The 57246-nt window shown below is 66.9% G+C and carries 49 protein-coding genes, 1 pseudogene and 1 riboswitch (1 of these 51 running past the window's edge); of the genes and pseudogenes, 17 read left to right on the top strand and 33 right to left on the bottom strand.

Going from position 1 to position 57246, the window contains the following annotated elements:
• From R1H25_RS07165 to R1H25_RS07155, 3 genes are all read right to left on the bottom strand, one after another.
• Window positions 1-620, bottom strand: partial view of a TonB-dependent hemoglobin/transferrin/lactoferrin family receptor gene (locus tag R1H25_RS07165; protein WP_373695554.1) — the beginning only. Its footprint begins 1624 nt before the window's first position; the window shows 620 of its 2244 coding nt (coding positions 1-620); it begins with the start codon at window positions 618-620; its stop codon lies off the left edge, out of view.
• Between the two features lie 153 nt (window positions 621-773).
• A complete protein-coding gene (gene hemP / locus R1H25_RS07160; RefSeq protein ID WP_005412278.1) occupies window positions 774-968 on the bottom strand; it encodes a hemin uptake protein HemP in 195 nt (64 codons plus the stop codon).
• Window positions 969-1230: 262 nt separating this feature from the next.
• A complete protein-coding gene (locus R1H25_RS07155; RefSeq protein WP_317223172.1) occupies window positions 1231-2205 on the bottom strand; it encodes an aldo/keto reductase in 975 nt (324 codons plus the stop codon).
• A 193-nt stretch (window positions 2206-2398) separates the two neighbouring features.
• Between R1H25_RS07155 and R1H25_RS07150 the strand changes: the two genes are divergently transcribed.
• The 7 genes from R1H25_RS07150 to R1H25_RS07120 all read left to right on the top strand — a co-directional run bounded on the left by R1H25_RS07150 (window position 2399) and on the right by R1H25_RS07120 (window position 10365).
• Window positions 2399-3697: a NupC/NupG family nucleoside CNT transporter gene (locus tag R1H25_RS07150; protein WP_049448970.1), complete on the top strand. Its 1299-nt coding sequence runs from the start codon at window positions 2399-2401 to the stop codon at window positions 3695-3697.
• A 25-nt stretch (window positions 3698-3722) separates the two neighbouring features.
• The gene (locus R1H25_RS07145; protein WP_049448969.1) at window positions 3723-4688 is read left to right on the top strand and encodes a ribokinase; all 966 of its coding nucleotides are present in this window, start codon (window positions 3723-3725) and stop codon (window positions 4686-4688) included.
• Between the two features lie 158 nt (window positions 4689-4846).
• Window positions 4847-5278 carry a hypothetical protein gene (locus R1H25_RS07140; RefSeq protein ID WP_317223171.1) on the top strand — a complete coding sequence of 144 codons (432 nt, stop codon included), beginning with the start codon at window positions 4847-4849 and terminating at the stop codon, window positions 5276-5278.
• A gap of 147 nt (window positions 5279-5425) precedes the next feature.
• Complete coding sequence (gene dusB / locus R1H25_RS07135) at window positions 5426-6421, top strand: tRNA dihydrouridine synthase DusB (protein ID WP_317223170.1); 996 nt, start codon at window positions 5426-5428, stop codon at window positions 6419-6421.
• Between the two features lie 104 nt (window positions 6422-6525).
• Complete coding sequence (locus tag R1H25_RS07130; RefSeq protein WP_317223169.1) at window positions 6526-7353, top strand: methyltransferase domain-containing protein; 828 nt, start codon at window positions 6526-6528, stop codon at window positions 7351-7353.
• Window positions 7354-7591: 238 nt separating this feature from the next.
• Window positions 7592-9358, top strand: a complete 1767-nt coding sequence (locus R1H25_RS07125; RefSeq protein ID WP_234367985.1) for a hypothetical protein — start codon at window positions 7592-7594, stop codon at window positions 9356-9358.
• Window positions 9359-9366: 8 nt separating this feature from the next.
• On the top strand, window positions 9367-10365 hold the full coding sequence (locus tag R1H25_RS07120) for a glycosyltransferase family 2 protein (RefSeq protein ID WP_317223168.1): 999 nt from the start codon (window positions 9367-9369) through the stop codon (window positions 10363-10365).
• Between the two features lie 50 nt (window positions 10366-10415).
• On the opposite strand, the gene R1H25_RS07115 is transcribed toward R1H25_RS07120, so the two are convergent.
• The 3 genes from R1H25_RS07115 to R1H25_RS07105 all read right to left on the bottom strand — a co-directional run bounded on the left by R1H25_RS07115 (window position 10416) and on the right by R1H25_RS07105 (window position 14106).
• The gene (locus tag R1H25_RS07115; RefSeq protein ID WP_317223167.1) at window positions 10416-11474 is read right to left on the bottom strand and encodes a metal-dependent hydrolase; all 1059 of its coding nucleotides are present in this window, start codon (window positions 11472-11474) and stop codon (window positions 10416-10418) included.
• Window positions 11475-11593: 119 nt separating this feature from the next.
• Window positions 11594-12394, bottom strand: a complete 801-nt coding sequence (locus R1H25_RS07110) for a UDP-2,3-diacylglucosamine diphosphatase (protein ID WP_317223166.1) — start codon at window positions 12392-12394, stop codon at window positions 11594-11596.
• The gene (locus R1H25_RS07105; RefSeq protein WP_317223165.1) at window positions 12391-14106 is read right to left on the bottom strand and encodes a lysophospholipid acyltransferase family protein; all 1716 of its coding nucleotides are present in this window, start codon (window positions 14104-14106) and stop codon (window positions 12391-12393) included. The genes R1H25_RS07110 and R1H25_RS07105 overlap by 4 nt, the downstream gene beginning before the upstream one ends.
• 335 nt (window positions 14107-14441) lie before the next feature.
• Between R1H25_RS07105 and metK the strand changes: the two genes are divergently transcribed.
• Complete coding sequence (gene metK, locus R1H25_RS07100) at window positions 14442-15653, top strand: methionine adenosyltransferase (protein ID WP_010481882.1); 1212 nt, start codon at window positions 14442-14444, stop codon at window positions 15651-15653.
• Window positions 15654-15794: 141 nt separating this feature from the next.
• Window positions 15795-16301, top strand: a complete 507-nt coding sequence (locus R1H25_RS07095) for an acyl-CoA thioesterase (RefSeq protein ID WP_025876535.1) — start codon at window positions 15795-15797, stop codon at window positions 16299-16301.
• Between the two features lie 70 nt (window positions 16302-16371).
• On the opposite strand, the gene R1H25_RS07090 is transcribed toward R1H25_RS07095, so the two are convergent.
• The 3 genes from R1H25_RS07090 to R1H25_RS07080 all read right to left on the bottom strand — a co-directional run bounded on the left by R1H25_RS07090 (window position 16372) and on the right by R1H25_RS07080 (window position 22435).
• Window positions 16372-16833, bottom strand: coding sequence for a hypothetical protein (locus tag R1H25_RS07090; protein ID WP_317223164.1), 462 nt, complete (start codon window positions 16831-16833; stop codon window positions 16372-16374).
• 136 nt (window positions 16834-16969) lie between these two features.
• Window positions 16970-19681, bottom strand: a complete 2712-nt coding sequence (gene ppc / locus R1H25_RS07085) for a phosphoenolpyruvate carboxylase (protein ID WP_317223163.1) — start codon at window positions 19679-19681, stop codon at window positions 16970-16972.
• Window positions 19682-19918: 237 nt separating this feature from the next.
• Complete coding sequence (locus R1H25_RS07080) at window positions 19919-22435, bottom strand: prolyl oligopeptidase family serine peptidase (RefSeq protein ID WP_317223162.1); 2517 nt, start codon at window positions 22433-22435, stop codon at window positions 19919-19921.
• Window positions 22436-22555: 120 nt separating this feature from the next.
• Window positions 22556-22639, top strand: a riboswitch (S-adenosyl-L-homocysteine riboswitch).
• A gap of 36 nt (window positions 22640-22675) precedes the next feature.
• On the opposite strand from R1H25_RS07080, the gene ahcY reads away from it, so the two are divergent.
• Window positions 22676-24121 carry an adenosylhomocysteinase gene (ahcY, locus tag R1H25_RS07075; RefSeq protein ID WP_004154241.1) on the top strand — a complete coding sequence of 482 codons (1446 nt, stop codon included), beginning with the start codon at window positions 22676-22678 and terminating at the stop codon, window positions 24119-24121.
• Window positions 24122-24292: 171 nt separating this feature from the next.
• Here the strand turns inward: ahcY and R1H25_RS07070 are convergent, their stop codons facing one another.
• Entirely contained in the window at window positions 24293-25135 is an 843-nt protein-coding gene (locus R1H25_RS07070) for a hypothetical protein (RefSeq protein WP_317223161.1), read from the bottom strand.
• Window positions 25136-25235: 100 nt separating this feature from the next.
• Between R1H25_RS07070 and ybaK the strand changes: the two genes are divergently transcribed.
• Complete coding sequence (gene ybaK / locus R1H25_RS07065) at window positions 25236-25709, top strand: Cys-tRNA(Pro) deacylase (protein WP_317223160.1); 474 nt, start codon at window positions 25236-25238, stop codon at window positions 25707-25709.
• A complete protein-coding gene (locus R1H25_RS07060; protein ID WP_317223159.1) occupies window positions 25709-26203 on the top strand; it encodes a hypothetical protein in 495 nt (164 codons plus the stop codon). Before ybaK ends, R1H25_RS07060 begins: the two co-directional genes overlap by 1 nt.
• Before the next feature lie 5 nt (window positions 26204-26208).
• On the opposite strand, the gene R1H25_RS07055 is transcribed toward R1H25_RS07060, so the two are convergent.
• Together R1H25_RS07055 and R1H25_RS07050 are read right to left on the bottom strand one after the other, a co-directional pair.
• Window positions 26209-26841 (bottom strand): energy transducer TonB, encoded by a 633-nt coding sequence (locus R1H25_RS07055; RefSeq protein WP_317223158.1) that lies wholly within the window; start codon window positions 26839-26841, stop codon window positions 26209-26211.
• A gap of 91 nt (window positions 26842-26932) precedes the next feature.
• The gene (locus R1H25_RS07050) at window positions 26933-27490 is read right to left on the bottom strand and encodes a DUF3228 family protein (protein WP_317223157.1); all 558 of its coding nucleotides are present in this window, start codon (window positions 27488-27490) and stop codon (window positions 26933-26935) included.
• A 136-nt stretch (window positions 27491-27626) separates the two neighbouring features.
• Between R1H25_RS07050 and R1H25_RS07045 the strand changes: the two genes are divergently transcribed.
• Window positions 27627-29144 carry an amidohydrolase family protein gene (locus R1H25_RS07045; RefSeq protein WP_317223156.1) on the top strand — a complete coding sequence of 506 codons (1518 nt, stop codon included), beginning with the start codon at window positions 27627-27629 and terminating at the stop codon, window positions 29142-29144.
• 6 nt (window positions 29145-29150) lie between these two features.
• Here the strand turns inward: R1H25_RS07045 and R1H25_RS07040 are convergent, their stop codons facing one another.
• The 3 genes from R1H25_RS07040 to R1H25_RS07030 are packed head-to-tail and all read right to left on the bottom strand — an operon-like array spanning window position 29151 to window position 31891.
• Window positions 29151-29882 (bottom strand): LytTR family DNA-binding domain-containing protein, encoded by a 732-nt coding sequence (locus R1H25_RS07040; protein WP_317223155.1) that lies wholly within the window; start codon window positions 29880-29882, stop codon window positions 29151-29153.
• The gene (locus tag R1H25_RS07035; protein ID WP_317223154.1) at window positions 29879-30928 is read right to left on the bottom strand and encodes a histidine kinase; all 1050 of its coding nucleotides are present in this window, start codon (window positions 30926-30928) and stop codon (window positions 29879-29881) included. Before R1H25_RS07035 ends, R1H25_RS07040 begins: the two co-directional genes overlap by 4 nt.
• 36 nt (window positions 30929-30964) lie before the next feature.
• Complete coding sequence (locus R1H25_RS07030) at window positions 30965-31891, bottom strand: alpha/beta fold hydrolase (RefSeq protein WP_088480318.1); 927 nt, start codon at window positions 31889-31891, stop codon at window positions 30965-30967.
• Between the two features lie 203 nt (window positions 31892-32094).
• On the opposite strand from R1H25_RS07030, the gene metF reads away from it, so the two are divergent.
• The gene (gene metF, locus R1H25_RS07025) at window positions 32095-32922 is read left to right on the top strand and encodes a methylenetetrahydrofolate reductase [NAD(P)H] (RefSeq protein WP_317223153.1); all 828 of its coding nucleotides are present in this window, start codon (window positions 32095-32097) and stop codon (window positions 32920-32922) included.
• Window positions 32923-32962: 40 nt separating this feature from the next.
• A complete protein-coding gene (locus R1H25_RS07020) occupies window positions 32963-33544 on the top strand; it encodes a DUF4124 domain-containing protein (protein WP_208043847.1) in 582 nt (193 codons plus the stop codon).
• Between the two features lie 44 nt (window positions 33545-33588).
• Here the strand turns inward: R1H25_RS07020 and R1H25_RS07015 are convergent, their stop codons facing one another.
• From R1H25_RS07015 to R1H25_RS07005, 3 genes are all read right to left on the bottom strand, one after another.
• The gene (locus R1H25_RS07015) at window positions 33589-34545 is read right to left on the bottom strand and encodes a Nudix family hydrolase (RefSeq protein WP_107379119.1); all 957 of its coding nucleotides are present in this window, start codon (window positions 34543-34545) and stop codon (window positions 33589-33591) included.
• A gap of 101 nt (window positions 34546-34646) precedes the next feature.
• Window positions 34647-37379, bottom strand: coding sequence for a preprotein translocase subunit SecA (gene secA / locus R1H25_RS07010; protein ID WP_057501039.1), 2733 nt, complete (start codon window positions 37377-37379; stop codon window positions 34647-34649).
• A gap of 223 nt (window positions 37380-37602) precedes the next feature.
• Window positions 37603-38559 carry a M23 family metallopeptidase gene (locus tag R1H25_RS07005; RefSeq protein WP_057501038.1) on the bottom strand — a complete coding sequence of 319 codons (957 nt, stop codon included), beginning with the start codon at window positions 38557-38559 and terminating at the stop codon, window positions 37603-37605.
• Window positions 38560-38571: 12 nt separating this feature from the next.
• On the opposite strand from R1H25_RS07005, the gene R1H25_RS07000 reads away from it, so the two are divergent.
• Window positions 38572-39021: a DUF721 domain-containing protein gene (locus R1H25_RS07000; protein WP_005408086.1), complete on the top strand. Its 450-nt coding sequence runs from the start codon at window positions 38572-38574 to the stop codon at window positions 39019-39021.
• Between the two features lie 282 nt (window positions 39022-39303).
• Here the strand turns inward: R1H25_RS07000 and lpxC are convergent, their stop codons facing one another.
• From lpxC to mraZ, 15 genes and pseudogenes are all read right to left on the bottom strand, one after another.
• Window positions 39304-40215, bottom strand: coding sequence for a UDP-3-O-acyl-N-acetylglucosamine deacetylase (gene lpxC / locus R1H25_RS06995; RefSeq protein WP_049448929.1), 912 nt, complete (start codon window positions 40213-40215; stop codon window positions 39304-39306).
• Window positions 40216-40408: 193 nt separating this feature from the next.
• Entirely contained in the window at window positions 40409-41644 is a 1236-nt protein-coding gene (gene ftsZ / locus R1H25_RS06990; RefSeq protein ID WP_049448927.1) for a cell division protein FtsZ, read from the bottom strand.
• A gap of 161 nt (window positions 41645-41805) precedes the next feature.
• Entirely contained in the window at window positions 41806-43041 is a 1236-nt protein-coding gene (gene ftsA, locus R1H25_RS06985) for a cell division protein FtsA (RefSeq protein ID WP_005408083.1), read from the bottom strand.
• Between the two features lie 68 nt (window positions 43042-43109).
• Window positions 43110-43787 (bottom strand): annotated as a pseudogene (locus R1H25_RS06980) (cell division protein FtsQ/DivIB); the annotation flags it as partial.
• Window positions 43784-44746, bottom strand: coding sequence for a D-alanine--D-alanine ligase (locus R1H25_RS06975; protein WP_317223152.1), 963 nt, complete (start codon window positions 44744-44746; stop codon window positions 43784-43786). The gene R1H25_RS06975 and the pseudogene R1H25_RS06980, both read right to left, overlap by 4 nt.
• Window positions 44743-46179: a UDP-N-acetylmuramate--L-alanine ligase gene (gene murC, locus R1H25_RS06970; protein ID WP_317223151.1), complete on the bottom strand. Its 1437-nt coding sequence runs from the start codon at window positions 46177-46179 to the stop codon at window positions 44743-44745. The genes R1H25_RS06975 and murC overlap by 4 nt, the downstream gene beginning before the upstream one ends.
• Window positions 46180-46219: 40 nt before the next feature.
• Window positions 46220-47308, bottom strand: a complete 1089-nt coding sequence (gene murG, locus R1H25_RS06965; protein ID WP_317223150.1) for an undecaprenyldiphospho-muramoylpentapeptide beta-N-acetylglucosaminyltransferase — start codon at window positions 47306-47308, stop codon at window positions 46220-46222.
• Window positions 47305-48630, bottom strand: coding sequence for a putative lipid II flippase FtsW (gene ftsW, locus R1H25_RS06960; RefSeq protein WP_049448918.1), 1326 nt, complete (start codon window positions 48628-48630; stop codon window positions 47305-47307). The genes murG and ftsW overlap by 4 nt, the downstream gene beginning before the upstream one ends.
• 1 nt (window position 48631) lies before the next feature.
• A complete protein-coding gene (gene mraY / locus R1H25_RS06955) occupies window positions 48632-49717 on the bottom strand; it encodes a phospho-N-acetylmuramoyl-pentapeptide-transferase (protein WP_010481929.1) in 1086 nt (361 codons plus the stop codon).
• On the bottom strand, window positions 49707-51101 hold the full coding sequence (murF, locus tag R1H25_RS06950) for a UDP-N-acetylmuramoyl-tripeptide--D-alanyl-D-alanine ligase (RefSeq protein ID WP_317223149.1): 1395 nt from the start codon (window positions 51099-51101) through the stop codon (window positions 49707-49709). Before murF ends, mraY begins: the two co-directional genes overlap by 11 nt.
• Entirely contained in the window at window positions 51098-52606 is a 1509-nt protein-coding gene (locus R1H25_RS06945) for a UDP-N-acetylmuramoyl-L-alanyl-D-glutamate--2,6-diaminopimelate ligase (protein WP_317223148.1), read from the bottom strand. Before R1H25_RS06945 ends, murF begins: the two co-directional genes overlap by 4 nt.
• Window positions 52603-54447: a penicillin-binding protein 2 gene (locus R1H25_RS06940; protein WP_317223147.1), complete on the bottom strand. Its 1845-nt coding sequence runs from the start codon at window positions 54445-54447 to the stop codon at window positions 52603-52605. Before R1H25_RS06940 ends, R1H25_RS06945 begins: the two co-directional genes overlap by 4 nt.
• Window positions 54444-54707: a cell division protein FtsL gene (gene ftsL, locus R1H25_RS06935; protein ID WP_005408074.1), complete on the bottom strand. Its 264-nt coding sequence runs from the start codon at window positions 54705-54707 to the stop codon at window positions 54444-54446. Before ftsL ends, R1H25_RS06940 begins: the two co-directional genes overlap by 4 nt.
• Window positions 54704-55672, bottom strand: a complete 969-nt coding sequence (gene rsmH / locus R1H25_RS06930) for a 16S rRNA (cytosine(1402)-N(4))-methyltransferase RsmH (protein ID WP_049448910.1) — start codon at window positions 55670-55672, stop codon at window positions 54704-54706. The genes ftsL and rsmH overlap by 4 nt, the downstream gene beginning before the upstream one ends.
• Before the next feature lie 14 nt (window positions 55673-55686).
• Window positions 55687-56133: a division/cell wall cluster transcriptional repressor MraZ gene (gene mraZ, locus R1H25_RS06925; protein ID WP_004143635.1), complete on the bottom strand. Its 447-nt coding sequence runs from the start codon at window positions 56131-56133 to the stop codon at window positions 55687-55689.
• Between the two features lie 323 nt (window positions 56134-56456).
• Here mraZ and R1H25_RS06920 point away from each other — a divergent pair, with 323 nt between their 5' ends.
• Complete coding sequence (locus R1H25_RS06920) at window positions 56457-57209, top strand: NRDE family protein (protein WP_317223146.1); 753 nt, start codon at window positions 56457-56459, stop codon at window positions 57207-57209.
• Window positions 57210-57246: the final 37 nt, after the last annotated feature.

The raw sequence follows: 57246 nt of genomic DNA, 5'->3' as shown, positions 1-57246 counted from the left end.
TTGACCAGGCCGCTCCAGTGGTCGCCACCAAAGGCGGCCGTGGCACCGCCAAGCGGGCCCTTCCACTCACCGTCGTAGCCGAACTTCAGGCCGAAGTAACTGTTCTTGCCGTCCTTGAGGTAGTCGGCCGGGTCCTTGGTCACGAACGCAACCACGCCACCGAGCGCATCGGAGCCGTACAGCGAGCTGGCCGGGCCGCGCACGATCTCCACCCGCTTGAGCGTATCGAGGTCGGTGAAGTTGCGGTTGGAACTGGCGAACGCACCGATGTCGAACCGGGTCGGCATGACGATGCCGTCGGTCTGGATGCGCACGCGGTTGCCGTCCAGGCCACGGATGCGGAAACCATCCAGGCCGAAGCGGGTCGCGCTGCGGGTAACCGACAGGCCCGGCTCGTAGCGCACCAGATCCTTGAAGTCCTGCACCAGGTGCCGGTCCATCTGCTCACGGTCGATGACGTCCACGGTGGCCGCCACGTCACTCACGGCCCGCTCGGTGCGGGTGGCGGTGACCTGCACCCGATCGAATTCGCGCGCATCGGGGGCGGCAGTGGCAGCAGCATGGGCGGACAGCGGCAGCGCCATCCAGACAGCAAGGCAAAGGGCGGTATGGCGGGTCATCGGGTTCGTTCAGTCAGGCAGGGGAACCCCCGGTTACCGGCACACCTGGAACGTGCACGCGGTAGACCGAGGGGGAGAGAGCGGGAGCGGACGGGTCGCCCACCCTGTCGGCGCAGCCGGCAGGAGGGAGGGAGGCGGGCGACCAGACCGCGATTACTTGGTCAGGATCAGCTTGTCGTTGCTGGTGTGCCGCAGGCGATAGAAGCGGTCGCCATGCTGGATCAGGATTTCACGACGGCCCTTGAGCAGGGCTTCGCTGTCGATGACCTCTTCCGGCGGAACGACGCGGACGGGACGATCGCGGAGGGTCAGCGTTTCGGGGCGCAGCAGTACAGGTTGAGCATTCATGAGCATCTGGACTCGTGCGAGGGACGAGTTAAATGATAATGATTCTCAGTTGACAATCAACAACCATTCTCAATTTGATTGATGAGATTAATGATCGAATTCTGAAATTCGATAGATCAAGCCAATCGATGGCGCCCGCGGTGCGTCTGTAGCGTCGAGCCATGCTCGACTGCTCTTGGCGCCATCGCCTGAAATCGCCCGCGCTGCGCGCGGAGTCGAGCATGGCTCGACTCTACAAAGGGCAGTCGACCAACAGTCGACTCTACCCGGCGAACGCTGCTTCGACCTGCGCCCAGCCGGCGGCGTCGACCTGCTCCAGCACGTCCAGTGCCTGCAGATTCTGCAGCAGCTGGCTGACCCGGCTGGCGCCGAGGATGACGCTGGAGACGTTCGGGTTGCGCAGGCACCATGCAATGGCCAACGTGGCAGGGGCGTGCCCCAGCACGCGCGCCACCTCGCTGAAACGACGCACCTGGGCCAGGCGGGCCTCGGTGTCGTCCCCCAGCACCAGATCCTGCAGCCACTCCATGCCTTCCCGCCCCAGCCGAGCGTCGGCCGGGATGCCCCGGTCGTACTTGCCGGTGAGCAGGCCCGAGGCCAGCGGCGAGAAGATGGTGGTGCCCAGGCCAGCGCGGGCGTACAGCGGCGCATACTCGACCTCGACGCGTTCGCGGTGCAGCAGGTTGTACTGCGGCTGCTCCATCGACGGGCCCTGAAGGTTGTGCGCCTCGGCGATGTCCAGCGCCTGCTGGATCTGCGCCGCCGACCACTCCGAGGTGCCCCAGTAGAGGATCTTTCCCTGCCGCACCAGGGTGTCCATGGCGTGCACGGTCTCGGCAATCGGTGCATCCGGATCCGGGCGATGGCAGTAATAAAGGTCCAGGTAGTCCACCCGCAGGCGCTTGAGCGCGGCGTGGCAGGCGTCGGTCACGTGCTTGCGCGACAGGCCGCGCTGGGTCGGCCGCGGGTCCCTGGCGCTGCCGAAGAACACCTTGCTGGACACGCAGAAGCCGTCGCGCGGCAGGCGCAGGTCGGTGATCACGTCACCCATGACCTGTTCGGCGCGGCCGTTGGCATAGCCCTCGGCGTTGTCGAAGAAGTTGACGCCATGATCCCAGGCGGCGGCCACGAGGTTGCGGGCCTCATCGCGCGGGACCTGGTCGCCGAAGGTCACCCAGGCGCCGAAGGACAAGGCTGAAATCGGCAGGCCGGTGGAGCCCAGGCGACGGTATTGCATGCGAATCTCCTGCTGCGGGCCCGCATCCGGGCCGGGATCGAACCCCATTCTACCTGCCGCCGCCAGGCGCAAGCCCTTGCCGTTGCTGGCCTGATCGGTACCGTTGGCCGCGCACACGCTGCTTTTTCTTGCCCCGGCCCCTGCCCTGCACTAGGCTTCCCGTTTTTCGCGACGCCCCAGGGGAGTCACTCACATGGTCGAAGGTTTGGGCAGGATCGGCTTCGGCCTGTTCGGGTTGGCGGTGCTGATCGGCATCACCTGGTTGTTTTCCAATAACAAGCGCGCGGTTGACTGGAAGCTGGTTGCCACCGGTATCACCCTGCAGATCGCCTTCGCGGCGCTGGTGATCCTGGTGCCGGGCGGGCGCGATGTGTTCGATGCGCTGGGCAAGGGCTTCGTCAAGATCCTCAGCTTCGTCAACGAGGGCTCGGGCTTCATCTTCGGCTCGTTGATGGACACCAAGAATTACGGCTTCATCTTCGCCTTCCAGGTGTTGCCGACCATCATCTTCTTCTCTGCGCTGATGGGGGTGATGTACCACCTCAACATCATGCAGGGCATCGTGCGCGTGATGGCCTGGTCGATCACCAAGGTGATGCGCGTGTCGGGTGCGGAAACCACCAGCGTCTGCGCCAGCGTCTTCATCGGCCAGACCGAGGCGCCGCTGACCGTGCGCCCGTACATCGCCAAGATGACCCAGTCCGAGCTGTTGACCATGATGATCGGCGGCATGGCGCACATCGCCGGCGGCGTGCTGGCGGCCTACGTGGGCATGCTCGGCGGCGGTGATCCGGCGCAGCAGGCCTTCTACGCCAAGCACCTGCTGGCGGCCAGCATCATGGCCGCACCGGCCACCCTGGTCGTGGCCAAGCTGCTGATTCCGGAAACCGGCACCCCGCTCACCCGCGGCACGGTGAAGATGGAAGTCGAAAAGACCTCCAGCAACATCATCGACGCGGCCGCTGCCGGCGCCGGCGACGGCCTGAAGCTGGCGCTGAACATCGGCGCGATGCTGCTGGCCTTCATCGCCCTCATCGCGCTGCTGAACGCACCGCTGACCTGGATCGGCGATGTGACCGGCCTGGCCGCCGCCATCGGCAAGCCGACCAACCTGTCGACCATCTTCGGCTACGTACTGGCCCCGATCGCCTGGGTGATCGGCACCCCGTGGGCCGATGCCACCACCGTTGGTTCGCTGATCGGCCAGAAGGTCGTGATCAACGAGTTCGTGGCCTACACCGAGCTGTCGCAGATCGTGAACGGCCAGATCGCCGGCGTGAGCCTGTCCGAGGAAGGTCGCCTGATCGCAACCTACGCGCTGTGCGGCTTCGCCAATTTCAGCTCGATCGCGATCCAGATCGGCGGTATCGGCGGCCTGGCCCCGGAACGTCGCCACGACCTGGCCAAGTTCGGCCTGCGCGCCGTGCTGGGCGGTACCATTGCCACCTTCATGACGGCGACCATCGCCGGCGTGCTGACGCACTTCAGTTGAACCCTTGGTTGAGAAAAGATTCCCTATGAGCAGCAGTGTCGTTGTCGTCGGTTCCTTCAATGTCGATCACGTGTGGCGGTGCGAGTCGCTGCCGGCACCGGGTGCGACCATTGCCGGCCGTTACAGCACCGGCCCCGGTGGCAAGGGCTTCAACCAGGCCGTGGCGGCCTGCCGCGCGGGTGCCGACACTCACTTCGTGTGTGCGCTGGGCGATGACGCTGGTGGCGCCACCGCCCGTGAGCTGGCCGCGCAGGACGGCTTCGGCCTGATCGCCGAAGCCAGCAGCGAACCGACCGGCACCGCCGGCATCTATGTCGATGCCCGTGGCCGCAACACCATCGTGATCGGCCCGGGTGCCAATGCCGCGCTCAGCACCGACTTCCTGCAACAGCAGCAGGCCCTGCTGACCAGCGCCAAGGTGGTGCTGGTGCAGCTGGAATCGCCGGTGCAGACCATCGAAGCGGCACTGGCCACGGCCCGCGAGGCCGGCGTCACCACCGTGCTCAACACCGCACCGGCCGATGCCCCCTCGACCATCGGCCTGCTCAAGCTGGCCGACGTGATCACCCCGAACGAGACCGAGTTCGCCGCCCTGCTCGGCCGCCATGTCGGCGAGCGCGTGGATGCCAACGACGTCGCGGCGCTGGATGGCGCCAGCCTGCACGCGCTGTGCCGCAAGCTGGTCGGCAACGGCACCGTGGTGGTGACCCTGGGTTCGGTGGGCGTGTTCGTGTCGCATGCCGACGAGAACCTGCGCGGCGATACCCAGCCGTACTACCGCGTGGGTGCCGAACAGGTGCAGGCAATCGACACCACCGGTGCCGGTGACGCCTTCAACGGTGCGCTGGCCGCGTCGCTGGCGCAGGTGGCCGACGCCCCGTTCGCCCGCCACGTGCGCTTCGCCAACCAGTTCGCCGGCCGTTCGACCGAGAAGGAAGGCGCCGCTGCCGCCATGCCGCGCTTCACCCCGGCCGATTCAGAAGCAAAGTAAATCCACGCCACGCGTGGATGAGAGGGCCCGGGCATGCAGATGCCCGGGCTTTTCTTTTGCACAGTCTGCAGGCCCGCGCGCACCTGCGACCGCCGGTCGCATTGCCCGCATCCCGGCCCTCGCCCACCATCCGCGCAGCTTCCTTGCACGGGCAGGACATGGACGGATTCCCCTGGTTGCTGTTCGCGGCCGCCGGCAGTGCCATTGCAGCCCTGCTGCATATCGGCTGCATCGCCTTCGGCGCCCCTTGGTACAGGTACTTCGGTGCTGGCCAGCGCATGGTCCGGCTGGCACAGGCCGGGCATTGGTGGCCGCCGCTGATGACCGCCGGCATTGCTGCCGTGCTGGTGGCCTGGGCGCTGTACGCACTGGCCGCCGCGGGCTGGCATTCGCCGCTGCCGGCCAGTCGTCTGGTCCTGACGGGCATCGCCCTGCTGTTGCTGCTGCGCGCGGCGATGGGCTTCGGCCTGGCGCTGCTCCGGCCCGGCTACAACGGCCGGCGCTTCTGGGTAGCCAGTTCACTGGTCTGCCTCTGCCTGGGGCTGGCCTTCGCGCTGGGGACCCGGCAGGCCTGGCAGAGCCTGGGCTAGCCGCCTACCATCGCCCGCCCTTGGGGGCGGCGGAAGCAACCGTCAAGCATCTGCTGATGCCGGTACGGCATGAGGTCGGTGCCGATGGGCCTGAACCGGGGCGGGGCTGACACGGCCGTACCGCCGCCCGCGCCCTACAATGGGCGCATGCAGATCGGCCCCTACACCATTGCCCCCAACGTCGTGCTGGCGCCCATGGCCGGCGTCACCGACAAGCCCTTCCGCCTGCTGTGCAAACGGCTGGGCGCGGGGCTGGCCGCCTCGGAAATGACCATCAGCGATCCGCGCTTCTGGAACACGCGCAAGTCGATCCACCGCATGGACCATGACGGCGAGCCGGCCCCGATCAGCGTGCAGATCGCCGGCACCGAGCCGCAGCAGCTGGCCGAGGCCGCGCGCTACAACGTCGACCACGGCGCGCAGATCATCGACATCAACATGGGCTGCCCGGCCAAGAAGGTGTGCAACGCCTGGGCCGGTTCGGCACTGATGCGCGACGAGCAGCTGGTGGCACGCATCCTCGAAGCGGTGGTCAACGCGGTGGACGTGCCGGTCACGCTGAAGATCCGAACCGGCTGGGACTGCGACCATCGCAATGGCCCGCTGATCGCGCGCATCGCCGAGGACAGCGGTATCGCGGCGCTGGCGGTGCACGGCCGTACCCGCGACCAGCACTACACCGGCCAGGCCGAGTACGCCACGATCGGCGAGATCAAGGCTGCGCTGCGCATTCCGGTGATCGCCAACGGCGATATCGATTCGCCGCAGAAGGCTGCCTTTGTGTTGGAGCAGACCGGCGTGGACGCCGTGATGATCGGCCGCTCGGCACAGGGCCGGCCATGGATCTTCCGCGAGGTGGCCCACTACCTGGCCACCGGCGAGGAGCTGCCGCCGCCGTCACTGGCGGAAGTGCGCGACATCCTGCTCGGCCACCTGCACGCGCTGCATGCATTCTATGGCGAGCCGCAGGGCGTGCGCATCGCACGCAAGCACCTGGGCTGGTATGCCAGGGACCGGCCGGAGAACGCCGCCTTCCGCGCCGTGGTCAACCGTGCCGAAGATCCGCAGAGCCAGATCGCATTGACCACCGAGTACTTCGACCGCCTGATCGCCGGGGAACCGGCGCTGTCTTCGGCGGCCTGAGCGTACAGCCCGCAACCTTTCCGACCACTTCGTTACGTAGCGTCGAGCGTGCTCGACTGAATTTCCAGAGCAGTCGAGCACGCTCGACGCTACAAGAGCCCACCATGACGCCGCCGATCTCTTCCCCGACCTATCTGCACGGCTTTTCCGGCACCGAGCAGCAGCGCCTGATGACCCAGGCACGCCTGCTGGAATCAAGCATCTTCGGCCAGATCGACTACAGCGGCGCGCGGCGCCTGCTGGAAGTCGGCAGCGGCGTGGGCGCGCAGACCGAAATCCTGCTGCGCCGCTTCCCCGAGCTGCACGTGACCGGCGTGGACCTGAGCGAAACGCAGCTGGCCACCGCGCGCGAGAACCTGGCGCGCACGCCGTGGTCCAGCGACCGCTACACCCTGCAGCAGGCCGATGCCGGCGAGCTGCCATTCGAGGCGCGCAGCTTCGATTCGGCGTTCCTGTGCTGGGTGCTGGAACACGTTCCGTCCCCGGCACGCGTGCTCAGCGAAGTGCGCCGTGTGCTGGCACCGGGTTCGCCGGTGTACATCACCGAGGTGATGAATGCCTCGTTCCTGCTCGACCCGTATTCGCCGCATATCTGGCGTTACTGGATGGCGTTCAACGATTTCCAGTACGACCACGGGGGCGACCCGTTCGTCGGCGCCAAGCTGGGCAACCTGTTGCTGGCCGGCGGCTTCCGCGATGTGCATACCGAGATCAAGACCATCCACCTGGACAACCGCGAACCGGCACGCCGCAAGACGATGATCGCGTTCTGGGAACAGTTGCTGCTGTCGGCGGCCGACCAGCTGCTGCAGGCCGGCTCGGTGGACGAGGACACCGTGGAAGGCATGCGTCGCGAGTTCCGCCTGGTGCAGAACGACCCGAACGCGGTGTTCTTCTTCTCGTTCGTGCAGGGCCGCGCGACGGTGTATTGAGGTGGGCCCGGGTAACCCGGCAGCAACCAGGACAACCCGCTAGAATCGCGCAGTCCCGGTCCTGGAAGGGCGCGTGCCGGGACCTCACTCCGTGCGGCAGCTGCGCATCGGCAGGTGGGCCTGTCGCGCACGGATGGACCTGACCTGCGAGCGCAAGATGAGTGACAGCGGCCGAATGCCATTTTCTGCCCACGAGGCCCTCCTGCCAGGTAGGCTGGGACGTGCGCATGCACGCCTGTTGGTCGGCCTCGTCGCTCTGCTGTGCATCCTGTACGTGGGGTTTGCGCTGACCCCTTCGTCCTACTCGTTGGCGTACCAGTATCTGGGCCTGGCACCACAGCATCCGTTGCTTGGCAGCGCCCGCATGATCCGCAGCGACGAGTGGATCGTGTTCACGCCCTACATCCAGATCGCGGTCAACAACGACTTCGGCCAAATCAACGCGTACTCGCCGTACCACGAGTCGCTGCGGACCTTCCAGGCGCTGCCGCTGCTCGACTGGGGTCTGCTGTTCAAGCCCTACCACTGGGCGTTCTTCGTGTTACCCGCAGCGAACGCCTACTCGTTCTTCTTCATGTTCATGGCCATGGCCTTCCTGAGCGGATGGGCCCTGTTCCTGCGCCAACTGCGGATGCCGGTACTGGCAGCAGTGCTGGTTTCGGCCACCCTGTTCTTCGCCCCATTCGTGCAAGTCTGGTGGACCAGCAATGCCGGCGCATTCGCCCTGGCACCCTGGGTGGCAGTGGCGTGGCTGCACATCGGCAATCGCTGGCTCCGCATCCTGGCCAGTGCGTACGCCCTCGCTGTCTGGGTGATCGCTGTGTCCTACCCGCCCTTCATCATTTCCTCACTGCTGGCCATGGCGGTGCTGGTGCTGTCGTTCCGCCGCGATGCCCTCACGCTTGCCCGACTGATCGACGCTGCCGTCTCAGGCGCGCTGGCATTGGCCGTGTTCATCGGTTACTTCCACGACATCATCCCGATCGTGCGCAACACGGTGTATCCGGGCCAGCGCCAGAGCGCCGGAGGCGGAGTCGGGCTGACGTCCCTGTTCGCGCACGTCTTCCCGAACCTGATGACCTACCGGTTCGCACCTCTGCCGATGTTCAAGGCCTCCAACGAGTGCGAGATCGCCGTACTCGGCAGCCTGCTGCCGCTGTTCACTCTGGTGCTTGCTGATGGCGCACGACTGCGCGAATGGGCGCGCGGCCACCGCGGCAGCGTGCTGACCCTCGCCGCAGGCGTACTACTGATCGCCTGCTGGATCTTCCTGCCCGTCCCCGTTCTCGTCGGCAAGCTGACCGGGCTGTCGATGGTGCCCCCTGCTCGCGCGCTGCTGGCGCTCGGCCTGATGATCAACATCGGCTGCGCAATGATCCTGGTCCGATGCGGCGTGCGCCTGGAGCGCAGGCGTTTGTTGCTGCTGGCTGCGCTGCTGTTGATGGGCACTGTGGCCAAGTTCCTGTTCGGCGAAGGCCAGTTCAGCCGCCTGCACAGCGCCGCCGACGCACTGCCCTACCTCTGCCTGGCGGCACTGGCCATTGCCGCCCGCCGCCCAAAGCTATCGGTGCATGCCGCCAGCCTGGTGCTGGCGACGGCTGCACTGGCCAACCTGCTGGGCAATGGATTGTTCAACCCTGTGCAGCCCGCCGGACCGATCTTCGCGATGGACCGCGCTGCCGTGCTGGAGGCGCTGCAGGCACAGGGCGCCCGCAAGAATGCCGACGGTGTGCTGGTCGCACCCGGGGCCTACGGCGGACTGCTGCCCGGCCTCGGCATCCCCGCCGTGAACCACGTGCTGTACCTGCCACAGATGGGTTACTTCGGCAGGTACTTCCCTGGCATGCCCGACAATGAATTCAACTTCACCTTCAACCGCTATCACCACGTTGCGGTGGCGGCCGATGGCGATCTCCCTCGTGTGCAGCAGGGAGACCAGGTGGTAGTACCGGCCAAGGTTCTGCTGGCACCGCCCTCGCTTCCCGCAGATGGCACGCTACAGTGAGCCCCGACATGAATGCCACAGCTCACGCCCTTGCCTCACCTCGCATCGCCGTGGTGATTCCCTGCTACAAGGTGACCCGCCACGTGCTGACGGTGCTGGCCGCGATCGATCCGGTGGTGACCGCAATCTACTGCGTGGACGATGCCTGCCCCGATGGCAGCGGCCGGCTGATCCAGACTGAAGCGAACGACCCGCGCATCACCGTACTGTTCCATCCGCACAACCGCGGCGTCGGCGGCGCCATCAAGACCGGTTATCGCGCGGCGATCGCCGATGGCATGGACATTCTGGTCAAGGTCGATGGCGACGGGCAGATGGATCCGGCACTGCTGATGGACTTCGTCGCGCCCATCGCTGACGGCCATGCCGACTACACCAAGGGCAACCGCTTCTGGAACCTGACCCACATCCGCCGCATGCCCCCGGTGCGACGGCTGGGCAACCTGCTGCTGTCCTTCATGACCAAGGCCTCATCCGGGTACTGGCAGGTGTTCGACCCGACCAACGGCTACACCGCCATCCATGCCAAGGTCGCCAGCCACCTCAAGCTCGATGCGGTCAGCGACCGCTATTTCTTCGAGACCGACATGCTGTTCCGCCTGAACACCGTGCGCGCCGTGGTGCAGGATGTAGCGATGGATGCGCACTACGCCGACGAGACAAGCAACCTGCGCATCGGCCGCGTCCTGGGTGAATTCACCTTCAAGCACCTGCGCAACACGCTCAAGCGCATTGCCTACAACTATTTCCTGCGTGATCTCAGCATCGCCTCGCTGGAGCTGATCGCTGGCAGCAGCCTGCTCGCCTTCGGCGGGCTGTTCGGGCTGTATCACTGGATGCGGTCGGCGCAGGCCGATGTGGCTACGCCGGTGGGCACGATCATGATCGCCATGGTCGCGCTGATCTCCGGGCTGCAGTTCCTGCTGGCGTTCGTCGGTTTCGATATCGCCAACGTGCCGCGCCAGGTGCTGAACCGCTCGATCAAGCTCAACCGCCTTCCGCAGTAGCGCCACGCCATGCGTGGCTGTTGTTCGCGCCATCCACGCATGGCGTGGACCTACGGGTGCGCGGCACCGGTCGCGGAGGCTGCCGGCTCGTGCCAGATGCGCTGCCACATCGCGGCAAGCCGGCGCCCGGCGTCGGCGCGCGCGGCGGGACTGCTGTAATCCGCCCGCACCTGCCCGGGCGTGATTGGCCGCCACTGCCCGTCGACCTGCTCAGCCACGACAAAGTTGAACGTGTAGTCCGGCTCCAGCCCCATGCGCAGGTCGCTCAGCACCAGCCGCCCGTCCAGCACCTGTGCTCGCATGAAGCCGCGATTGAACCACGTCAGCTGCTGCACCGCCGGGATGCGTTCTGCTTCGCGCAAGGCCTGCACGTTGGACGCGTGGCCTTCAAACTGCATCGGCCCGTGGTCGGCCACCAGCGAGCGGTCACCCACCACGTAGCCATTCGGTGTCATCGCCACCACCCGCCACAGCAGGGTGTTGAACGGCATCGGCACCGAGAAGCGCGGTGCATCGCCCAGGCCCATGGCCGCCAAGCTCTGCTGCGCGGCACGGTCGACCTGCGCTTTTGCGATCAGGCCCCAGCCCAGATAGGTACTGCTGACCAGCAACGCCACACCCAGCACCTTGCCAGCCCAGGGGCGGGCGCGGCCAAACCAGGCCAGCACGCAGCCCAGCAGCAGCCATACCGTGTAGCCGAGATCAATGATGAAGACGCTGGAACCCATGGTCGGGTGTGGCCGCAGCGGCCACCACAGTTGGGTGCCGTAAACGGTGAACGCATCCAACAGCGGATGGGTGACCAGCGCCAGCTGGATCGCCCAGAACCAGCGCACCGGTGATTGCGCGACACGGCCGTTGCCGAAGCGCTTGAACAACCACCAGATCAATGCGGCCACCCAGGGCAGCACCAGCAGTGAATGGCTGAAGCTGCGGTGCTCGATCATGTTCGCCACCGGGTCGGCGGCGGTGAAGCCGAGCCACAGGGCGTCGAGGTCCGGCAGGGTGCCAAGCGCCGCACCGGCCAGCAGGCCCGCGCGGCGGTGGCCGGGCGGGGCGATGGCAGCAGCGACGGCGCCGCCGAGCACGATCTGGGTCAATGAATCCATGGCTTGATGCTAGCGGCTTGCGGGCGGTGCATGTAGAGCCGAGCCCATGCTCGGCTGCTCTTCGTTGGGCGCCACGTCAGCCGAGCATGGGCTCGGCTCTACGGGAGGACAGACGCGCGTTATGCCGCCTGCGACATCCGTGCGCCGGGCAGCTCCAGCAGCGTCTGGCCGTTATGGTCGAGCAGGCGCAACGCGCCATCATGGTCTTCGGCCAGTGCGGTCAGGCTCTCCACCCAATCGCCGTCGTTGGCATAGACCAGGCCATCGCGTTCAATCAACGCAGCGCGGTGGATGTGGCCGCAGACGATGCCGTCCAGGCCGCGCCGGCGCACGTCGTCCAGCCCGGCCTGCACGAAGCGCTCGATGTAGCGTTCAGCGGCCCCGCTGCGCTTCTTCAGGAACTCCGACAGCGACCAGTAGCGCATGCCCAGCCGGCGCCGCACTGCATTCAAGGCCTGGTTGCCGGTGAGGATGCGGTAGTACAGCCAGTCGCCGAGTTTCTCCTGCAGGCCACCGAAGTGGGTCACGCCGTCGTACTCGTCGCCGTGTGCGACCAGCAGCCTGCGGCCATCGGCGGTCACATGGATGGCGCGGCGGCGCACCTGCATCGCTGGCAGCATCAGCCCGCACACCTGCCGCAGCGAGGCATCGTGGTTGCCGGGAATGTAGATGATTTCGGTGCCCGCACGGCGCAACGCGTGCAGGGCCTGGATGACTTCGCTGTGCGACTGCCGCCAGTTGGCGCGGCGATGCGCCATCCACCACAGGTCGATGATGTCGCCGACCAGATACAACCGTTCGCAGCGCAGCTGCGAGAGGAACCCTGCCAGCTCGGTGGCATGGCAATGACGCGAACCCAGATGCACATCGGAGACGAACACTGCGCGCCGGTGTGGCGACAGGTTCGCCAGCGCGCTCATGCCGGCGTCCCCGCGTCGCGCAGGTAGCGTCTGCGCTTGTTCGGCCGGATCGCGCACAGATCCACTTCAATCAGGCCGTCGATCGAATCACTGAAGTCCGGGTCGACACCGAAGGCGAGGAAGCGCGCGCCACCGGGTTCGCACAGATCGGTGTACTGGCGATACAGCGTCGGGACGCCGGTGCCGAGAGCGGCCAGGTTGGCCTTGAGCACATCGAACGCGGCGCCTGCATCCAGCTCGCCGAAACTCGGCGGCGCGGCGAAGTACTGGAACGGGCGGTTCGATTCGGCCAGGCCGGCGGTGCCGCTGTAATAGCGCTGGTAGTACGCCACCAGCTGCTCGCGCGCATCGCGTGGCAGCGCCGCGCTGATCGACACCGCGCCGAACAGGTAGCGGATGCCCGGCCGGCACTGCAGGTAGGCGCCGATGCCCTGCCACAGGTAATCCAGGCTGCGGCTGCCCCAGTAATCGGGCACCACGAAGCTGCGGCCCAGTTCCAGGCCCTCGGCGATGTGGGTGATCGCATCGTCGGAATAGCGGAACAGCGACGCGCTGTAGAGCCCGGACAGTCCGTGCCGGGCCAACGCATGGGCGCCGCGCATGATCCGGTACGCGCCGGCAATGCGCTGTGCGGCCGCGTCCCAGATCACGATGTGCTCGTACCGCGGGTCGTAGTCGTCCAGGTCGCGGCTGCGCCCGGTACCCTCGCCCACCTGGCGGAACGTCAGTTCGCGCAGGCGGCCCAGCTCCAGCAGCAGCGGTGAATCAGCGGTACAGGTGGCCAGCAGGATCTGCTTGCCATCGGCGGTCTGGCCCAGCTGCGTGGCCGCCGCGATGCCCGCGGCGACCTGCGAGGGCGGCACCGGGGCAGCCAGCGGCTCCGGGCCTGCGCAGGCAGCGGCATTACCGCCCCCACCATTGCGGCCCAGCGCATACAGCGCGCGGCGTACCGCCAGCAGCTGTGCGCCCGGGTCACCGCCCTTGCCCAGCTGCATCGGCTCACCGATGCTCAGCCGCAGCGGGCGGCCACGCCGGGTGAACATCTCGCGCGCCAGCAGCGCGGTACCGGCCGGCTTGAACAGGGTCGAGGCGCCGTAGAACAGCGCCGAGTTTCGCGCTTCCACACGCACCGGCAGCACCGGCGCGCCGGCGGTACGGGCAAAGCGGACGAACCCGCGCTGCCAGCGGCCATCACGGATGCCGCGCAGCGACAGCCGCGAGACCTCGCCCGCCGGGAACACGATCACGCACTGCTCGGCGGCCAGCGCCTCCTCGACGGCATGCAGGCTGCCACGCTGGGCCTTGCCACCGAGGATGCGCACCGGCAGCAGCAGATCCTGCAGTGGCGCGATCGCCCCCAACAGATCGTTGGCCACGATCCGCACGTCGCGACGGATGCGACCGACCGCGTCCAGCAGCGCCAGCGCGTCCAGCGCCCCGGACGGATGATTGGCAACAATCAGCAGGCGGCCGGTGGCCGGGATCTTCGCCAGCGCGGCCGGGTCCACCTGGTACTGGCCATCGATGAACTCCAGCCCGGCGGCGACGAAACCGAATCCGCGCAATCCTGCACTGCGCTGCAGGAAAGCTTCGATCTGGTCCAACCGCGACCAGCGCCCGACGCTGCGCAGCAGCGGCCGCGCCAGTTGGCCTCGGCGGCCGTGGAACCAATCGGGGAAGCGTTGCTGGAGACGCTGTTCAAGTTCCTGCATGGCGGTTCCACTCATGCCCGGCGGCCGGATTGGCCGACAGCCTGCGCCCGGCAGGCGGCAGCCAGATGGCGGTTTTGGGGCAGAACGATGACCACGGGTCCGTCTTGTCGACAGGGACGCCGCCTGCGCGGTCGGGGGCCGCAGCGCCCGCCCCGTTGTCACGCTGGTGGAACACTGGGCCTCGACGCTGGGCCCCAATCCCGGCCGGACGGCCCCTGCCGGGCCTACACGGGCTTAACCACCGGCAACCGGTACAGGTTCACAATGCACAGGCGGCGCACCCCGTGTATCATTCGCGCCCATCTTTCCATCCGAATCAAGGGATATTACGCCTGATGTCCAGCTATCTCTTCACCTCCGAGTCGGTCTCCGAAGGCCATCCGGACAAGGTTGCCGACCAGATTTCCGATGCGGTGCTGGACGCGATCCTGACCCAGGACCAGCGCGCCCGCGTGGCGTGCGAGACCATGGTCAAGACCGGTGTTGCCATTGTGGCCGGTGAAATCACCACCAGTGCCTGGATCGACCTGGAAGCGCTGACCCGCAAGGTCATCACGGACATCGGCTACGACAGCTCCGACGTCGGCTTCGACGGTGCCACCTGCGGCGTGCTGAACCTGATCGGCAAGCAGTCGCCGCACATCGCCCAGGGCGTGGATCGCAAGAAGCCCGAAGAAATGGGCGCTGGCGACCAGGGCCTGATGTTCGGCTACGCCACCAACGAGACCGACAGCTACATGCCGGCCGCGATCCACCTGTCGCACCGCCTGGTCGAGCAGCAGGCCAAGATCCGCAAGAAGAAGAACTCGCCGCTGTCGTGGCTGCGTCCGGACGCCAAGAGCCAGGTCACCCTGCGCTATGAAAACGGCGTGGTCTCGGCCATCGACGCGGTGGTCCTGTCGACCCAGCACGCCCCGGGCATCAAGCAGAAGGACCTCATCGAGGCCGTCCGCGAAGAGATCATCAAGCCGGTGCTGCCGGCCAAGTGGCTGCACAAGGGCACCAAGTTCCACATCAACCCGACCGGCAAGTTCGAGATCGGTGGCCCGGTGGGCGACTGCGGCCTGACCGGCCGCAAGATCATCGTCGACACCTACGGCGGCTGGGCCCGTCACGGTGGTGGCGCCTTCTCCGGCAAGGACCCGTCCAAGGTCGACCGTTCGGCTGCCTACGCTGCCCGCTACGTCGCCAAGAACGTGGTTGCCGCCGGCCTGGCCGACCGATGCGAAGTGCAGGTTTCCTACGCCATCGGCGTGGCTGAGCCGACCTCGATCTCGGTCACCACCTTCGGCACCGGCAAGATCAGCGACGACAAGATCGAGAAGCTGATCCGCAAGCACTTCGACCTGCGCCCGTACGGCATCATCAAGATGCTGGACCTGGTGCACCCGATGTACCAGCAGACCGCCGCCTACGGCCACTTCGGCCGCAAGCCGAAGGAATTCAGCTACCTCAACGGCGAAGGCGAGACCGTCAACGCCACGGCCTTCTCCTGGGAGAAGACCGACCGCGCCGCCGCCCTGCGCGCCGATGCGAAGCTGAAGTAAGAAACACGAAGGGCCGCTGTAGAGCCGACTGTTAGTCGGCTGACCTTCAAGAAGGGCCGCGCAAGCGGCCCTTCTGCTTTCGGTAGTGCCGGCCGCTGGCCGGCAGATGGTAGTACCGGCGGTTGCCGATACAATCGCCCCATGTCGACCGAACTCAAATCCCACCAGCTGTCCATGACCGTGCTGATGTCGCCGGAGATGGCCAATTTCTCCGGCAAGGTCCACGGCGGAGCGATCCTGCGCCTGCTCGACCAGGTCGCCTATGCCTGCGCCAGCCGCTATGCCGGCCGCTACGTGGTCACCCTGTCGGTGGACCAGGTGGTGTTCCGCCAGCCGATCGCGGTCGGCGAACTGGTCACCTTCCTTGCCTCGGTGAACTACACCGGTACCTCGTCGATGGAAATCGGCGTCAAGGTGGTGGCCGAGGACATCCTCAAGCGCAGCGTGCGCCACGCCAACAGCTGCTTCTTCACCATGGTGGCGGTGGACGAGGACGGCCGGCCGACGCCGGTTCCATCGCTGCAACCGGCCAGTTCGGATGAAAAGCGCCGGCAGGCTGCGGCGCTGATCCGCCGCCAGCTGCGCCAGGAAATGGAACAACGGCATCTGGAACTGCTGGCGTCGAATCCGCCGTCGCCGGAAGAGTGATCGCGGGCCGACTGGGCTCGGCACCTGGCAGACCGGTAGTGCCGGCCGCTGGCCGGCAACCTCCTCGCCGCTACTCGTCCATCTCAGGTAGATAGGGCGAAAGGAACGGCTCGATTTTCAACAATGGATCGGCCTCCGCCAGTGCAGCCTCTGCATCCACGGACGACACCACGTACATGTAGTAGTCGTATCCGAAGTGCACTTCGGCGCTATCGCTCACCAACTTGCACCAGATGACGTTGCGCAGAACGTCACGCACCACCCGCTCGATCCCGAACAAATCCAGCGACTGGCCCTCGTGGTAGCCGCGTGAATCACGCCGTTCAAGCGACTGGATGCGCAGTGACTCGACACCTATGCCGATGCAGAAACGCCTGATCGCATCCAGATAGGCATCCTCGACAACGAGGTAATCCTCGATGCTCACGCGCTTGCCGACATCGCTGAAGTCAGTCCACTCTTCGATCGGTGACCCCATGTAGCCTTCGGGCGTCCGCTGCCAGTATTTGGTGATACGCCAAGAATGCTTCATGGGGCGGGAGGATACCGGAAGGTGCGGGGGCAGCCGTGCATCGGGCATGCATGGGAGTGCCGGCCGCTGGCCGGCAACCTCGCAGCAGGCAAGCCCATGCAGTTGCCGGCCAGCGGCCGGCACTACTCCTCTCGCATCACCCCGTGTTCTGCACGCCCTGCGAAACACCATTCACGCAGGCCACCAGCGCACGCAGCAGGTCGTCGTCCTCGCGTCCGCTTTCGCGCCAGCGCTGCAGCAGGTCCACCTGCAACACGCTGATCGGGTCCACATACGGATTGCGCAGGCGGATCGACAGCGCCAGCCGCGCGTCGTGGTCCAGCAGCGTCTGCTGGTCCATCAAGGCCAGCAGCCAGTGCCGGGTGAGTTCCAGTTCGCGCTGCACCAGCGGGAAGAAACGCCCGTGCAGGTCGCCGGACAACTGCGAGAACTGCTCGGCGATGGTGATGTCGCCCTTGGACAGCACCATTGCGATGTCGTCCAGAAACGTACGGAAGAACGGCCAGTCACGCGCCATCCCGCGCAGGGTCTGCTCGTGGCCAGCATCAACCGCCGCCTGCAGGCCACTGCCCACGCCGTACCAGCCGGGGATGACCGCGCGCGCCTGGCTCCAGGCGAACACCCACGGAATCGCGCGCAGGTTGCCCAGCGCTGCATCCTGGCCGAGTCGGCGCGAAGGCCGCGACCCCAGCGTCATCCGTTCGATCACATCGATCGGCGTGGCGGTGCGGAAGTAATCCATGAAACGCGGCTGGCCGACAAACGCCCGATAGACCTCGCTACTCGAACCGGCGACCACGTCCATCACCGGTCGCCACTCATCCTCGCGCGGCTCGGCGGCACGCGGGCGCAGGCTGGCGCGCAGGACCGCACCGGTGGCCTGTTCCAGCGAACGCAGGGCCAGCGCGCGGATGCCGTATTTGCGATGGATCACCTCGCCCTGCTCGGTCACCCGCAGGCGGCCATCGATGCTGCCGCGCGGCGACGCATCGACCGCGTGCGTGGTCTTGCCACCGCCGCGGCTGATCGAGCCGCCACGGCCATGGAAGAAGGTCAGGCGGATGCCGGCCTCGGCCGCCACCTCCAGCAGCTCTACCTGGGCACGCTGCAGGCCCCAGCGCGAGGCGGCGATGCCGCCGTCCTTGCTGCTGTCCGAATAGCCCAGCATCACCATCTGCACGTCGTCGCGTGCCTGCAGGTGCGCGCGATAGATCGGGTCGGCCAGCAGGTCACGCAGGGTCGCGGTGCCGCGCTTGAGGTCATCCACGGTCTCGAACAGCGGCGCGATGTCGAGCGGCAACGCACCGCCCTCCTCTACCAAACCGCCACGGCGTGCCAGCGCCAGTACCGCCAGCACGTCGCTGCGGTCGTGCGCCATCGAGATGATGTAGCTGCCCAGTGCATCGCTGCCATGCCGCGCGCGCGCATCGGCCAGCGCAGCGAACACCGCATCCAGCCGCTGGTTGCCCTCGTCATTACCCTTGGGCAGCGTGTCTTCGCCGCTGGCGTGCGGGCCCAGCAGGCGCGCTCGGCCCAGCGCGTCCAGCGCCTGCCAGGTTGCTTCACCGCCCAGCACGGCGGCCAGCGCGCGCGCATGCACGCTCGATTCCTGGCGCACATCCAACCGCGCCAGGTGGAAGCCGAAGGTCTTCACCCGCCACAGCAGGCGCTGCACGGCAAAGCCGCCAGCATGTTCGCCGCGATTGGCGCGCAGGCTGTCGAGGATCAGCTGCAGGTCGTCGATCAGTTCAGCGGGGCCGGCGTAGGCTCCCTCGCCGTCATCCAGCGTCGCCTGCAGGCGTGCGCGCATGCGGTCATTGAGCAGGCGGTACGGCATGTCGGCATGGCGCGGGCGCGACTGCACCCGCGGCAGCAGCTGCTGGTACTGCGCCACGCGTGCCTGCAATGCGTCGCTCACCCCTACCCGCTCGGTGGACTGGCTGAGCAGGCTGGCCAGCTGCAGCAGTTCCTTCTGATAGCGCCCGAGCACCGCCTGCCGCTGCGCATCCAGCGTGTTGCGGATGGTGGTGGCATCCACGTTCGGGTTGCCGTCCATGTCGCCGCCCACCCACGTACCGAAGCGCAGCAGGCGCGGCAGCGGCAGTTCTTCGCCGTAGGTATCGCGCAGCGCCTGCTGCAGCGATTCGTACAGCACCGGAATCACGCGATACAGCACCTGCACCAGATAGAAGCCGACGTGCTCGCGCTCGTCATCGACCGTGGGCCGCACTGGCGAGGAGTCGGTGGTCTGCCACGACGCCGTCAGCGCCATGCGGAAGCGCGCCGCATCGGCGGCGGCCTCGCCAGGCGTGCGCTGGCCGTCGAGGTTGTCGACCAGGCTGGCCACCATCAGCTGCTCTTTTTCCAGCAGCGCACGGCGCACGGCTTCGGTTGGATGCGCGGTGAACACCGGTTCGATGTCGATGCGTGGCAGCCACTGCGCCAGTTCGTCCAGGCCCACGCCCTGCGCCTTCAGGTGCTGCAGCGCGTCCTGCAGGCCATCGGGCTGCGCACCTGCGGTACCGGCGCGCTGGTAGTCACGGCGACGGCGGATGCGATGCACGCGCTCGGCGATGTTGACCACCTGGAAGTAGGTGCTGAACGCCCGCACCATGGTCTCGGCCTGCTGCGGCGTGCGCCCGGCCAGGCCTTCGGCCAGCTCGGACAGGGGCGCCTGATTCTCGCGGCGGGCGATGGCGCGGGTGCGCACGTCTTCGACATCGTCGAGAAACGCGGCCGAAACCTGTTCAACCAGCAGGTCACCGACCAGCGCGCCAAGCCGGCGCACATCATCGCGAAGCGGAAGATCGGGAGAAGCAAATTCGATGCTGCTGCGGTACTCGTTCATCGGCGACGCACAGGCCTCGGTCAACGGATCCAGGCCCCAAGCCTAAACCAGAACGGGCGTCGTGCTGCGATGCAAAAATGGTTTCATCTGCACGCATCCGCAGCAGAAGCAGCCGAGCGTGGGCTCGGCTCTACAGACATCATCACGCGCTATACCGTGTAGCGCCCGAGCCCATGCTCGGGCGGCGGCGCAGCCGCACAGGCGGTCCCTGTTGCAGGGGCCGCCCTCATGCAGGTATCAGCGCTTCTTCTTCGCCTTGCCCTGCTCGGCCGGGCCGATGGTCTGTTCCAGCCAGCGCTCGCTCTCGGCCAGCATGGTCATGATCGATTCGCGTGCGCGGTAGGCATGCGATTCGTTCGGCAGCATCACCAGTCGCGCCGTGCCACCCAGGCCCTTCACCGCGGCGAACATGCGCTCGCTCTGCATCGGGAACGTGCCGGAGTTGTTGTCGTCCACGCCGTGGATGAAGAGGATCGGATCCTTGATCCTGTCAGCGTAATTGAACGGCGCCATCTTCTGGTAGACGTCCTGCGCCTGCCAGTAGTTGCGCTCCTCGGCCTGGAAGCCGAACGGAGTGAGCGTGCGGTTGTAGGCGCCGCTGCGCGCGATGCCCGCCTTGAACAGGCGCGTGTGCGCCAGCAGGTTGGCGGTCATGAACGCACCATAGGAATGGCCACCGATGGCGATGTGGTCGCGATCGGTCACGCCACGGCGCACCACTTCATCCACCGCTGCCTGCGCGTTGGCCACCAGCTGTTCGATGTAGGTGTCGTTCGGCTCCTTGTCGCCCTCACCGATGATCGGCATCGACGGGCTGGCCAGCACCACATAACCCTTGGCCAGGAACGCCTGCGGGCCCCAGTAGCTGACCGCGTTGAAGCGGTACGGCGAATCGGTCACCTGGCTGGCCGCGGCCGCGCTCTTGAACTCACCCGGGTAGGCCCACATCAGCAGCGGGCGCGGGCCATCGCGCTTCGGGTCGTAGCCCGGCGGCAGCAGCAGGGTCGCGGTCAGGTCGACGCCATCCTTGCGCTTGTAGCGGATCTGTTCCTTCTGCACGCCTTTCAACTGCGGCAGCGGATGGGCGAAGTGGGTCAGCGCGCGCGCTGCGGTACCCGCATCGGCCAGCGACTGCACGTAGAAATTGGCCGGCTCGTCCGGGTTCTCGCGGCTCAGCAGCAGCGAGCTGCCCTGGTTGTCCAGCAATGCCACCGGCAGCGAATAGCTCGGCGCCTGCGATTGGAACAGGCGGGTGGCCTTGCCGCTGGCGATGTCGAAGCGATCCACGAACGGACGGTCACCTTCCGGCGAAGCACCCGCACCGACCAGGTACAGGCTGCTGCCATCAGCGCTGGTCTGCAGCAGCGAGCGGCCACGATCGTCGCTGGACACCTGCGGACGACCCGGATCGGCGTAGCGGTCCTGCGCATCGCGGTCCCACAGCAGGCGCGGCTCGGTACCGGCGTTGTCCGGGGCGATCAGCCAGGTCCTGGTCTTGCGGGTCTTCCACCACGATTCGGTCAGCAGGGCCAGGTCACCGCGGCCCCAGCTGATGCCGGCCAGGCGGCTGCCAAGCTGGGCCAGCGTCACCGGCGGCTTGTCGAACGGCGCAGCCTGCATCAGTACCGCATCGCGCACCTTGGCGTCCCTGTTCGGGTCGCCGCCGTCCTGCGCTTCGGCCCAGACCAGGGTTGCATCGGCATCGCCGCGCCAGCTGATGTCGCGCACGCCGGTCACTTCAGCGTCGTTGCCGGTCGGCAGGCCTTCCACCAGCGGGCGCACGGCCACGGTGTGCACCAGCGTGCCGCTGGCTCGGTCGATCACTTCGATACGGCGCGGGAAACTGGTCACCGGCACCACGTAGGAGTACGGGCGCTGCACCGGCTGGCGCAGCACGAAGCGGCCGTCCGGCGACACCGAGAAGCCCATGAAGATGCCGGCCGCGCCGATCGTGCGGGTGTTGCCGTCCAGGCTGACTTCCATCGGCTGGGTGGTGGCGTAGTAATCGAACTGGCGCGCGTCGGCCTCGTTCTTCAGCAGGTCCTGGTAGGTACGGATCGACACCACGCCGCTGCCCTGGCTGGTCTGCTGCACGGCCGGGCCGGTCGGAATGCCGTCGGCGGCCGGGGCCGCACCGAGGTTGGCCGGGCGGGTGAACACCACCAGTCCGCGGCTGTCCGGCAACCACTGGTAGCCACTGCCGACCACCGTGTTCAGGCCGGCGACCAGGCGACGGGCGCTGCCGCCGGCCACGTCCACCAGCCACAGTTCATTGGCGCCACTGGCGGCGTCGACTTGGTTGAAGGCCAGCCACTTCTGGTCCGGCGACCACATCACACTGGCGATCGACAGCTTGGCCGGCAGGCCGCTGATCTGCCGTTCCTTGCCGTCGGCCACGTTCATCAGCCACAGCTTCTCGCCGAAGCTGAAGCGGCTGTCGGAGAACGTGCGCGGGTTGATGCGCAGGCCGGCCAGCTTCAGTTCCGGCTGCGCCACCACCTGGATCGAAGGCAGCGACGGCATCTGCATCATCGCTGCCACGTCGCGGCGTGGCGACAGGTACAACGAGGGCGCACGGGGTGCGTCCACCACCGCCTGCAGCGCGGCCGAGGGCAGTTCGTAGCCGTTGACGCCCTGGGCCTGTGCGGCCGTGGGCTGCGGCGCCGCCGCCCAGGCCAGCGGGGCCACCGCCAGCAGTCCCATCGACAGGACCAGGCCGGTCCAGCGCCGTGTGCGGCGCGCGTGCATGCTCATCGTTCCACCTGTGGGATGCGTGAAAACACCGACCTTAACAGGCCGTGCACGCCCGCCCATCTGCCGATGGTTGGGTCATCCGGATGTCATGCCGGGGCCGCGATATAATGGGGGTTCTCCCCTGCCGAGGGGCGCTGCGACCGGATCCCGTGAGGCCCGGCCAGGCTCGGTGAGGTGGCTTTGTAACAACGGCGCCCGGCTAGATGCGAGCACCCGCTCGCCCACAACCGGAGCACACGAATGAACGCTGTTGCCAAGACCTTCTCCACCGAAGGTGATTACAAGATCCGCGATATCACGCTGGCCGACTGGGGTCGCAAGGAACTGGACATCGCCGAGCACGAAATGCCGGGCCTGATGTCGATCCGCCGCAAGTACCAGGCCGAGCTGCCGCTGAAGGGCGTGCGCGTGACCGGCTCGCTGCACATGACCATCCAGACCGCGGTGCTGATCGAGACCCTGAAGGACATCGGCGCCGACGTGCGCTGGGCCTCGTGCAACATCTTCTCGACCCAGGACCACGCCGCTGCCGCCATCGCCGCCACCGGCACCCCGGTGTTCGCCTGGAAGGGCGAGACCCTGGAAGAGTACTGGGACTGCACCCTGGACGCGCTGACCTTCACCCTGGCCGACGGCACCCTGACCGGCCCGGAGCTGGTGGTGGACGACGGCGGTGACGTGACCCTGCTGATCCACAAGGGCTACGAGCTGGAAAACGGCAGCGACTGGGTCAACACCGCGTCCTCCTCGCACGAAGAACAGGTCATCAAGAACCTGCTCAAGCGCGTCGCCAAGGAGCGCCCGGGTTACTGGGGCCGCGTGGTCAAGGACTGGAAGGGTGTCTCCGAAGAGACCACCACCGGCGTGCACCGCCTGTACCAGCTGGCCCAGGCCGGCACCCTGCTGATCCCGGCGATCAACGTCAACGACTCGGTCACCAAGAGCAAGTTCGACAACCTGTACGGCTGCCGCGAGTCGCTGGCCGATGGCCTGAAGCGCGCGATGGACGTGATGCTGGCCGGCAAGGTGGCCGTGGTCTGCGGCTATGGCGACGTCGGCAAGGGCTGCGCCGCCTCGCTGCGTGCCTATGGCGCGCGCGTGATCGTCACCGAGATCGATCCGATCTGCGCCCTGCAGGCGGCGATGGAAGGCTATGAAGTCAACACCATCGAATCGACCCTGGGCCGTGCCGACCTGTACGTCACCACCACCGGCAACAAGGACATCATCCGCATCGAGCACCTGAGCGCGATGAAGGACCAGGCCATCGTCTGCAACATCGGCCACTTCGACAACGAGATCCAGGTCGACGCGCTGGTGTCGTTCGCCGGCATCAAGCACGTCAACATCAAGCCGCAGGTGGACAAGTACATCTTCCCGAACGGCAACGCGATCTTCCTGCTGGCCGAAGGCCGCCTGGTGAACCTGGGCTGCGCCACCGGCCACCCGAGCTTCGTGATGTCCAACAGCTTCGCCAACCAGACCCTGGCACAGATCGACCTGTGGGCGAACAAGGACAGCTACGAGAAGAAGGTCTACCTGCTGCCGAAGAAGCTGGACGAGGAAGTGGCGCGTCTGCACCTGGAGAAGATCGGCGTGAAGCTGACCACCCTGAGCCAGGAACAGGCCGATTACATCGGCGTGCCGGTGGAAGGCCCGTTCAAGCCGGACCACTACCGCTACTGATCGTGCAGGGGTCGGATCCCTTTCCGTAGGAAAGGGCTCTGACCCCTGCAATGGAAGTTGAAAGAACGGGCGCCCTCGGGCGCCCGTTCTGCGTTCCGGCCCGGGGTCGGATCCCTTTTCACGCGAAAGGGCTCCGACCCCCTCTGCCGATGCGAGCAGGTGGTCGTGGCGCTACATGTGCTGCCGATCATCCTGCAGCGCGCTCTGGCACTGCGCGACGAAGTCGCTCTGCCAGCAAGCCAGATCGAATCCCTCGCGCTGCTGGAATGAAACGGTCTCGGCGCTGAGCGCATAGCAGCGATTCTGGCTCAGGCGCAGCGCCGCCATCGTGTCACCCGCCTCCCAACAGCGTTCGATGCAGGCCTGCATCACGGCATAGTCCGGGTTGGTCTTGGCGCCACCGAAAGCAAACCCCATCTGCTGGGCCATCGCCAGCACAGGATCGCCGGCCGCATCGGCTGCACGCAGAATCCGCAGTACACCGGGCTCGGGAATGCCGAATGCCCAGTTCGCCAGGACCGCCGCACGCGCCGACGCCACGGCCGCCGCGTGCTGCCCCAGGCGCATCTGCTGCCCTGCCAGCATGGCCCATGCCCGCTGCAGCTCGGGAAAGCGGCTGCAGGCATCTTCCAGCAGCACGATGGCTTCAGCCGGTGCAGCGGCCTGCACATGCCGCTGCGCGCGCTCAACCAGAAGCAACGGCGAATCCGCATCTGCAACCTCGTGCTCGGGTGGATCGCGATCTTCATCGTCACCGTCCCACCCGCCACCGGCATCCAGCCACCGGACGAAGGCGTCCAGCGACGAATGGCTGAAGACCATGCGCCCTTCGTCATGGAACATCTCGCAGACCACCGGCGGCTCAGTTTCGCGCCCCAGCGGCCAGTACAGACCAAACAGATCGCCATTCCCCAGTGCGCCTTCGGCGACCGGCCAGAAGCCCTGCGGCGGGTACGGTCCCGCGCACGGTTCGGCATCCAGGGTCAGGTCATGAAGGCATTGCGGAGCGCGCATGTTCGATGTCCAGGCAGTGTCTACCGTCCATTATCACCGCGCTGCGCCTGGTAGTAGCCTCGGTCAAGGCAACACCCCCGCCCCACGCTACGATGCCCCCATGACTCCGGCCATCAACCTGCTCAAGCGCGAGAAGATCGCCCACACCGTGCGCAGCTACGTGCACGACGCCCACGCCGAATCGTATGGCGGCGAAGCCGTCGACAAGCTCGGCCTCGACCCGGCCCAGGTGTTCAAGACCCTGTTGGCCAGCACCGAGACACACGAACTGCTGGTGGCGATCGTACCGGTGGCCGGCCAGCTCGACCTGAAGGCCCTGGCCGAAGCCGCCGGTTGCAAGAAATGCGACATGGCCGCTGCAGATGCCGCACAGCGCGCAACCGGTTACCTGGTCGGTGGCATCAGCCCGCTCGGGCAGAAGAAGCGCCTGCGCACCTTCCTGGACGCCAGTGCCGAAGCGCTGCCCGCGCTGCATGTCAGCGCCGGACGCCGTGGACTGGAAGTGGAACTGGCACCCACCGATCTGCTGCGCCTGACCGGTGGCCACTACGCTGCCATCGGCAAGTCACGTTGATGCGCTGGCCGTGGTCCACATCGCCGATTCCCCGGCTCGACGATGCACAGGCCGATGTGCTGCTGCAGGACCTGTTATCGCGCGACGCAACGCGCATCACCGATGCCGGCCGCGTCGTCGCACGACTGTTCAGTGCCCCATCGTTGGACGCGTTGAGCGCGCATGTGGATCTGATCGAACAACGCTGCCAGGGCATCGCCCTTGGCGGCATGCTGATCAGCAATGAGGCCCACCTCGAGGCAGCCCTGCAACGGCTGCGATACTGGCAGGCGCGCGAAGGCTGCCTGTGCGCGCTCTACCCGTCCTATGTGTTCTTCAGCCCCGAGCCGCTGCTGGAACAAGGTCACGTGCAGCTGCGTGCACGGGGCGAAGCGGAGGACGGCTGGGGCGAGTGCTACCGGCTGACATGCACCCACTGCGCACGGCAATGGCGCGCGACCGAGCGCGAGTACCACTATCGGTGGTGGGAGTGGAAGGCCGAGCCCGCCCTGTAGGCGCCTCAGTCGAGCTTGAACGTGACCGTGCCGCGTATCAGGCTCATGTCTGGCGCCTTGCCTGCCGCTTCACGCTCGTAACGCCAATCACGCGCATGCTTGAGCGCCGCCGCATCGAGTAGTGGGTACCCACTGGATCGGGCCAGGATGATCGCCTGGGTCTTGCCCTGTGCATCCAGCAGCAGCATCAGCTCGACACCCCCCTGCTGGGCCTCGCGCATGGCGGCCGCAGGATACGTCGGAACCGACGAAAGTCGCCGCTGGTGCCAGCCTCCCTGCCGGGCAATCAAGGGCGTGCTGGAAGAGAGTGGGCAACGCACAGGCATCTGCAGGTCGAAGCCCGCAGTCCCTTGCGAAGGCCGGGTGGTGGCTGGCGCACCACAGGCGATCGCCGACACGCTCTGGAGCAATGACTGCTGACGCGAAAGCGCTGCTGCGTCATCCGCCTCCACATGGAACGTGCAGCGCCCCGACGTTGCCTGCGCCTGCAGTGAACCCACGCCCGCGTCGCGGATCAGCGTCACATCGGACAGGGCCCCACAGGCGGCGCCTGCATCGTACGTTGCTGCCGGGCTTTCACTTGCGGCCAGCAGACCTGCGGCGACCCATGCAAACGGCATCCAGCTGCGAACATCCATCCCTGTGCTCCCTGCGTTGATTCACCGCCATGGTAGCGCCCCGCTGCAATCCTCCCTGTTCACATGCCGACTGTCCGGCCACAGCGCGGGCTCACGGCCGCCAGTTGGCGTTGTTCTCCCAGAACGCCACCGAGCGCCGGTAGGCTTCCCGGTCCAGCGGCACACCGGACCCACCCTCCTCCACGCCCAGCGCATTGCGCATCATCGTGATCGGTGCCATCGGTACCTCTTCCGGTTCGGCGGTGTAGATGCAGCCGACGATGCCCCAGTCGGCCTCGATCGGTGAACCTTCCTTCGCCAGCTGCCCGGCGCTGTACAGGATCACCACCAGGTAGTTCGCACGCGGTGATTCCACGCCCTCGAACCAGCGCACCAGCACCGGCAGCTCCTCGCGGTTGCGCGCTTCGTAACCACTGCGCAGCAGGTGGCGGTTGGCCTCGGTGATCGGTACGGTCAGGCAGCGCGTGCTGGTCCAGTTCTCGTAGACGAACAGCTTGCAGAACGGAGCGTAGCCGTCGAGTACCTTCAGCGGCGCATGCGCATTGAGGTGTGCCTCGAACTGCTCGGCGGTGCAGTCCTGGATGGTGTTGCCGCGCGGCACGCGCGGGAACAGGCGGGGGCGGGCGAAATCGGTGAGGACGATGGACATGGCAGGGCGTGATCAGGGGTTCCACCGCACAGGGTAACCGCCCCGGAGGCAGGCAAGGCCGGATGCCGATGGTCACTGGCGCCCGCGTCCGGCTTGCAGCACTCTGCGGGCGACCCAATGCAAGGATCGCAGGCTCATGGATGCAGCACGCGCGTTGTCCCGTTCCGCCCGCCGTCGGCGATGGCCGATCGTCCTGGCCACCCTCTTGCTGGCGCCGCCATTGCTGTTCGCCGCCGCACTGCTCTGGCCGCTGTCGGCACCGCCGTTGCCCGAGCCGGGCAACAGCCGCGTGATCGTCAACGTGCGGGTGGTGGACGTGGCGCCCGGCCAGGTCAGCGAACCCACGACAGTGACAGTGCGCAGCGGCACGATCATCGCCATCGGCGAAACGCCACGGGACACCACATTGCCGGTGCTCGATGCCGGCGGCCGCTGGCTGCTGCCCGGCTTCTGGGACATGCATACCCACGCCCTGCAGCTGTCACCGCAACTGCAGTTTCCGCTGATGCTGGCCAACGGCATCACTGGCACCCGCGACATGATGGACTGCCCGCAGGCCACCGATCCGCTGATCGCCTGCGTGGCCGACAAGCGCCGCTGGACCACACAGGCCATTGCCGGCCAGCAGGTCGCACCGCGTTTCGTGCAGATCGCCAGCTTCTACTTCGAGGATCCATCACTCTCGCCAGACGCCGCCGCCGAACGCGCACGCACCTACACTGCGCGCGGCATCGATGCATTGAAGGTCTACAACCGGCTGCGTGCGGACACCTACCAGCGGCTGGCCAACGAGGCGCAGCAGCTGCGTCGCCCGCTGGTCGGCCACCTGCCCAGGGCCGTGCCTCTGGAAAGCGCATTGCAGGCGGGGCAGCGCAGCTTCGAACACGCCCATCTGTTCGTGCGGCATTGCTTCGAAAACGCAGCCGCCTGGCGTGGCGGCACCCTCGATGGCGAAGATCCGACCGCGCTGGCCGAGCGGATGGTCAGCGGATACCAGCCCGCGCTCTGCGAGGAAGCATTCGGCCTGATACAGGCAAGCGGTGCCGCGTTCGTGCCGACCCATGTCACCCGTGAAGAGGATGCACGCGCACGCGATCCGGCCTTCGTCGATGATCCGCGCCTGGCCTATCTGGACCCGCTCTCACGCTGGGCGTGGCGTGATGACCTGCAGGCCACCGTGGCGCGCTATCCCGGCCGACGCGGCGAAGACGCTCTGAAGACCTACTTCGAGCATGGCCTGGCGCTCACCGGTGCGGCGCATCGCGCCGGCGTCAACGTGCTGGTCGGCACCGACACCGGATTGGGCGGCCTGCGCTACCACGATGAACTGCAGTGGCTGCGGCAAGCCGGCCTGAGCCAGGCCGACGTGCTGCGCGCAGCCACGTTGCAGGCCGCGCGTCATCTGCAGCTGCAGGCATCGCATGGCAGCGTCGAGGTCGGCAAAGCCGCAGATCTGGTGCTGCTTGATGGCAACCCGCTCCACGACACCGCCAATACCCGCCGCGTGCATGCGGTGCTGCTGGCCGGCCATCTCTACGACCGCCCGCGCCTGGATATGTTGCTGGTGTATGCGCGTTCCCAGGCGCGTTCTCCAGCAGTGATGGCACGCCTGCTGTGGGGCTTCGTGACCAGCCCGGTCAGTGCCGAGCTGTAAGGGCAGCTACAACGCCATCCGCTCGCGCAGTTCACGTGCCTGCCGCCGCGACACTTCCACTTCGCTGCCATCATCCAGCGTCAGGTCGTAGCCATCAGCGATGCTGGGCGTCACGCCACGAATGCGGCGCAGGTTGACCAGGGTGTTGCGGTTGGCACGGAAGAAAAGATCCTGCGGCAGGCGTGCTTCCAGCGCGCTCAGGCTGCGGGTCAGCAAGGCGTTCTGGTCACGGAACCACAGCCGTGTGTAGTTGCCATCCACCACCAGCCGGCGGATCTCCGAGACCGCGACGAACCAGCAGCGTTCGCCCTCGCGCACGAACACCTGGTCCTGCGCGCCCAGCGTGCCACGCGACTCCGGCGCCCCGGCCGAAGCCACCTCGCGCTGGCGCGCCCGCTCGAGCGCCTCCAGCAGCCGCGGCGCTTCCACCGGCTTCACCAGATAGTCCAGCGCGTTGGTCTGGAACGCACGCACCGCATAGGTGTCGTAGGCGGTGACGAACACCACCGCCGGCACTGTCTCCAGACCGTCCAGCACATCGAAGCCACTGCCCGAGGGCATCTGCACATCCAGCAGCACCAGGTCCGGCGCCAGTGTGGCGATCGCCTCGCGTGCAGCGGGTACATCGTCGGCTTCGCCCACGCACTGCACCCAGGGCAGCGCCGACAGCAGCGTACGCAGCTCCTGCCGCGCCAGCCGCGCATCATCAACGATCAACACACGCAGCATGGCACTCATTGTGGAATCTCCAGCAGGGCCTGCATGCGATCGCCGACCGGCTGCAAGGTGAAACGCCCGCGTGAACCCAGCTGCGCACGCAGGTAGGCCAGGCCGACGCCATGCCCGTGGGTGGGCTCGCTGACGCCGCCCAGCGGGTTGTCCACCTGCAGGCGCAGCACATCGTCGTCCAATGTCGCTCGAATCTCCATCCGGCCGCCACCGGGCCGGCTGGCGATGCCGTGCTTGATCGCATTTTCCACCAGCAACTGCAGCGCCATCGCCGGCAACTGTGCCTGCATGGCATCGACGGCGATGTGCTGGTCGACCTGAAGGCGCTGCTCGAAGTGGATCGCCTCGATGGCCAGGTAATCGTCGACCACCGCCAGTTCCTCGGCCAACGTGACCTGCTCGCTGCGGCTATGCGCCAGCGCCTGGCGCAGCGTACGCGACAGGCGGGTGACCATGTCGCGGGCCCGCTCGGGGTCTTCCAGAATCAACGCGCGCAGGTTGTTCAGCGCATTGAACATGAAATGCGGATTGAGCCGCGCACGCAGGGCATCACGCTCCAGGGCGCTGCGTTCGGCCTCGGCGCGCAGGCGCGCCAGCTCACTGTGGCGTGCCCGCCGCAAGCCGTGCAGGCCTGCCCACAGGCCCGTCCACATCAGCAGGAACAGCGCGGTGTTCATCCAGTACACCAGCAGCGAAGACCACTGGTAATCCGCATGGCCGCCAGGCAGGTGCACCCAACCCAATGCCAGCGACGGCAGCAACAACGCGGCAGTTACCGCCTGTGCGACGCTGGCCCCGAGCACCACACCGGTCGCCAGTTTCAGCGCCAGGCTGGCCAGGCTGCCCTCCCACCAGCGCTGGCGAAGTGCAACCATGCGCAGCGCGCCACTGCACAACCACAGAGAGGCTGCCACGCTGACAGCGATCAACACGATGCCACTGAACATCACGCCGCCGCCGATCCGCATGCCGGCCCACAGCCCGTAGATCGCATAGCCCGCCCATGCCAGTGCATTGAGCGTCCAGAAGCGGCGGGATGACGTGGTGGCGTCCATGCGGGCTCTCGGCGGTGGCAGGAGGGCGGACAACGGTCAGCGGTGCGCGGCCAGGAAATGCCGCAGTTGCTCCTGCAGCCAGCGCGGATCATCCCACATCAGGAAATGGAAACCCTGCGCGCTCATCACGATCTGCACGCCCTGCAGTTTCGCGTACTGCGCCTGGAACACAGCCCGGGTGCTGTCCTCGGTGCCGCCCATCGGCTGGTAGCCGGCCCAGCTGCCCAGCACCAGCGTCGGTGCGGTGATCGAGGCGATGCTGTCGCGCAGGTCGGTGGTCATCACCGCATGCATGGCGTCAGCCGTGGTCTGGCGGTCGCTGGCTTCGCCCCAGCGCCCCAGTTCGGCCTGCCGCTGCGGATCGCGGGTCATGCCCGGCAGGCCGGCTTTCAACTGCGCCTGCCATTGCGCGGCGTCGGCAGCCAGCATGCCCTTGCGCAGCTGGTCGGCCATTGGCCGCACGCTGTCTGCGGTGGCGTTCGGGTCACGCGCCGCCGGCAGGAACGGCAGTGCATCGACCACCACCAGTGCGCTGACCGCCTTCGGCTCGGCCTGCGCCATCTGCAGGCCCAGCAGGCCACCCAGACTGTGGCCGATCACCACCACCGGGCCCAGGTGCTGGTCGTGCAGGTAAGCCAGCAGCTGCCCACGCATCGCCGGCAGGAACCCGGCCGGGCGTGGATCAGCGGCTGCGGCGCCGGCAAAGCCGGGCAGCTGCACCAGATGGCACTGCACATCCTTCAGGGCCAGGCAGGTCTCGCGCCAGACCTCGGCGCTGCTGTTCAGGCCGGGGATCATCAGCAGCGGGCGCCCCTTGCCGACCACCTCGACCTGCACCTTGCCCGCAGCCAGGGCGCCGGCGGCATGCGCCGAGCCGGAGCCGAGTACGGCCATTGCCATGCCGATCATGGCCAGCCGGGCCAAGGCCTTCATTGCGTACCAGAGTGCCAGGAAGATCTTCATCGTCAGCTCCTTCATCGGGTGGGTGTTGCCGGGATGGGATCAGCGTGCCGCCGGCCGCGGCATCCGGGTTGCAATTTCGGAGCAGCGGCCGGAGACCGGGTCAAACGGTCGCAGGCGACGGACGGTACCTTTCCGCGCAGCCAACCAACATCCATCTTGATGAAGCGATATACTGATCCGCACCCGCCGCTGCCGCCCGTGCCATGACCGCCATCAGCTTCGAGTTCTATCCGCCCAAGACCGACGAACAGCGCAGCCAGCTGGACCGCGCCGCGGCAAAGCTGAAGGACTACGATCCCCAGTACGTGTCGTGTACCTTCGGTGCCGGTGGCTCGACCCTGAGCTATACCTCCGAAACCGTGCGCCACCTCAACCAGCACCATGGATTCGATGCAGCACCGCACCTGTCCTGCGTCGGCGGCACCCGTCAGGAAATCCGCGAGCTGCTCAAGCTGTACCGCGCCATCGGTTGCCGCCGCCTGGTCGCGCTGCGCGGCGATCTACCGTCGGGCATGGGCTTTCCCGGCGACATGCGCTACGCCGCCGAACTGATCGACTTCATCCGTGCCGAGCACGGCGATGCGTTCCACATCGAAGTGGGCGCGTACCCCGAAACGCATCCGCAGGCCGCTGACGCACTGGCCGACCTGAAGCACTTCAAGGCCAAGATCGATGCCGGTGCCGATGCGGCGATCACCCAGTACTTCTTCAACCCGGATGCCTACTTCCACTTCGTCGATGAAGTGCGGCGGCTGGGTGTACAGGTGCCGATCACCCCGGGCATCATGCCGATCGCCAATTTCAGCCAGCTGCGCCGCTTTTCCGAACAGTGTGGTGCGGAGATTCCGCGCTGGATCAGCCGCAAGATGCAGGCCTTCGGCGATGATGCGGAGTCGGTGCGTGCATTCGGCACCGAAGTGGTGGCCCGGCTGTGCCAGCGCCTGATCGAGGGCGGCGCACCCGGCCTGCACTTCTACACCCTGAACCTGGCCAAGCCGACCACCTCGGTGCTGAAGCTGCTGCAGGGCTGAGAGCACGGCGCGCAAGCGTGATCGGCGCTACCCTGCGGGGATGACCCGGCTTTCCTTCCTGCTGCTGCTGCCGCTGTGCGTGCTGTCGAGCGTCGCCCACGCACAGTCCACCCGCCTGAACCGCTGCACCGATGCGCGGGGCCAGAGCGTTTATACCGATCGTCCCTGCGACAGCCTGGGTGCGCAGTCGCGGCTGCCACCGCCTGCGCCCACCGGCAATACCCTGCAGCGCGACACCCTGGGGGCACGCTGCCCGCGGCGGCTCAGCGAACTGGTGGATGCGCTGCGCGTCGGCATCGTCAGCAACGATGTGAACCGACTGTCCTCGCTGTACCTGTGGGGCGCGGTCTCCGATGCGGGCGCGCAGCGCATCCTCGGCCAGTTGGAATCGTTGGCGCGGCGGCCATGGGTGGACGTAGTGCCGGTGTACCCCTCGCAGGCGCTGCCGCAATCGCAGGAGGAGGGTCAGAGCCCTGCTGCGCAGGGGTCCGACCCTGAGCCGCCGGCCGTTCGCCATCCGGTCGGACTCCGCCTGGAGCAGACGTTGCCGGGCAGCGCAGCGCGCGCTTCGACGGTGCTGGGATTGCGGCGGCAGTACGGGTGTTTCTGGATCACGTTGTGATCGGTAGGGTCAGAGCCCCGCGTTGCGATGATCTGACCCTGACATCACGCCGGCCACAGCGCGCGAATGGCGGCGATGCCCTGCCCACCATGGCGACGCGCCTCACTAATGTGGCCACTGCCCATGCCACCCAGCGCGTAGATCGGCAGTGACACCTGCGCACGCAGCTCGGCGAAGGCATCCCAGCCCAGCGGCACCGCATCCGGATGGCTGGCCGTGGCCTGCACCGGACCCAGCACGGCGAAGTCGCAGCCCAACTGCTGTGCGGCCTGCAGCTGCTGCAGGTCGTGGCAGGAGGCGGCCACCAGCTGGCCTTCGGGCAGCGGACGCTGCGACAGCTCCAGCAGCTGTTCGCTGCCCAGATGCACGCCCACGCCCAATGCGCGTGCCAGCTCGATATCGCGGTTGAGCAACCACTGCACCCCGCTGCGACGATGCGCGCGCACGGCCTGTTCGACCATCGCCTGCCGTTGCGGATGCGCCGTCGGCAAGCGCAGCTGGATGCGCTGCTGGCCCGCGGCCACAGCGCGCTGCAGCTGTTCATGCCAATGCTGCATGCCGCCCTCATCATCCGCTGGCGCCGGGGTGATCAGGTAGCTGTCAGGCTGGCGCAGGGCGGCCACCACCGGCAGGTCTGCCGGTGGCATTGAATAGCGGCCCAGCTTGTCCGGCGCCACCCAGGTAATGGCCTGGCCCTCCCGCCCACGCGGTGTCCCCTTCCAGCTGCGCACGTGGCGCACTTCCAGGGTCAGATGCTTGTCCGGATAGCGCTGCGGCACATCCATCAGCCACTCGCCGACATCGGCCTCGATGCCCAGTTCCTCGCGCAGCTCACGCACCAGCGCCTGTTCGGAGGTCTCGCCGGATTCACGCTTGCCGCCGGGGAATTCCCACAGGCCGGCCATGTCGCGGTTCTCGGTACGGCGGTTGAGCAGCACGCGGCCACGGGCGTCGGTGATGACGGCGGCCACAACGTGGATCGATCGGGTGGGGGAAGGCATAGGGGAAGCATGCCCAGAACAGGGCGACTGGCGCAATCACGGATCCGGTGCAGCTCCGCCGCCATAAACGAAAAGCCCCGCTTTCGCGGGGCTCTTCGGGGTCAGCTCAGCTGGCCGTGGCAGTGCTTGTACTTCTTGCCACTGCCGCACGGGCACGGATCGTTGCGGCCGATCTTCGGCTCGTCGCGCTGCATCTGCGCCACGCCCTGCTGGGCAGCCTGCACCTGCGCGGCTTCCTCGTCGGCGCTGTAGCCGCCCACATCCTGGTGCTGGAACTGCGACTGGCTCAGGCGGGCTTCGGCCTGCTGGCGTTCGGCCGCTTCCAGCGCCTGCACTTCCTCGTCGCTGCGGATGCGCACGCGCGACAGCAGGGTCACCACTTCGCGCTTGACGTTCTCCAGCATGTCCGAGAACAGTTCGAAGGCTTCCTTCTTGTATTCCTGCTTGGGCTGCTTCTGCGCGTAACCACGCAGGTAGATGCCCTGGCGCAGGTAATCCATGCGCGCCAGGTGCTCCTTCCAGCTCTGGTCCAGCACGGTCAGCATCACGTGCTTCTCCAGCGCGCGCATGGTCTCTTCGCCCACGCCGGCTTCCTTCTCGGCGAAGTGCTGGTTGACGCGTTCCTGCACCTTGGCAGCAATCGCCTCGGCGTCCAGTTCCTCGTGTTCCTTGACCAGGTCGGTCAGCGACATCTGCAGGCCGAAGTCCGACTCCAGGGTCGCTTCCAGACCACGCAGGTCCCACTGCTCGTCGATCGAGTTCGGCGGCACGAAGCGGGCCACCACGTCGAAGATCACGTCGTCGCGGATGCCGTCGACGTTGTCCTTCACCGACTCGGCGTCCAGCAGTTCGTCGCGCTGGGCGTAGATCACCTTGCGCTGGTCGTTGTTGACGTCGTCGAAGTCCAGCAGGTTCTTGCGGATGTCGAAGTTGTGGGCCTCGACCTTGCGCTGCGCCTTCTCGATCTGGCGGCTGACCAGACGATCTTCGATGACGTCGTCTTCCTTCATGCCCATCATGCGCATGGCCTTCTGCACCCAGTCGGAGGCGAAGATGCGCATCAGGTTGTCTTCCAGCGACAGGTAGAAGCGGGACGAACCCGGGTCACCCTGGCGGCCCGAACGGCCACGCAGCTGGTTGTCGATACGGCGCGATTCATGGCGCTCGGTGCCGACGATGTGCAGGCCACCTGCAGCCTTGACGGCCTCATGGCGCTTCTGCCATTCGGCCTTGACCGCGGCCTTCTGCTCGTCGGTGGCGCCTTCGCCCAGCTCGTGGATTTCCGCTTCCAGCGAACCGCCCAGCACGATGTCGGTACCACGACCGGCCATGTTGGTGGCGATGGTGACCGCGGCCGGACGGCCGGCATTGGCGACGATGGTGGCTTCGCGGTCATGCTGCTTGGCGTTGAGCACTTCGTGCTTCACGCCCGCCTTGCGCAGGTGCTCGGACAGCATTTCCGAGGTTTCGATGGAGGTGGTACCCACCAGCACCGGCTGGCCACGCTTGGCGCACTCTTCGATGTCGGCCAGCACCGCATTGAACTTGCCCTTGCGGTTGAGGAACACCTGGTCCGGGCTGTCCTTGCGGATGGTCGGGCGGTTGGTCGGAATCACCACCACTTCCAGGCCGTAGATGCTCTGGAACTCGAAGGCTTCGGTATCGGCCGTACCGGTCATGCCGGACAGCTTCTTGTACATGCGGAACAGATTCTGGAAGGTGATGCTCGCCAGCGTCTGGTTCTCGCGCTGGACCGGCACGCCTTCCTTTGCTTCCACGGCCTGGTGCAGGCCATCGGACCAACGACGGCCGGACAGGGTGCGGCCGGTGAACTCATCGACGATGACCACTTCGCCGTCGCGCACGATGTAGTCCACGTCACGCTGGTAGATCGCGTGCGCGCGCAGCGCGGCGTTGAGGTGGTGGACCACCGTCAGGTTCTGCGGTGCGTACAGGCCTTCGGTCTCGCCGTCGAGGATGCCGGCCTCGACCAGCAGCTGCTCGGCATGCTCCATGCCCGCTTCGGACAGGTGCACCTGCTTGCCCTTCTCGTCGACCCAGAAGTCGCCTTCGCCGTCTTCCACTTCCTGCTTGACCAGGTTCGGCACGACGCGGTTGACGCGGATGTACAGCTCCGGGGAATCATCGGCCGGGCCGGAGATGATCAGCGGGGTACGCGCTTCGTCGATCAGGATGGAGTCGACTTCGTCGACGATGGCGTAGTGCAGGCCGCGCTGGTAGCGGTCGGCCTTGGACAGCGCCATGTTGTCGCGCAGGTAGTCGAAACCGAATTCGTTGTTGGTACCGTAGGTGATGTCCGAGGCATAGGCTTCGCGCTTGTCGCTGTGCGGCATGCCCGGGTAGACCACGCCCACGCTCAGGCCCAGCCAGTTGTACAGCTTGCCCATCTGCGCGGCGTCGCGGCGCGCCAGGTAGTCGTTCACGGTGACCACGTGCACGCCCTTGCCTTCCAGCGCGTTGAGGTACACCGGCAGGGTCGCCACCAGGGTCTTGCCTTCACCGGTGCGCATTTCTGCGATCTTGCCCAGGTGAAGCACCATGCCGCCGATCAGCTGCACGTCGTAATGGCGCATGCCCAGCACGCGGCGACCGGCCTCGCGGCAGACCGCGAACGCTTCCGGCAGCACCTTGTCCAGGGCTTCACCATCGGCGATGCGCTGCTTGAACTCCGGCGTCTTGGCCTGAAGCTGCTCGTCGGAAAGCTTCTCGATCTCCGGCTCCAGCGCATTGATCTTGGCGACGATGCGGTTGAGCTGGCGCAGCTGTCGTTCGTTACGACTGCCAAATACGCGGGTAAGCAGGCTGTTGATCATTGAAGGAACCGGGTTGGATGGACACGACGCCCGGCCTCCCCCTTGGGATCCGTCCGCCGCAAACGAAACAGGGCGCCTGGCGCCCTGTCGATGGCAACACCCATTGTAGCTTGGGACGGCCCGCTGAGGTTTCAACCCCGAGGGGTAGTGCCGGCCGCTGGCCGGAGCTTGGTTCGGGAACCTCAAGGAATTGCCGGCCAGCGGCCGGCACTACCAGAACGGATCAGCCGCGGCTGACGCGGCCGACCGGCGTGTTGCCGCCGTCGCCGAGGAACTTGCGCGGGTTGACCACGTTGCCGTTCTCCCACACCTCGAAGTGCACGTGGGCGCCGGTCGAACGACCGGTGGAACCGGCCTTGGCCACTTCCTGCCCGGCACGGACCAGGTCGCCGACCTTCACCACCAGGCGCGAATTGTGCGCGTAGCGGGTGACGTAGCCATTACCGTGGTCGACATCTACCACGTTGCCGTAGCCGCCCTTCACACCGGCGAAGCTGACCACACCCTCGGCCACGGCCATCACCGGGTCACCGACCTTGGCGTGGAAGTCCATGCCCTTGTGGGTGGCGGCACCGCGGCCGAACGGGTCGGCACGGGTGCCGAAGCCGGAGGTCACATAGCTGTTGCGGATCGGCATGCGCGAGGGCACTGCGTTCTGCTGCAGCTGGTGGTCGAACATCAGCGATTCCATTACCGACAGCTGGCGGCCTGAAGCAGCGAAGCGCTGCTCCAGCACCTGTAAGTCGGCGTTGACGTCCTTGACCGGGATGTCGCTGGTCGGGCCGCCGGCGTCACCGTCACCGAGACCGGGGGTCTCGTTGAAGTCGAACTCGCCGTCTTCCAGCTTGCCCATCTGGGTCAGCCGTTCGCCGAGGGCGTTGAGGCGGGTGGCCTGGGCCTGCAGCTCGCCGAGGCGGGCCGCCAGCGCGTTGACCTGGGTCTGCGCATCGCGCTTGACCTTGGCCAGCTCCGCATCCTGGCGCTCGACCTTGGCCTGCAGCCGGGAATCATTCAGCGCGCTGGCGCCAATGCCGCCAGCAAGGCCGATAATGCAGCCTACCCCGAGCACGCTGCCCAGCAGGGCGCGGGGGCGGTCCTCGAAATAGAACCGCAAACGCGCGATGGGCGACGCCTTGGCCTGTCCTTCACGCGTTTTGATTACGATCTTTTTGAATGCCATCAGTGAGTTTTCATGTCTGAGCCGAAATCCAGCGTTCGCCCCGCGTCAGTGCCGAAGCCGGCGCTGGATGCGGTGATGGCGGACAAAAGCGGGAACCCGCTGCGGCGTGCCTTGTGGCTCGACGCGCTGGACCGTCAGTTGCGCCCCCAGTTGCCGCCACCTCTGCGCAGCCGTTGCCGGTTGGCCAATGTGGACGGGGAACACCTCGTTTTTCTCGTCGAGTCCCCGGTCTGGCATGCCAAGTTGCGGCTTGCCGAAGCCCAGTTGCTCGACGCGGCCCGTTCCATCGGGCTGAAGGCCACCAGGGTGACCATCAAGACTGCGTCTCCCACTCCCACGCGCTCCCCAGCGCTCGACAACCGGAATGGACCCCACGCAGTTTCAGCCGCCACGCACAAAGGGCTACGCGACGCCTTGGCTTGCCTGCAGGACGTTCCTTCGAAGCCGAAGAAGCGGTCCTGACGACAACGGAGCATCCGGCTCCGCTCCCCGTCGCGCGTGTCACCACGGCGTGAAACATTTCGGGGGCCGGGTCGCATCCTAGCTGCCATCCGGGGGCCTGTCGTTAGATTGTTGTTAAAACTGCGTTAAATTCAGGCTTCAGATCCAACAGGTTCACAAAACCGTGACCTCGAACCGGCCTTGACGCGCGTCAAGCATGCTGAATGCGCCGAACACGCCTGAAACGACAACGCCGCCCTGGAAGGCGGCGTTTTTGTCTTTCAATTCAACGGCCTGCAGAAATCAGGCGTAGGCCGGAGTAGCGTATTCCACCGGGTCCGGCGTCGCCGGCGAGTCGAAGCTGACCCATTCCCAGGCAGTGGCGTCGGCCATCAGCGCCCGCACCAGCTTGTTGTTGAGGGCGTGACCGGACTTGAAGCCTTCGTAGGCACCCAGCACCTGGCCACCGGCCAGATAGAGGTCGCCGATCGCATCGAGGATCTTGTGGCGCACGAATTCGTCGGCGTAGCGCAGGCCGTCTTCGTTGAGCACGCGGAACTCGTCCAGCACGATGGCGTTGTCCATCGAACCGCCCAGGCCCAGATTGCGCTCGCGCATGTATTCCAGGTCGCGCATGAAACCGAAGGTGCGCGCGCGGGAGATTTCCTTGGTGTAGGCCAGCGTCGAGAACTCGATTTCCTGGCGCGACTGCTTGGCCGGGATCATCGGGTGATCGAACTGGATGGTGAAGCCCAGCTTGTAGCCCTCGTACGGGGTGAAGCGGGCCACCTTGTCGCCCTCGGTCACTTCCACGGTCTTCAGCACGCGGATGAAGCGCTTGGGCGCCTCCTGTTCCACGATGCCCGCCGACTGCAGCAGGAACACGAACGGGCCGGCCGAACCGTCCATGATCGGCAGCTCGGCCGAGGACAGTTCGACGATGATGTTGTCCACACCCAGGCCGGCCAGCGCCGACATCAGGTGTTCGACGGTCTGGATCTTGGCGTCGTTGCAGGTCAGGCCGGTGCACAGGGTCACTTCGGTGACCAGCTCGGCCTTGGCCGGCACTTCCACCACCGGGTCCAGGTCCACGCGGCGGAACACGATGCCATGGTTGACCGGTGCCGGGCGCAGGGTCATGTAGACCTTGTCACCGCTGTGCAGGCCAACGCCGGTGGCGCGGATCGTGTTCTTGAGGGTGCGTTGCTGGATCATGGGGGATGGACCGGAAGTGACACATTAGATTAACACGCACGGTCCCCTACCCCGACTGAAACGCCGGCAGGACACACCGGCGCGCCGGTAGGACGCGCGTGAAGCAGGGCGGCCGGGCCCATCCTGGCCCGGCGCCCGCGTTTTCAGGACATGGTGGCGCAACCCGGGGAGGACAAGCCCCGGGCAGCCCCGCTCAGTCCGCCTGGCGGCGCAGGAAGGCCGGGATGTCCAGGTAATCGTTCGGCAGTTCCGCTGCAGCCGGGGCCGAAGCGGCCGGGGCCGACGGGGTGGAGGCTGCCGCGGTGTCGCTGCTGGCACGACGCAGGCCCAGGCCCATCCCGCCAACAGCCTTGGACACGGCGTCGCCGCCATTGTCGAACTCGCCGAACTCCGGCTGGCCGGTGGTGGCGTTGCGGACCAGCTTGATCGGCGCGCGCTCGCCCGGACGCTGGGTCTTGCTGGCCGAGATGCGGTTCAGGCCGGTGGCGACCACCGTCACGCGCACTTCGTCCTGCATGTCCGGGTCCAGCACGGTACCCACCACCACGGTGGCGTCTTCGGAAGCGAAGCCGTCGATGGTACGGCCGATCTCGTCGAACTCGGCCATGGTGAAGTCGGCGCCGGCGGTGATGTTGACCAGGATGCCGTTGGCACCGGCCAGGTTCACGTCGTCCAGCAGCGGGTTCTGGATCGCCGACTCGGCAGCGGCCTGCGCGCGGTCATCGCCGCGGGCGGTACCGGTGCCCATCATCGCCAGGCCCATTTCGGACATGACGGTGCGCACGTCGGCGAAGTCGACGTTGATCAGGCCCGGACGCACGATCAGGTCGGCAATGCCCTGCACGGCGCCCTGCAGCACGTCGTTGGCGGCACGGAAGGCCTGGATCATGGTCGCGTTGCGACCCAGCACGGTGATCAGCTTCTCGTTCGGGATGGTGATCAGCGAGTCGCAGTGCTGGCTCAGTTCCTCGATGCCCTTCAGCGCGACCTGCATGCGGCGACGGCCTTCGAACGGGAACGGCTTGGTGACCACGGCCACGGTCAGGATGCCCATTTCCTTGGCCAGCTGTGCCACCACCGGCGCAGCGCCGGTACCGGTGCCACCGCCCATGCCAGCGGTGATGAACACCATGTCCGCGCCCTGCAGGGCGTCCATGATGCGCTCACGGTCTTCCAGCGCGGCCTGGCGGCCGACTTCCGGGTTCGCGCCTGCGCCCAGGCCCTTGGTCACGTTGGTACCCAGCTGCAGCTGCAGCTTGGCACCACAATTCTTGATGGCCTGCGAGTCGGTGTTGGCAGTGATGAATTCCACGCCATCCACCGCCGAGTTGACCATGTGCGCCACGGCATTGCCGCCGCCGCCGCCCACGCCAACAACCTTGATCACCGCATTGGGTGCCATCTTTTCGATCAGTTCAAAATGCGCCATGTCCGTGTCCTCGTTGTATCCGCTTTCGATTGCATGGGCATTCGGGCGTCCTGCCTTCGTGCTGCATGCCGTCGTTGCGGCTGTGTGGGTTATGTGTTGCCGGTGTTGCGTCGTGTTGCCGGTGTTGCAACCGGGCGAGCCCGGGTAGTGCAGGTTCCGCGTCAGAACTCGCCGCGGAACCAGGTCTTGAGTTTCTTGAACATGCTTCCAGCGCGCCCGGTCGGCAGCGACGGCCGCCGCGGGTGCTCGATCTGGCTGCCCATCAGCAGCAGGCCCACGCCGGTGGCATGCACCGGGTTGCCGACCACCTCGCCCAGGCCGGTGACGTGCTGCGGGATGCCCACGCGCACCGGCATCTGCAGCATTTCCTCGGCCAGTTCGACCACGCCTTCCATCTTCGAAGCGCCACCGGTCAGCACCATGCCGGCGCGTACCAGTTCCTCGAAGCCGGAGCGGCGCAGTTCGGCCTGCACCATCTCGAAGATTTCCTCGTAGCGGCCCTGCACCGCCTGCGCCAGCGAATGGCGCGGCATGCGGCGCGGCGGGCGGTCGCCCACCGACGGCACCTGGATGCTTTCCTCGGCAGTGGCCAGCTGGGCCAGCGCGCAGGCATAGCGCACCTTGATCTGCTCGGCTTCCGGAGTCGGCGTGCGCAGCATGTGCGCGATGTCGTTGGTGACGTGGTCGCCGGCGATCGGCAGCGAAGCCGTGTGGCAGATCGCACCCTGCACGAATACGGCAATGTCGGTGGTGCCAGCGCCCATGTCGACCAGCACCACGCCCAGCTCGCGCTCGTCGGCGGTCAGCACCGCTACGCTGGAGGCCAGCGAGGACAGCACCAGATCGTCCACCTGCAGGCCGCAGCGCTGCACGCACTTGCTGATGTTGGCTGCGGCCGACTGCGCACACACCACCAGGTGGGCGTGCACTTCCAGGCGTACGCCAGTCATGCCGACCGGGTTGCGGATGCCTTCCTGCGAATCGTCCAGAACGTACTCGCGCGGGATCGCGTGCAGGATCTTCTGGTCGGCTGGAATCGCCACCGCCTTGGCCGCGTCCAGCACGCGATCCAGGTCGCCCCAGGTCACTTCACCGTCGCGGATCGGCACGATGCCGGGCGAGTTCTTGCACTGCACGTGGTTGCCGGAGATCGAGGCGTACACCGAGCGGATCTCACAGCCGGCCATCAGCTCGGCTTCTTCCACCGCGCGCTGGATCGACTGCACGGTCGATTCGATGTCCACCACCACGCCGCGCTTCAAACCGCGCGACTCGTGCGAGCCGATGCCGATCACTTCGATCGGGTTGCCCGGCGAATACTCGCCCACCAGCGCCACCACCTTGGAGGTGCCGATATCCAGGCCAACGATCAGCGATTTGTCACCCTTGCGATTCATGTCCTTTCCTGCGTCCTGCTGGCTGGGGTCGCCGGCGTTTTCGCCGGCGTGGCCGGGGTACCCCAGCTCAGCGTGAAACCATTGGTGTAACGGAGGTCGGCGCGCTCGATCGGCGCGTCCTGACGGTTCAACTGCGGCAGCACCTTGACGAAACGCTGCATGCGCGAGCGTGCATCGTCGCGACCCACCACCACTTCAGTGCCGTTGCTCAGCACCAGCGACCAGCTGCCACGGGCATCCATCGTCACCCGGCGCACGTCCACGCCGGCCGGTGCGAACAATGCACGCGAGTCGCTGTACAGCTTCATCACTTCTTCGGTCTGGCTGTCCGGACCATCCAGTTCGGGCAGCGCCAGATCGGCCAGCTTCTTCGGCGTGGGGAACAACTTGCCCTGCTCGGAGACCAGGCGGTCGTTGCCCCAGCGCGCGAACGGTTTGTGCTCGACCAGGGTCACTTCCAGCACGTCCGGCCACTGCTTGCGCACCTGCGCGCTTTCCACCCACGGCAGCTGTTCCAGTGCATCCTGCGCGTCCTGCAGCTTGACCGCGAAGAAGCCCGCGTGCGCGTACGGCAGCAGCACCTGCTGCAGCTGCTCGGCCGGCACCCGCTTGAACTCACCATGCACGCGCAGCTTCGCCAGCGGCCAGCGCTCGGCGCCAACCCAGCCATTGACTACGGCCACCACCGGCAGTGCAACCACCGACAGCGCCAACAGCCAGACGAAGATGCGCAGCACCGCGTTCATGCGTGCGAGGCCTCCAGGGTCTGTTCCAGCACGCGCCACACCAGCTCCTCGAAACCGATGCCGGCCTGGCGGGCCGCCTTGGGCACCAGCGAGTGGCTGGTCATGCCCGGCGCAGTGTTCACTTCCAGCAGGAAGAAATGGCCGCTGTCGCGATCACGCATGACATCCACGCGGCCCCAGCCACGGCAACCGGCGGCACGGAACGCGGCCAGCGCGATGCGGCGGATCTCGTCCTCGGCGGCACCGTCCATGCCCGGGCACAGGTACTGGGTGTCCTCGGCGATGTACTTGGCGTTGTAGTCGTACCACTGGCCCTTGGGCACGATGCGGATCGACGGCAGTGCGACGTCACCAAGGATGGCCACGGTCAGTTCGTCGCCGACCACCATCTGTTCCATCAGCAGCTGGCCGTCGTAGCGCGCTGCCAGCGCCACCGCCTCATCCAGACCGGCGTCGTCGGTCACCCGGCTGATGCCCACGCTGGAACCTTCGTTGGCCGGCTTCACCACCACCGGAAGACCGAGCGTGGCGGCGTTGGCATGCACGTCTTCGGCAGTGACCTTCCGGTACTGCGGGGTCGGCAGGCCCAGCGACAGCCACACCTGCTTGGTGCGGATCTTGTCCATGCTCAGCGCCGAACCCAGCACGTTCGAGCCGGTGTACGGCACGCCGAAGGCGTCCATCAGGCCCTGCACGATGCCGTCCTCACCGCCACCGTTGTGGCCGTGCAGGATGTTGAACACGCGATCGATACCACCGGCGGCCAGCGCCTTGGCCAGCGCCGGGATGCCGTCCACGGCGAACGCATCGACGCCGCGCGACTGCAGGGCTTCGAGCACGTTGCGGCCGGAATCCAGCGACACCTCGCGTTCGCTGGAGGTGCCACCGAGCAGCACGGCGACGCGACCGAACACAGCCGGGTCGGTCACGCGCAGCGGCGGGAAGGTCAGCGCGCTCACGCCTCGCCCTCCCCCTTGAAGCCTTCCACCGCGATGTGGGTGGCTACGGCGCCGATGTCGCCCGCCCCCATCATCAGCAGCAGGTCACCGTCCTGCAGCACATCCGGCAGCACGCTGGCCAGCTCGGCAGCCTTGCCCACCACCACCGGCTCGCTGCGGCCGCGCGCGCGGATGGCGCGGGCCAGCGCATGCGAGTCGGCACCGGCAATCGGTTCTTCGCCGGCCGGGTAGACCTCGCTCAGCACCAGCGCGTCGACGCTGGACAGCACCGCGGCGAACTTGTCGAACTGGTCGCGGGTACGGCTGTAACGGTGCGGCTGGAAGGCCACCACCAGGCGCTTGTCGGCCCAGCCACCACGGGCGGCGGCAAATACCGCCTCCAGCTCGCTCGGGTGATGACCATAGTCATCGATGATGCGCACCTTGGCACCGCTGGCGGTGGTCACTTCGCCCAGATCGTTGAAGCGGCGGCCGACACCGGCGAAGCTTTCCAGCGCACGTGCGATCGCATCCGGTGCCACGCCCAGCTGCCAGCCCACTGCGGCGGCGGCCAGCGCGTTGAGCACGTTGTGCCTGCCCGGCAGGGCCAGCACCACTTCCTGGCTGGTGCCCTGCGGCAGGCGCAGGGTGAAGCGCATGCGCGACCCTTCCTGCACCACGTTCTCGGCGCGCACGTCGGCCTGCGGGCTCATGCCGTAGCTCATCACGTGGCGCGGGGTCTTGGCGGCCAGCGCGGCCACTTCCGGGTCGTCGATGCACAGCACGGCCAGGCCGTAGAACGGCAGGCGCTGCAGGAACTCGGCGAAGGCCGCCTGCACGCGGGCAAAATCGTTGCCGTAGTTCTCCAGATGATCGGCATCGATGTTGGTGATGATCGACATCAGCGGGTTCAGGCGCAGGAAGCTGCCATCGCTTTCGTCGGCCTCGGCCACCAGCCACTGCCCACCGCCCAGCTTGGCGTTGGCGCCGGCTGCCAGCAGCTGGCCACCGATCACGAAGGTCGGGTCCAGGCCACCCTCGCTCAGCACCGCCGCGGTCAGGCTGGTGGTGGTGGTCTTGCCGTGCGTGCCGGCCACCGCAATGCCGCGGCGGAAGCGCATCAGCTCGGCCAGCATCGCCGCACGCGGCATGATCGGAATGCGCTGGCTGCGCGCTTCCATCAGTTCGGGGTTGTCTTCGCGGATGGCGCTGGAGACCACCACGCAGTCGGTGCCCAGCACGTTGGCCGCGGAGTGGCCGCGCATGATGCGCGCCCCCAGGCTGGCCAAGCGGCGGGTAGCCGCATTGTCGGCGTTGTCCGAGCCGGATACTTCATAGCCCAGCGTCAGCATCACTTCGGCGATGCCGCTCATGCCGGTGCCGCCGATGCCGACGAAATGCACGCGCGGGAACGCGCGCACCAGGTCGTTGGTGTCGTGCAGGCGACGGATCATGCGCGGCCTCGCGCAGGGCAGGCGCGGTGGCATGCCTTCTTCATACAGCTTCCTCAAGAATGATATCGGCGATGCGCTCGGCGGCATCGACCTTGGCCAGGGCACGCGCGGCTTGCGCCATCTGCATGCGGCGGGCGGGATTTTCGGACAGATCGCGCAGCAGTGCGGCAATGCCGTCGGCCAGCATTCCGTCCTGCTTCAGCAAAACCGCCGCGCCGCGCTCGACCAGGTACTCCGCATTGCGGGTCTGGTGATCGTCGACGGCGGCGGGGAATGGCACCAGCACGCTGCCGACACCGACCGCGCACAGCTCGGCCAGCGTCGAAGCGCCTGCGCGGCACACCACCAGGTCGGCCCAGGCAAAGGCTTCGGCCATGTCGGCGATGAACGGCGTGATTTCAGCCTGCACGCCGGCCTTGGCATAGGCCTCGACCGCTTCGGCATGCATCTTCTCGCCACTCTGGTGGCGCACCTGCACCGGAACCCCGGCACCGAGCGCGGCGATCGCCTGCGGCACGCCGGTGTTGAGCGCACGCGCGCCCTGGCTGCCACCGACCACCAGCACGCGCAGCGGACCCTGGCGGTCGGCGAAGCGCTGTTCCGGCGGTGCGATGGCGGCGATCTCCGCACGTACCGGGTTACCGACAAACTCCTCGCCCTTGGCGAAGGTACCCGGGAAACCGGTCAACAGCCGGCGCGCGTAGCGCGACAGGATGCGGTTGGTCATGCCGGGAGCGCGATTCTGTTCGTGCACCAGCAGCGGCAGGCCGTGCAGGCGCGTAGCCATGCCACCCGGGCCGGACGCGAAACCACCGAAGGCGACCACCGCACGCGGCTGGCGCTTGCGGATGATCATGCCGGCGGCGCGCAGCGCGCGCATCAACCGCCACGGCGCGCCGAGCAGGGCCAGCTTGCCCTTGCCGCGCAGGCCGGTGATGGCCAGCGTGTCGATCGGAATGTCGTGCTGTGGCACGAGGCGGGTTTCCATCGCACCGTCGGCACCCATCCAGGTGACCGGCACGCCGCGCTCGCGCAGCACGCGGGCCACGGCCAGGCCGGGGAAGATGTGCCCGCCGGTGCCACCGGCCAGGATCATCACTGGACGTGCAGTGTGGGTGGCCGTGTTCATGACAGCCTCCCGAAGGTCGGTTCGATGCGCGACTGCAGGCGGCTGGTGCCGCGTGCAGCATTCGGGGCAGCGGACGCGGATGCGACCGGCTCGGCGCTCATCGGTACGCTGGCGGCCACCGGCGCGGCCGGCTCGTCGCTCGGCTCGGCAGCAACGTCTTCGGCGCCACCGATGCGCACGGCCTGGCGGCGCTCGGCGCGCTTGAGTTCATAGGACACGCGCAGCAGCAGGCCCATCGCCACGCAGGTCATCAGCACCGACGAACCGCCGGAGGAGATCAGCGGCAGGGTCAGGCCCTTGGTCGGCAGGATGCCCAGGTTCACGCCGATCGAGACGAAGGTCTGCATGCTGATCCACAGGCCGATGCCGAAGGCGATGTAGCCGGAGAAGTGCCGCTTCATTTCCACGCAGCGCATGCCCAGCCAGAAGGTCCGGCCGACCAGCAGCGCGTACAGCGCCACGATCACGCAGGTGCCCAGGAAGCCGAACTCCTCGGCGGTAACCGAGAAGATGAAGTCGGTATGCGCTTCGGGCAGGTAGTACAGCTTCTGCACCGAGTTGCCCAGGCCGACGCCGGTCCATTCACCACGGCCCACGGCCATCAGCGCGTTCGACAGCTGGTAGCCGTCACCCTGCTGGTCGGCCCACGGGTCCAGGAAGGAAGTGATGCGGCGCATGCGGTAGGGCTCGATGATCGCCAGCGCGCTCATGCCGACCAGGCCGATGATCACCGGCATCGACATGCGCGGCATGTTCACCCCGCCCAGCACCAGCATGCCGGCGGTGATCGCCAGCAGCAGGGTCGACGAACCGAAGTCCGGCTGCAGCAGCAACAGCACCACCAGGGCACCGGCCACGCCCAGCGGCTTGAGCATTGCCGGCCAGGTCGCATTGACCTCGTCGCGGAAACGCACCAGGTAGCTCGACAGCCAGACGATGTAGAGCACTTTCACCGCTTCGACCGTCTGGAACTTGGAGATGCCCAGGTTGATCCAGCGGCGTGCGCCGTTGACCGTGCTGCCCAGGCCCGGTGCGAACACCGCCAGCAGCAGCACGAAGCAGCCCAGCAGCAGCATCTGGTTGTACTGCTCGATGGACTTCAGCTCGGTGCGGGCGGCGATGACCGCCAGCACGATACCCACCGCCAGGAAGATCAGGTGGCGGTTGAGGTAGTAGAACGGGCTGCTCATCAAGGCGATCGAGCTGGACGCCACCATCACCACGCCCACGCCGGTGAGCGCGATGATCGCGCCCAGCAGCCACTTGTCGTAGCTGCCTTCGATGGCTTCAAGGCGTGTTGCCTGGCGGGACAGGTCGTTCATCTCAGCGCACCTTCAACGTGGCCAGGCCGATCAGCACGAGCACGACGGAGATGATCCAGAAGCGCACTATGACGCGCGGCTCCGGCCAGCCCTTCAGTTCGAAATGGTGGTGGATCGGCGCCATGCGGAACACGCGCTTGCCGGTCAGCTTGAACGAAGCGACCTGGATCATCACCGACAGCGTTTCGATGACGAACACGCCGCCCATGATCACCAGCACCAGTTCCTGGCGGGTGATCACCGCGATCGTGCCCAGCACCGCGCCCAGCGCCAGCGCGCCGATGTCGCCCATGAAGACCATGGCCGGATAGGTGTTGAACCACAGGAAGCCGAGGCCGGCGCCGGCGATGGCCGCGCAGATGATGACCAGCTCGCCGGCGCCCGGAATCTGCGGAATCTGCAGGTAGTTGGCGAATACCACGTTGCCCGAGGCATAGGCGAACACGCCCAGCGCACAGGCCACCAGCACGGTCGGCATGATCGCCAGGCCATCCAGGCCGTCGGTCAGGTTCACCGCGTTGGAGAAGCCGACGATCCAGAAGTAGGCGATGGCGACGAAGCCGATGCCCGCCAGCGGCAGCGCGATCGACTTGAACATCGGGATGTAGAAGGTCAGCGCTGCCGGCACGTCGGCCGTGTAGAACAGGAACAGGCCCGCGGCCAGGCCGAAGATCGACTGCAGCAGGTACTTCCAGCGCGACTTCAGGCCGTTCGGGTCGCGGCGGACGATCTTGATCCAGTCGTCATACCAGCCGATGGCACCGAAGCACAGCATCACCGCCAGCACCAGCCACACGTAGCGGTTGCGCAGGTCGGCCCACATCAGCACCGACAGGGTGATGGTGAGCAGGATCAGCGAACCGCCCATGGTCGGCGTACCGGCCTTGGAGAAATGGGTCTGCGGACCGTCCTTGCGGATCGGCTGGCCGCCCTTGAACTGGGCGAGCTTGCGGATCATCGCCGGGCCGAGCCACAGCGACAGGAACAGGGCCGTCAACGCGGCAAGGATGGCGCGGAACGTCTGGTAGTTGAACAGCCCGAACAGGCTCTCCAACTGCTGCAACCATCGAGCCAGTTCATACAACATGCGGGGATTCCTCTCCTTGCGCCAGCAGCGCTTTGACAATCGTGTCCATGGCGCTGCCACGGGAACCCTTGACCAGGCAGCGCACGCCGGCGTGCAGCTCGTCCTTCAACGCCTGCGACAGCGCGTCATGGGTGGCGAAATGACGGCCGCCTTCGCCGAAGGCGGTAGCGGCAGCGGCGCTGAGCGGGCCCAGCGCATACAGGCGCTTGAGGCCAGCGGCGCGCGCGCGGAGCCCCGCCTGCGCATGCAGCGCTTCGGCGTCCGGACCCAGCTCGCGCATGTCGCCCAGCACCAGCCAGCCCTCTTCCGGCGCGGCGGCCAGGGCATCGATGGCCGCTGCCAGCGAACCGGGGTTGGCGTTGTAGCTGTCGTCCACCAGCACCGCGCCATTGCGCAGCTGATGGGCGATCTGGCGGCCCGGTACCGGCTGCGCTTCGGCCAGGCCGGCCGCAATCAGTGCCAGATCGACACCAGCCGCCAGCGCCAGGCTGGCAGCGGCCAGCGCGTTGCTGACGTTGTGGCGACCCGGCAGGCCCAGCACCACGCGGGCTTCGCCGCTCGGTGCGACCAGGGTGAACTGGCTGCCCTGCGCGCCGGCGCGGATGTCGCGCGCGGTGATGTCCGCAGTGTGCTCCAGGCCGTAGCGCAGTACGCGGCAGCGTGGCGGGGTGCCGACGAAGTGCTGTTCGAACCAGCGGCCGTAGGCATCGTCCACATTGATCACGGCCACGCCATCGGCCGGCAGCGCGGCATAGATCGCGCCCTTGGTCACCGCCACGCCGAGCAGGCTGCCCATGCGTTCCAGGTGCGCCGGGGCGATGTTGTTGACCAGCGCATAGCGCGGGCGGGCGATGTCGGTCAGGTAGGCAATGTCGCCCGGCTTGCCGGCGCCCATCTCGTAGACGGCGTAGTCGGCATCTTCAGGTGCATCAATCACTGCCAGCGGCAGGCCGATCTCGTTGTTGCGGTTGCCCGGGTTGGCGTACACCACCTTGTGCGCGTGCTGGGCTACCTGCTGCAGGATCGACAGCAGCAGGCTCTTCACGCTGGTCTTGCCGTTGCTGCCGGTGATCGCGAACACCTCGGTGCCACGGTCGCGCTGCATGCCGGTAGCGATCTTCGCCAGTGCCAGTTCGCTGTCGGCCACCAGCACCTGCGGCAGTTCGATCGGCAGCAGGCGCTCGACCAGGAGCGCACTGGCACCGCGCGCCTGCGCGTCGGTGACGAAGTCATGGCCATCAAAACGCTCACCGCGCAGCGCCACATACAGGCTGCCCGGGCCAAGGCTGCGGGTGTCATTGCTGACCGCATCGATGGCCACGTCGTCGCCGTGGATCTCGCCGCCGGCCCAGTGTGCGATCAGCGAAAGCAGGGTGCGCTTCATGCGGCGCCCTCCCCGGCCTGTGCGCTTAGCACACCGGCCTTGGCAGCCAGTGCAGCGGCGGCCACTTCGGTGTCATCGAAGTCATGGCGCACGCCATTCACTTCCTGGTACGGCTCGTGGCCCTTGCCGGCGATCAGGATGATGTCGCCGGCACCGGCACGCTTCACCGCCAGGCCGATCGCACGCGCGCGGCTGCGCTGCACGGTCACGGCGGAGGCATCGGTGAAGCCGGCCAGGATGTCGGCCACGATCACGTCGCCATCTTCGCCACGCGGGTTGTCGTCGGTGACGATGACCTGGTTGGCCAGGCGCTCGGCAATGGCCGCCATCTGCGGGCGCTTGCCGGTATCGCGCTCGCCACCGCAACCGAACACGCAGAACAGCGCGCCGTGCAGATGGCCATGCAGGCTGTCCAGCGCCTGTTCCAGCGCGTCCGGGGTGTGTGCGTAATCGACCACCACCGTCGGCAGACCGTCTTCGCCACCCAGGCGGTTCATGCGGCCACGGATCGGCTGCAGTGCCGACAGTACTTCGGCGATGCGCGGCAGCGGCTGGCCCTGCGCGTGCAGGGTGCCGGCCACCGCCAGCAGGTTGTCCACGTTGAAGCGGCCCAGCAGCGGCGACTGTACCGCCGCGCGCTGGCCGTCGATGACCAGTTCGAAGGCAATGCCGCGGCCGTCCAGCTGCAGCGCTTCGGCGCGCACGCTGGCATCGGTGGCACCGCGCGAGCTCAGACCGATCGGCTGCACACCTGCCGGCAGGCCGGCGAACAGCTGGCGACCGAACGCATCGTCAAGATTGATCACCGCCGCCTTCAGGCCCGGGCGGTGGAACAGGCGCGCCTTGGCCGCGCCGTAGCTGGCCATGTCGCCGTGGTAGTCCAGATGGTCGCGGGTGAGGTTGGTGAACACCGCCACGTCGTAGTGCACCGCATCCACGCGGCCCTGGTCCAGCGCATGCGAGCTGACTTCCATCGCCACCGCGCGCGCACCGGCGTCGCGCAGCTGCGCCAGCAGCGCATGCATCTGCAGCACCAGCGGCGTGGTGAAACCGGTCGGTTCAACCGAACCATAAAGTCCGGCGCCCAGCGTGCCGATACTGCCACTGGGCGTTCCGAGCAGATGCCAGGCCTGGGCCAGCAGCTGCACGGTGGAGGTCTTGCCGTTGGTGCCGGTCACGCCCACCATCGCCATCGCCCGCGACGGTGCGCCATGGAACTGGTCGGCCATCGCGCCCATGCGCGCGCGCAGGCCCGGCACGGCGATCGCATCACCCGGTGCCGGCAGTTCGGCAGGTGCCGGCGGTTCGAACAGGATGGCGCTGGCACCGGCGGCGCGGGCCTGCTCGACAAAGCCCAGGCCATGCGCGCCGAAACCGGCGATGGCGACGAAGGCATTGCCGGGGCGCACAGCGCGGCTGTCCAGCACCAGGCCGGTCAGAACGGGGTCGTGCCCTGCAAGGGCAACGTCCGGAAGCAACTGCGAAAGCAACATCGAAGGACTCATTGCGTGCCTCCCGTAGCGGGCGGCGTCTGGGCTTGCGCGCTGGGCAGCGCAGCATCGAATTCAGCAGCGGCATCCACCGGCAGCGCGGCTTCGGCCGGCGGCGCAGGCAGGATCGAGGCCGAATGACCGACCTTGCCGGACTGCTGTGCAACCAGCCACGACTGCAGGTCGTCCAATGGGACGTCCATCAGGCGCAGGGTGCCTTCCATCACGTTGTGGTAGACCGGCGCCGACACCAGGCCGCCGTAGAACTTGCCAGCCTGCGGGTCGTTGATGACGATGACAGTGGCGAAGCGCGGATTGGTGGCCGGCACCACGCCGGCAAACAACGCGTTGTAATGGCCACGCTCGTAACCACCCGGGCCGGTCTTGCGCGCGGTACCGGTCTTGCCGGCCACGCGGTAGCCCAGCACTGCCGCCTGCTTGGCGCCGCCCTGGGTGACTACCGTTTCCATCATCGCCACCACCTGCCTGGCGACACTTTCATCGATGATCTGGTGAGCTTCGTTGCGCTGGCCCTTGACGAAAGTCGGCGCGATCAGCTTGCCGCCGTTGGCCAGTGCCGAATAGGCGGTGGCGATCTGCAGCGGCGTCACGTTCAGGCCGTAGCCGTAGGACATGGTGGTCTTGGTGGCACCATCCCAGTTGGCCGGGCGTCGCACGACGCCACCGGATTCACCCGGGAAGCCGCTGTGCGGCACCGAGCCATAGCCGAATCGGCGCACACCGTCATAGAACACCTGGTCCGGCATCTTCGCCGCGACCTTGGCCGCGCCGATGTTGGAACTGCGGGTGATCACACCGGTCACGTTCAGCACGCCGTTGTTGCGCGGCACGTCGCGGATGGTGAAGCGGGCCACCTGCATGTAGCCCGGATTGGTGTCGATGACGGTGTCCTTGGTCACCGCACCGGCCTGCAGCGCGGTAGCGATGGTCAACGGCTTCATCGTCGAACCCGGCTCGACCAGGTCGGTCACTGCACGGTTGCGGCGCGCGTCGGGCAACGCGCCGGTCAGCGAATTCGGGTTGTAGGTCGGCAGGTTGACCATGGCCAGGATCTCGCCGGTGGTCACGTCCATGATCACCATCGAACCGCCGGCCGCCTTGTTGGCCACCAGCGCGTTGCGCAGTTCCTTGAACGCCAGGTACTGGATGCGGCGGTCGATGCTGAGGGTCAGGTCCTTGCCCGGTTCGGCGGCGCGCAGCAGATCGCTTTCGACGGTCTCGCCCTTGCGATTGCGGATCACCCGCTTGGCGCCGGCCTTGCCGCGCAGCCATTCGTCGAACGCCAGTTCCAGGCCTTCCTGGCCGCGGTCGTCGATGTTGGTGAAGCCCAGCACGTGCGCCATCGCCTCACCCTGCGGGTAGAAGCGGCGGAACTCGCGCTGCGCGGCCACGCCCGGAATCTTCAGCGCGACCACCTTCTCTGCCTCGTCCGGATTGATCCGGCGACGCAGGTACATGAATTCCTTGTCCGACTTCTGCGACAGGCGGCTGCTCAGCTCATCCACCGACATGCCGACCGCCTGGGCCAGCTCCGGGATGCGCTCGGGCGAACGCAGCAGGTCCTGCGGGTTGACCCAGATCGAAGCGACCGGGGTGGACACCGCCAGCGGCTCGCCGTTGCGGTCGGTGATCATGCCGCGCGAGGTCTTGATCGGCAGCTCGCGCAGGTAGCGGGCCTCGCCCTGGCGCTGGTAGAAGTCGCTGTTGATGATCTGCACGTAGGCGGCGCGGCCGACCAGCGACACCGAACACAGGCCGAGCGCCAACGCCACCCAGCGCAGGCGCTGGCGCAGGTTGAAGGCGTTGCGCGGGCGGTTGCGGCCGGTCTTGCTCATGGCCGCACCACCACGATGTCCCCGGCTTCGGGGAACTTCATGCCGAGCTTTTCGCGGGCGATGCGATCCACCCGGTTGGCTTCGGCCAGCGTGGCCTGCTCCAGCTGCAGGCGGCCGAATTCGAGGTTGATGTCATCGCGCTTGCGCTCGGCGCGCGACAGCTCGATGAACGTCTGCCGGTGACGGTGACGCACGAACACGACGCCGATCGCCGAGGCCACGGTCGAGGCCAACAAGATGATCAGCAGCAGCCGGCTCATGCGTCGGCCTCCCGCTTCTGCGCCACCCGCAGCACGGCGCTGCGCGCACGCGGGTTGGCGGCCAGTTCCTCGTCGGTAGCCTTGATGGCACCGCCGATCAGGTCCAGCGTCGGCACGAACGCCACCGCCTCGGGCAGGCGGCGGTTGGCCGGCGGCGCTTTGGCCAGGCGGTTCATGTACTGCTTGACGATGCGGTCTTCCAGCGAATGGAAGCTGATCACCGCCAGCCGGCCACCGGGCTTGAGCCGTTCCACGGCCGCATCGAGCCCGGCTTCCAGATCGGCCAGCTCGCGGTTGATGTGGATGCGGATGGCCTGGAAGCTGCGCGTGGCCGGGTGGATCTTGTCTTTCCCACGCGGCATCACCGAGGCGATCAGCTCGGCCAGTTCGGCGGTGCGGGAGAAGGGCTGCTTCTCACGGCGGGCCACGATGGCACGGGCGATGCGGCGGCTCTGGCGCTCTTCGCCGTAGGTCCACAGCACGTCGGCAATTTCGCGGTCTTCCACGCGGTTGATCCACTGCGCGGCGCTTTCACCGCTGTCCGGATCCATGCGCATGTCCAGCGGGCCATCCTTGCCGAAGCTGAAGCCACGTTCGGCCACGTCCAGCTGCGGCGACGACACGCCCAGATCGAACAGCACGCCGTCCAGGCCTTCGGCCGTCGCATCCCACTGCAGCAGCTGGGCGAAGCTGCCACGGAAGATGGACACGCGCGGGTCCGGCGCAAAATCGCGCTCGGCTACGGCGATGGCTTCCGGATCCTTGTCCATGACCAGCAGGCGCCCCTCGGGACCGAGCTGGGTGAGCACGCCACGTGCATGACCGCCACGACCGAACGTGCCATCCAGATAACGTCCGTTTTCGATCACCCTCAGGCCTTCAAGGACCTGGGTGTACAGGACCGGCAGGTGCACCGCCGGCGACTGCGACACCGGAAGGTGACCGGTCTGCGCTTCTGGGCGCATCCGGGCACCCCGGCTCACAACTTCAGGTCGAGCAACCCATCACCCAGATCCTCGTCAGACAACGTCTGCTGGATCAGGGCCCGATGCGCCTGCTCGCTCCACAATTCGAACTTGTCGCCCATACCGAGCAATACCGCCTTCTTCTCAATGCCCACCGCACCGCGGTGGCTGGCGGGGATGCTGATGCGACCGTTGCCGTCCAGCTCCAGATGGGCGGCCGAGCCGACCAGCTTCTGCTGCAACAGGCGCACGACGCGCTGGGTGTTGGGCTTGGACATGACGTCGTCGCGGACCCGCTCCCATTCCGACTCTGCGTACAGCCACAGGCAGCCGGCTTCGAACGGGTTGTAGGTCAGCACGAGACGGTTGTTGCTGGCGCGCGCGACGAGGTCGCGGTAAGCGGTGGGAACCGCCATGCGCCCTTTATCGTCAACTGTGATGGCCGTCTCGCCCTGGAACACGACGCGTGCACCTATCCTTCGCCCGGTGAAACATTGAACCACGAAAACCCACAAAACACCCGGATTTCCCTCTGATGCCCACCTTAGCAGCGGCCGAAGGGTTGTCAACAACTTTTCAGCGGGGAAATCGCCAGCCACATCAATGGCTTGCAACGACCTTTAGAGAATTGTTCAAGGCTTATCCACAAGTTGCTGATCCGTCTCAATTTTTGAGATTGAACGGAAGTTCAGGGCTGTGGACAGCGCGTGAAACATCGGCCGCGCATTCATCCAAAACGGGCCGGAAGCGGCGTCAGACTGCGCAAACCGTGCACAATGAGGCCATGTGCCTGCTCGCTCTTGGCTGGATGCACCACCCGCGCTGGCGGCTGGTGATGACCGGCAACCGTGATGAGTTCCACGCCCGCCCGACGGCGGCGCTGGCCCCCTGGCAGGATGAGACCTCCGTCATCGGGGGCCGCGACCTGCGCTCCGGCGGCGGCTGGGCCGGCGTGGGCGCCTCGGGCCGGATGGCGGTGGTCACCAATGTCCGCGATCCGCTGGCCGCCCAGACCGGTCCTTCCCGGGGCGCACTGGTGGCCGACTTCCTGCGCGGCCGCGACCCGGCCGCCGTGCATATCGACCGACTGGCCACGGTGGCCTGCGCCTACGCGCCATTCAACCTGTTGCTGGCGGACGGCCACAGCCTGGAGTTCCTGGGCAACCACCCCGCCGAGCGGCAGAGCCTGGGCCCGGGCGTGCATGGCATGTCCAACGGTGCGCTGGACGCGCCGTGGCCGAAGACCCGACGGCTGATGGATGCGCTGTCGGCGTGGCTGCAGGCCGGCGATGAGGACCTGACCCCGCTCTGGGCCGCCCTGGCCGACGAACATCGCCCTGCCGACAGCGACCTGCCCGACACCGGCATCGGCCTGGAACGCGAGCGCTGGCTGAGCCCGGCCTTCATCCGCGGCGATGACTACGGCACCCGCGCCAGCACCGTGCTGCTGATCGACGCCGACGGCCACGGCGAGATCCACGAGCGCCGCTTTGGCCCGCAGGGCGTCGCCCTGGGCCAGAGCCAGGTCGATTTCTGACCCTGTACCTGTTTTCTGTGTCTATAAATGTCTGCAC

This window comes from Stenotrophomonas veracruzanensis, from assembly GCF_032911525.1.
Taxonomy (GTDB): Bacteria; Pseudomonadota; Gammaproteobacteria; order Xanthomonadales; family Xanthomonadaceae; genus Stenotrophomonas; species Stenotrophomonas africana.
This window is presented reverse-complemented; position numbering and strand designations above follow the sequence as displayed.

Coding starts and splice junctions, on each gene's coding strand:
- ftsZ (WP_049448927.1), bottom strand. CDS start 41,644: ATGGCGCATTTTGAACTGATCGAAAAGATGGCACCCAATGCGGTGATC.
- R1H25_RS07110 (WP_317223166.1), bottom strand. CDS start 12,394: ATGAGCGCGCTGGCGAACCTGTCGCCACACCGGCGCGCAGTGTTCGTC.
- dusB (WP_317223170.1), top strand. CDS start 5,426: ATGCAGATCGGCCCCTACACCATTGCCCCCAACGTCGTGCTGGCGCCC.
- R1H25_RS06940 (WP_317223147.1), bottom strand. CDS start 54,447: ATGAGCAAGACCGGCCGCAACCGCCCGCGCAACGCCTTCAACCTGCGC.
- R1H25_RS07120 (WP_317223168.1), top strand. CDS start 9,367: ATGAATGCCACAGCTCACGCCCTTGCCTCACCTCGCATCGCCGTGGTG.
- R1H25_RS07105 (WP_317223165.1), bottom strand. CDS start 14,106: ATGCAGGAACTTGAACAGCGTCTCCAGCAACGCTTCCCCGATTGGTTC.
- murC (WP_317223151.1), bottom strand. CDS start 46,179: ATGATCCGTCGCCTGCACGACACCAACGACCTGGTGCGCGCGTTCCCG.
- R1H25_RS07040 (WP_317223155.1), bottom strand. CDS start 29,882: ATGAGTGCCATGCTGCGTGTGTTGATCGTTGATGATGCGCGGCTGGCG.
- R1H25_RS07045 (WP_317223156.1), top strand. CDS start 27,627: ATGGATGCAGCACGCGCGTTGTCCCGTTCCGCCCGCCGTCGGCGATGG.
- R1H25_RS07005 (WP_057501038.1), bottom strand. CDS start 38,559: ATGGCATTCAAAAAGATCGTAATCAAAACGCGTGAAGGACAGGCCAAG.
- R1H25_RS07055 (WP_317223158.1), bottom strand. CDS start 26,841: ATGGATGTTCGCAGCTGGATGCCGTTTGCATGGGTCGCCGCAGGTCTG.
- R1H25_RS07035 (WP_317223154.1), bottom strand. CDS start 30,928: ATGGACGCCACCACGTCATCCCGCCGCTTCTGGACGCTCAATGCACTG.
- R1H25_RS07090 (WP_317223164.1), bottom strand. CDS start 16,833: ATGAAGCATTCTTGGCGTATCACCAAATACTGGCAGCGGACGCCCGAA.
- murF (WP_317223149.1), bottom strand. CDS start 51,101: ATGAAGCGCACCCTGCTTTCGCTGATCGCACACTGGGCCGGCGGCGAG.
- R1H25_RS07130 (WP_317223169.1), top strand. CDS start 6,526: ATGACGCCGCCGATCTCTTCCCCGACCTATCTGCACGGCTTTTCCGGC.
- R1H25_RS07060 (WP_317223159.1), top strand. CDS start 25,709: ATGCGCTGGCCGTGGTCCACATCGCCGATTCCCCGGCTCGACGATGCA.
- R1H25_RS07030 (WP_088480318.1), bottom strand. CDS start 31,891: ATGAAGATCTTCCTGGCACTCTGGTACGCAATGAAGGCCTTGGCCCGG.
- R1H25_RS07095 (WP_025876535.1), top strand. CDS start 15,795: ATGTCGACCGAACTCAAATCCCACCAGCTGTCCATGACCGTGCTGATG.
- R1H25_RS07000 (WP_005408086.1), top strand. CDS start 38,572: ATGTCTGAGCCGAAATCCAGCGTTCGCCCCGCGTCAGTGCCGAAGCCG.
- R1H25_RS07070 (WP_317223161.1), bottom strand. CDS start 25,135: ATGCGCGCTCCGCAATGCCTTCATGACCTGACCCTGGATGCCGAACCG.
- hemP (WP_005412278.1), bottom strand. CDS start 968: ATGAATGCTCAACCTGTACTGCTGCGCCCCGAAACGCTGACCCTCCGC.
- R1H25_RS06945 (WP_317223148.1), bottom strand. CDS start 52,606: ATGAGTCCTTCGATGTTGCTTTCGCAGTTGCTTCCGGACGTTGCCCTT.
- rsmH (WP_049448910.1), bottom strand. CDS start 55,672: ATGCGCCCAGAAGCGCAGACCGGTCACCTTCCGGTGTCGCAGTCGCCG.
- ftsA (WP_005408083.1), bottom strand. CDS start 43,041: ATGAATCGCAAGGGTGACAAATCGCTGATCGTTGGCCTGGATATCGGC.
- ftsL (WP_005408074.1), bottom strand. CDS start 54,707: ATGAGCCGGCTGCTGCTGATCATCTTGTTGGCCTCGACCGTGGCCTCG.
- R1H25_RS07080 (WP_317223162.1), bottom strand. CDS start 22,435: ATGAGCATGCACGCGCGCCGCACACGGCGCTGGACCGGCCTGGTCCTG.
- lpxC (WP_049448929.1), bottom strand. CDS start 40,215: ATGATCCAGCAACGCACCCTCAAGAACACGATCCGCGCCACCGGCGTT.
- ahcY (WP_004154241.1), top strand. CDS start 22,676: ATGAACGCTGTTGCCAAGACCTTCTCCACCGAAGGTGATTACAAGATC.
- murG (WP_317223150.1), bottom strand. CDS start 47,308: ATGAACACGGCCACCCACACTGCACGTCCAGTGATGATCCTGGCCGGT.
- ftsW (WP_049448918.1), bottom strand. CDS start 48,630: ATGAACGACCTGTCCCGCCAGGCAACACGCCTTGAAGCCATCGAAGGC.
- R1H25_RS07020 (WP_208043847.1), top strand. CDS start 32,963: ATGACCCGGCTTTCCTTCCTGCTGCTGCTGCCGCTGTGCGTGCTGTCG.
- metK (WP_010481882.1), top strand. CDS start 14,442: ATGTCCAGCTATCTCTTCACCTCCGAGTCGGTCTCCGAAGGCCATCCG.
- mraY (WP_010481929.1), bottom strand. CDS start 49,717: ATGTTGTATGAACTGGCTCGATGGTTGCAGCAGTTGGAGAGCCTGTTC.
- R1H25_RS07015 (WP_107379119.1), bottom strand. CDS start 34,545: ATGCCTTCCCCCACCCGATCGATCCACGTTGTGGCCGCCGTCATCACC.
- secA (WP_057501039.1), bottom strand. CDS start 37,379: ATGATCAACAGCCTGCTTACCCGCGTATTTGGCAGTCGTAACGAACGA.
- ybaK (WP_317223160.1), top strand. CDS start 25,236: ATGACTCCGGCCATCAACCTGCTCAAGCGCGAGAAGATCGCCCACACC.
- metF (WP_317223153.1), top strand. CDS start 32,095: ATGACCGCCATCAGCTTCGAGTTCTATCCGCCCAAGACCGACGAACAG.
- R1H25_RS07145 (WP_049448969.1), top strand. CDS start 3,723: ATGAGCAGCAGTGTCGTTGTCGTCGGTTCCTTCAATGTCGATCACGTG.
- R1H25_RS06920 (WP_317223146.1), top strand. CDS start 56,457: ATGTGCCTGCTCGCTCTTGGCTGGATGCACCACCCGCGCTGGCGGCTG.
- R1H25_RS07150 (WP_049448970.1), top strand. CDS start 2,399: ATGGTCGAAGGTTTGGGCAGGATCGGCTTCGGCCTGTTCGGGTTGGCG.
- ppc (WP_317223163.1), bottom strand. CDS start 19,681: ATGAACGAGTACCGCAGCAGCATCGAATTTGCTTCTCCCGATCTTCCG.
- R1H25_RS07140 (WP_317223171.1), top strand. CDS start 4,847: ATGGACGGATTCCCCTGGTTGCTGTTCGCGGCCGCCGGCAGTGCCATT.
- R1H25_RS07155 (WP_317223172.1), bottom strand. CDS start 2,205: ATGCAATACCGTCGCCTGGGCTCCACCGGCCTGCCGATTTCAGCCTTG.
- R1H25_RS07115 (WP_317223167.1), bottom strand. CDS start 11,474: ATGGATTCATTGACCCAGATCGTGCTCGGCGGCGCCGTCGCTGCTGCC.
- R1H25_RS07050 (WP_317223157.1), bottom strand. CDS start 27,490: ATGTCCATCGTCCTCACCGATTTCGCCCGCCCCCGCCTGTTCCCGCGC.